General features: G+C 65.2%; 39 protein-coding genes (1 of these 39 only partly in view). 22 read left to right on the forward strand and 17 right to left on the reverse strand.

Translation table 11 applies throughout. The features are described 5' to 3' along the window. Window positions 1-1,269: the 3' portion of an ABC transporter permease gene (locus IIB36_02525; GenBank protein MCH7530619.1), read on the forward strand. 1,164 nt of this gene lie to the left of the window's left edge; 1,269 of the gene's 2,433 nt are visible here — the last part of the coding sequence; its start codon lies off the left edge, out of view; the stop codon is at window positions 1,267-1,269. 20 nt (window positions 1,270-1,289) lie between these two features. On the opposite strand, the gene IIB36_02530 is transcribed toward IIB36_02525, so the two are convergent. Continuing rightward, entirely contained in the window at window positions 1,290-2,444 is a 1,155-nt protein-coding gene (locus tag IIB36_02530; GenBank protein ID MCH7530620.1) for a PQQ-dependent sugar dehydrogenase, read from the reverse strand. 143 nt (window positions 2,445-2,587) lie between these two features. On the opposite strand from IIB36_02530, the gene lepB reads away from it, so the two are divergent. Continuing rightward, window positions 2,588-3,310 carry a signal peptidase I gene (gene lepB / locus IIB36_02535; protein ID MCH7530621.1) on the forward strand — a complete coding sequence of 241 codons (723 nt, stop codon included), beginning with the start codon at window positions 2,588-2,590 and terminating at the stop codon, window positions 3,308-3,310. After that, window positions 3,303-3,875: a GNAT family N-acetyltransferase gene (locus IIB36_02540; protein MCH7530622.1), complete on the forward strand. Its 573-nt coding sequence runs from the start codon at window positions 3,303-3,305 to the stop codon at window positions 3,873-3,875. Before lepB ends, IIB36_02540 begins: the two co-directional genes overlap by 8 nt. A 45-nt stretch (window positions 3,876-3,920) precedes the next feature. Here IIB36_02540 and IIB36_02545 read toward each other — a convergent pair whose 3' ends face one another. Next, entirely contained in the window at window positions 3,921-4,937 is a 1,017-nt protein-coding gene (locus IIB36_02545) for a hypothetical protein (GenBank protein ID MCH7530623.1), read from the reverse strand. A gap of 207 nt (window positions 4,938-5,144) precedes the next feature. Continuing rightward, on the reverse strand, window positions 5,145-7,547 hold the full coding sequence (locus tag IIB36_02550; protein ID MCH7530624.1) for an acyl-CoA dehydrogenase family protein: 2,403 nt from the start codon (window positions 7,545-7,547) through the stop codon (window positions 5,145-5,147). A 41-nt stretch (window positions 7,548-7,588) separates the two neighbouring features. Between IIB36_02550 and purE the strand changes: the two genes are divergently transcribed. Beyond that, complete coding sequence (gene purE, locus IIB36_02555) at window positions 7,589-8,080, forward strand: 5-(carboxyamino)imidazole ribonucleotide mutase (GenBank protein MCH7530625.1); 492 nt, start codon at window positions 7,589-7,591, stop codon at window positions 8,078-8,080. A 270-nt stretch (window positions 8,081-8,350) separates the two neighbouring features. On the opposite strand, the gene IIB36_02560 is transcribed toward purE, so the two are convergent. Beyond that, window positions 8,351-9,379, reverse strand: coding sequence for an alpha/beta fold hydrolase (locus IIB36_02560; protein ID MCH7530626.1), 1,029 nt, complete (start codon window positions 9,377-9,379; stop codon window positions 8,351-8,353). A gap of 198 nt (window positions 9,380-9,577) precedes the next feature. Between IIB36_02560 and IIB36_02565 the strand changes: the two genes are divergently transcribed. Next, the gene (locus IIB36_02565; GenBank protein MCH7530627.1) at window positions 9,578-9,910 is read left to right on the forward strand and encodes a helix-turn-helix transcriptional regulator; all 333 of its coding nucleotides are present in this window, start codon (window positions 9,578-9,580) and stop codon (window positions 9,908-9,910) included. Continuing rightward, the gene (locus tag IIB36_02570; protein ID MCH7530628.1) at window positions 9,907-12,618 is read left to right on the forward strand and encodes an ABC transporter permease; all 2,712 of its coding nucleotides are present in this window, start codon (window positions 9,907-9,909) and stop codon (window positions 12,616-12,618) included. The genes IIB36_02565 and IIB36_02570 overlap by 4 nt, the downstream gene beginning before the upstream one ends. A gap of 79 nt (window positions 12,619-12,697) precedes the next feature. Here the strand turns inward: IIB36_02570 and IIB36_02575 are convergent, their stop codons facing one another. From IIB36_02575 to IIB36_02615, 9 genes are all read right to left on the reverse strand, one after another. After that, entirely contained in the window at window positions 12,698-15,370 is a 2,673-nt protein-coding gene (locus tag IIB36_02575) for an ABC transporter permease (protein ID MCH7530629.1), read from the reverse strand. Then, entirely contained in the window at window positions 15,367-15,711 is a 345-nt protein-coding gene (locus IIB36_02580; protein ID MCH7530630.1) for a PadR family transcriptional regulator, read from the reverse strand. Before IIB36_02580 ends, IIB36_02575 begins: the two co-directional genes overlap by 4 nt. Before the next feature lie 139 nt (window positions 15,712-15,850). Further along, entirely contained in the window at window positions 15,851-17,596 is a 1,746-nt protein-coding gene (locus tag IIB36_02585; protein ID MCH7530631.1) for an Hsp70 family protein, read from the reverse strand. Window positions 17,597-17,599: 3 nt separating this feature from the next. Continuing rightward, window positions 17,600-18,679: a nucleotide exchange factor GrpE gene (gene grpE / locus IIB36_02590; GenBank protein MCH7530632.1), complete on the reverse strand. Its 1,080-nt coding sequence runs from the start codon at window positions 18,677-18,679 to the stop codon at window positions 17,600-17,602. Then, complete coding sequence (locus tag IIB36_02595; GenBank protein ID MCH7530633.1) at window positions 18,676-19,044, reverse strand: J domain-containing protein; 369 nt, start codon at window positions 19,042-19,044, stop codon at window positions 18,676-18,678. Before IIB36_02595 ends, grpE begins: the two co-directional genes overlap by 4 nt. A gap of 8 nt (window positions 19,045-19,052) precedes the next feature. Further along, window positions 19,053-21,281 (reverse strand): tetratricopeptide repeat protein, encoded by a 2,229-nt coding sequence (locus tag IIB36_02600; GenBank protein ID MCH7530634.1) that lies wholly within the window; start codon window positions 21,279-21,281, stop codon window positions 19,053-19,055. Window positions 21,282-21,637: 356 nt separating this feature from the next. Next, entirely contained in the window at window positions 21,638-22,132 is a 495-nt protein-coding gene (locus tag IIB36_02605) for an ImmA/IrrE family metallo-endopeptidase (GenBank protein MCH7530635.1), read from the reverse strand. Window positions 22,133-22,379: 247 nt separating this feature from the next. Continuing rightward, entirely contained in the window at window positions 22,380-22,553 is a 174-nt protein-coding gene (locus tag IIB36_02610) for a type II toxin-antitoxin system RelE/ParE family toxin (GenBank protein MCH7530636.1), read from the reverse strand. Window positions 22,554-22,672: 119 nt separating this feature from the next. Beyond that, complete coding sequence (locus IIB36_02615; GenBank protein ID MCH7530637.1) at window positions 22,673-22,900, reverse strand: addiction module protein; 228 nt, start codon at window positions 22,898-22,900, stop codon at window positions 22,673-22,675. A 1,503-nt stretch (window positions 22,901-24,403) separates the two neighbouring features. Between IIB36_02615 and IIB36_02620 the strand changes: the two genes are divergently transcribed. Together IIB36_02620 and IIB36_02625 are read left to right on the forward strand one after the other, a co-directional pair. Continuing rightward, complete coding sequence (locus IIB36_02620) at window positions 24,404-24,592, forward strand: hypothetical protein (GenBank protein ID MCH7530638.1); 189 nt, start codon at window positions 24,404-24,406, stop codon at window positions 24,590-24,592. Then, the gene (locus IIB36_02625; protein ID MCH7530639.1) at window positions 24,592-24,996 is read left to right on the forward strand and encodes a HEPN domain-containing protein; all 405 of its coding nucleotides are present in this window, start codon (window positions 24,592-24,594) and stop codon (window positions 24,994-24,996) included. Before IIB36_02620 ends, IIB36_02625 begins: the two co-directional genes overlap by 1 nt. A gap of 18 nt (window positions 24,997-25,014) precedes the next feature. Here IIB36_02625 and IIB36_02630 read toward each other — a convergent pair whose 3' ends face one another. Continuing rightward, complete coding sequence (locus IIB36_02630) at window positions 25,015-25,413, reverse strand: type II toxin-antitoxin system VapC family toxin (GenBank protein MCH7530640.1); 399 nt, start codon at window positions 25,411-25,413, stop codon at window positions 25,015-25,017. Continuing rightward, on the reverse strand, window positions 25,410-25,655 hold the full coding sequence (locus IIB36_02635; protein ID MCH7530641.1) for a hypothetical protein: 246 nt from the start codon (window positions 25,653-25,655) through the stop codon (window positions 25,410-25,412). The genes IIB36_02630 and IIB36_02635 overlap by 4 nt, the downstream gene beginning before the upstream one ends. A gap of 193 nt (window positions 25,656-25,848) precedes the next feature. On the opposite strand from IIB36_02635, the gene IIB36_02640 reads away from it, so the two are divergent. The 8 genes from IIB36_02640 to IIB36_02675 all read left to right on the forward strand — a co-directional run bounded on the left by IIB36_02640 (window position 25,849) and on the right by IIB36_02675 (window position 40,671). Further along, the gene (locus IIB36_02640; GenBank protein ID MCH7530642.1) at window positions 25,849-27,792 is read left to right on the forward strand and encodes a thiamine pyrophosphate-binding protein; all 1,944 of its coding nucleotides are present in this window, start codon (window positions 25,849-25,851) and stop codon (window positions 27,790-27,792) included. A 70-nt stretch (window positions 27,793-27,862) separates the two neighbouring features. Continuing rightward, window positions 27,863-28,321 (forward strand): hypothetical protein, encoded by a 459-nt coding sequence (locus tag IIB36_02645; GenBank protein MCH7530643.1) that lies wholly within the window; start codon window positions 27,863-27,865, stop codon window positions 28,319-28,321. Between the two features lie 42 nt (window positions 28,322-28,363). Further along, a complete protein-coding gene (locus tag IIB36_02650) occupies window positions 28,364-28,780 on the forward strand; it encodes a c-type cytochrome (GenBank protein MCH7530644.1) in 417 nt (138 codons plus the stop codon). Between the two features lie 18 nt (window positions 28,781-28,798). Further along, window positions 28,799-30,862, forward strand: a complete 2,064-nt coding sequence (locus IIB36_02655; protein ID MCH7530645.1) for a pyrroloquinoline quinone-dependent dehydrogenase — start codon at window positions 28,799-28,801, stop codon at window positions 30,860-30,862. 296 nt (window positions 30,863-31,158) lie between these two features. Continuing rightward, window positions 31,159-35,166, forward strand: a complete 4,008-nt coding sequence (locus tag IIB36_02660) for an AAA family ATPase (GenBank protein MCH7530646.1) — start codon at window positions 31,159-31,161, stop codon at window positions 35,164-35,166. A gap of 276 nt (window positions 35,167-35,442) precedes the next feature. Further along, entirely contained in the window at window positions 35,443-36,543 is a 1,101-nt protein-coding gene (locus tag IIB36_02665; GenBank protein MCH7530647.1) for a hypothetical protein, read from the forward strand. 415 nt (window positions 36,544-36,958) lie between these two features. Next, complete coding sequence (locus IIB36_02670) at window positions 36,959-37,765, forward strand: GLPGLI family protein (GenBank protein MCH7530648.1); 807 nt, start codon at window positions 36,959-36,961, stop codon at window positions 37,763-37,765. After that, a complete protein-coding gene (locus tag IIB36_02675) occupies window positions 37,762-40,671 on the forward strand; it encodes a TonB-dependent receptor (protein MCH7530649.1) in 2,910 nt (969 codons plus the stop codon). The genes IIB36_02670 and IIB36_02675 overlap by 4 nt, the downstream gene beginning before the upstream one ends. A 45-nt stretch (window positions 40,672-40,716) precedes the next feature. On the opposite strand, the gene IIB36_02680 is transcribed toward IIB36_02675, so the two are convergent. Together IIB36_02680 and IIB36_02685 are read right to left on the reverse strand one after the other, a co-directional pair. Then, on the reverse strand, window positions 40,717-41,568 hold the full coding sequence (locus IIB36_02680; protein MCH7530650.1) for a DUF4249 family protein: 852 nt from the start codon (window positions 41,566-41,568) through the stop codon (window positions 40,717-40,719). A gap of 11 nt (window positions 41,569-41,579) precedes the next feature. Next, window positions 41,580-44,036, reverse strand: coding sequence for a TonB-dependent receptor (locus IIB36_02685; GenBank protein ID MCH7530651.1), 2,457 nt, complete (start codon window positions 44,034-44,036; stop codon window positions 41,580-41,582). Window positions 44,037-44,449: 413 nt separating this feature from the next. On the opposite strand from IIB36_02685, the gene IIB36_02690 reads away from it, so the two are divergent. The 6 genes from IIB36_02690 to IIB36_02715 all read left to right on the forward strand — a co-directional run bounded on the left by IIB36_02690 (window position 44,450) and on the right by IIB36_02715 (window position 50,443). After that, window positions 44,450-44,761 carry a helix-turn-helix transcriptional regulator gene (locus tag IIB36_02690; GenBank protein MCH7530652.1) on the forward strand — a complete coding sequence of 104 codons (312 nt, stop codon included), beginning with the start codon at window positions 44,450-44,452 and terminating at the stop codon, window positions 44,759-44,761. Further along, on the forward strand, window positions 44,758-47,373 hold the full coding sequence (locus IIB36_02695; protein MCH7530653.1) for an ABC transporter permease: 2,616 nt from the start codon (window positions 44,758-44,760) through the stop codon (window positions 47,371-47,373). The genes IIB36_02690 and IIB36_02695 overlap by 4 nt, the downstream gene beginning before the upstream one ends. A gap of 122 nt (window positions 47,374-47,495) precedes the next feature. Beyond that, window positions 47,496-47,780 (forward strand): ribbon-helix-helix protein, CopG family, encoded by a 285-nt coding sequence (locus IIB36_02700; protein MCH7530654.1) that lies wholly within the window; start codon window positions 47,496-47,498, stop codon window positions 47,778-47,780. 2 nt (window positions 47,781-47,782) lie between these two features. After that, the gene (locus tag IIB36_02705) at window positions 47,783-48,169 is read left to right on the forward strand and encodes a type II toxin-antitoxin system VapC family toxin (protein MCH7530655.1); all 387 of its coding nucleotides are present in this window, start codon (window positions 47,783-47,785) and stop codon (window positions 48,167-48,169) included. Between the two features lie 231 nt (window positions 48,170-48,400). Further along, entirely contained in the window at window positions 48,401-49,234 is an 834-nt protein-coding gene (locus IIB36_02710) for a site-specific integrase (protein MCH7530656.1), read from the forward strand. Continuing rightward, window positions 49,235-50,443, forward strand: a complete 1,209-nt coding sequence (locus tag IIB36_02715) for an IS91 family transposase (protein MCH7530657.1) — start codon at window positions 49,235-49,237, stop codon at window positions 50,441-50,443. Window positions 50,444-51,214: the final 771 nt, after the last annotated feature.

The following is a 51,214-nucleotide window of genomic DNA, read 5'->3' on the forward strand; positions in this document are numbered from 1 at the left end:
GGGATCTTTCCCGCGCTCCAGAGCTTCCGTGTCGATCAGGTCGAAGCGCTCAAGCAGGGCCGGGGCGGGGGTGGGGGAGGGCACCGGGCACCCCGCCTCACCGCCGCCCTGGTGGTCGCTCAGATCGCTCTGTCGCTGGTAGCGCTGGGAGCCGGTCTCGCACTTGCACGCAGCTTCACGGACACGATGAACAAGGATCCAGGCTTCGAGGCCGAAGGTCTGCTCGCGATCGGGATCGAGGTCCCCGACTGGAAGTATGAGCTCCCCGAGGGAACCGAGCTCATTCAGCAGCTGCGGGATCGAGTCGAACGCCTTCCAGACGTGGTCGCCGCGGCGCTGGTCACGCCGCTCCCGAAGAACCTCGTCGTGGTGAAAGCGCCCTTGCTTCTCGCGGGGCAGGTCGAGGATGTCGGAGTCGTGCTTCCCCAGGCTCAGGGCGTCTGGGCTTCTCCGGAATTCCTCCAGGCGTTCGAGGTGCCACTACTGCAGGGGCGGTTCTTCGAGCCGGCGGATCGCATGGGTGCCGAGATGGTGGTGGTGGTCAATCGCGCGCTCGCGGACCGGCACTTCGCGGACCGGAATCCGGTCGGCCAGCACGTCACCTTCCTCGACCGGTCGAGAGAGATCGTCGGAGTGATCGGCAACGTACAGCAAGGCATCGTTCCCGAGTCCGGAGGCGGCTTCGGTGACGTGGTATACCTGCCGGTCGCCCAGAATCCCCGGGCAACGTACTACCTCGTGGTCCGTACGGCCGGAACACCGAGGGCCGTGGCCGATCCGATTCGAGCCGAGGTGCGCAACCTCGATGCGGACCTCGCTGTGAACACTGTCGAGACGATGCAGGAGTACGCGGCCCGTTACACCGTCACTTTGAGCCTCTTCAACGATATTCTGAGCGCGTTCGGGGTCCTCGCGCTGCTGCTGGCGTCGCTGGGCACCTACGGCGTCATAGCCTACTCGGTAGCGCAGCGGAGTCAGGAGATCGGCGTGCGCATGACGCTCGGCGCGGACGCCCGCACTGTAGTGGGGATGATCGCCATGCAGGGGCTCAAGATGACCGTGCTCGGGCTGGCGATCGGGACCGTTCTGCTGGTGCCGCTGATGGCTGTGATCTCGAACGTACTACGAGGGTTCGGGCTCGAGCCCGTCGCGCCGCTGACGCTGGTGTACGTGGGCTTGGTGCTATTCACCGTGAGCGCGGTCGCGAGCGTCGTGCCCGCGACGCGTGCCGCGACTGTGGATCCGGTTTCCGTTTTGCGGGCTGACTGACGCGCGCAATGAGGAGCCTTCTAGCGCCCTCCCGCGGGCTCCAGCCGGTAGACCGTGCTCGGCGCACCGCTGCGTTCGTCCATCGCGATGTAGATGTACCCTTCCGGTCCCTGACGTACGTCCCGGATGCGACCGAAACCCTGGAGTAGCGTTTCTTCGGCGACCACTTCCTGTCCGTCGAGCGTCAGCCTAGCGAGCTGCATGCCTGCCAGACCGCCGACGAAGATGTTGCCGTTCCAGGCAGGGAAGCGCTGGCCCGAGTAGATCATGAGCCCGGACGTCGCGATCGATGGCACCCAGAAATGCACGGGGTGCTCCATCGACTCTCGCATCGTGCCCACGTGGATCGTGGAACCGCTTCCGTAGTTCACGCCATACCCGACCACCGGCCACCCATAGTTGCGGCCGGGCTGGATGAGGTTGAGCTCGTCGCCACCCTGCGGGCCGTGCTCGTTGGCCCACAGGTCGCCGGTCTCGGGATGGATCGCGAGGCCCTGCGGGTTCCTGTGCCCGTAGCTCCACGTCTCGGGCCGCACGCCGTCCTCTCCGATGAACGGGTTGTCGGCAGGAACGCGACCGTCGTCATGCAGTCGAATGATGACGCCGTGGTGGTTCGAGCGGTCCTGGGCGGGGTGCGCCTCGAGGTCGCCACGCGACGGCGCCTGGCGATCGCCGGCCGAGATGAAGACGTAGCCGTCGGCGAACGCGATGCGAGAGCCGTAGTGCCCGTCTCTGCCGCGGGCGACCGCTTCGAAGAGCTCTTCGACATTCGTCAGAGCATCGTCCTCGAACTTGCCCCGGATCAGCGCCGTCGTGGACTGATCGTCGGCCTGTGGTTTCGAATAAGTGATGTAGAGCCAGTGGTTGTTCGCGAAGTCCGGGTGGGGCTGAACATCCAGCAGGCCACCCTGACCACGGGCGTGAACCTCGGGAATACCGGGCACCGGATCCGGCAACAGTTCACCGTCGCGCACGATGCGCAGACGCCCGGGGCGCTCGGTGACCAGCATGTCGCCGTTCGGCAGCCAGGCCATCGACCAGGGCGTCACGAGCCCTTCCGCGACGGGGATCAGCTGAAAGTCGTGCAGCGCCGACCGGTGGACCTGTGCACCTGCCGGCGCGACGAAGACCAGGCAAGAGCCGAGGGCAACGAGCGCGAAGCGAGTCCGGACCATCTGAGCCACCTCTGTAGGGAAGGTCGAAGATCCCGAGAGCATGGCCCGGGACTGAGTGATGTTCGGCTCTGGGATCTACGGGAGGAGTCGGAATCCGTCAACGGGGCGGTACCTTTCTTCCGCAGCGCTACTGAGGAGGAGTCTTGCAGGCCGACGCCAAAGCGAAGGACAAGCCGAAGGAGAAAAACTCCGCCGTCGAGAGGACTAAGTCCATCGTCATGGCGCTCGCTCTGTTCTTCTTCATCCGAACGTTCCTGGTGCAGACCTACGTGATCACGTCGGGGTCGATGGAGCGCACGTTGCTCGTGGGGGACATGCTGGTGGTGAACCGCCTGGCGATCGGCTCACGGATCCCAGGCACGCAAATCCGAATTCCCGGATACTCGAAGCCACGGCGCGGTGACGTGCTGGTCTTCGACCCGCATCACGAGGTGGACATGAAGCTCGTGAAGCGCCTGATGGGGCTGCCCGGCGACACGCTCGAGATGCGGAACGGGGCGCTCTTCCTCAACGACGAGCGCCTCGACGAGCCGTACCTGAACGACGCCCGGCGACGGGACGACCGTAGCCCGGACATGGCATGGCAACGGGAATATCTCGTGGCGGGCGTCGACCGCGACAGCTATGTGCCGAGTCGGCACGACTGGGGGCCGATCGTGGTTCCGGACGGCTACTACTTCATGCTCGGTGACAACAGGGACGAAAGTCTCGACTCACGGTATTGGGGCTTGCTGGAGGCTTGGCGTCTCGAAGGCCGCGTGCTCTTCAAGTACTTCTCGTACAACAGAGGGTCGTATCGGTCGTTTCCGGCGCTCCGGGAGATTCGATGGGGGCGCATCGGCAAGGGGCTCAGCCACGGTGACTGATACCGTACCGCCGGAGCGCATCGAGTCGGAGCGGCTCATCATGCGATGCTGGCACCCTCATGACGCGCCACAGTTCAAGGCCGCGCTCGACTCCAGCCTGCCGGAGCTTCAGCGGTGGATTCCATGGGCGATGAACGAGCCTTCGGAGCTCGACGTGCTCGAGGACCGGCTGAGCGGCTACCGTGACGACTTCTTCGCTGGGCGCAACGCGCTCTTCGCGTTGATGGACCCCGACGAGACCGAAGTGCTCGGCGGCGCCGGACTGTACCGCCGCGTCGGTCCCGGTGCGTTGGAGATCGGGTACTGGGTACGCTCGGATCAGGCGGGCCAGGGTCTCGCGACCGAGGCCGCGCATGCGATGACCGATGTGGGATTCATGCTCTCCGGAATCGAGCGCATCGAGATCCACTGCGACCCTCTGAACGCGCCGAGCATCGGGGTCCCCAGGAAGCTCGGGTACGAGCAGGGGGAGACGTTGGTGGACCATGGGGTCGGCCCGACCGGTGGGTCGCGAGACACGATGATCTGGCGACTCACAATGGAGGAGTACGGAGCGACTCGCTAAGCGGCTCGCTCGGACGTGCCGACGAGCATCACTACTTGGCCTGTCCTAGAAGACGACCTGCCAGCCGATGACGACGCCCCAATCGAGTCCGAATTGCGGACCCTCGTACTCGTGGGAGATGGGGAAGATCGCCTCGATCGAGAGCCGATGTCCCGCGAATCGCGAGCCTTCGGGCAAGTAGAAGTTCATGCCGATCGGCAAGTCGATCCGCTCGCCCTCGAGGAAAAAGCCGTCGTTCCCGGGGTCCCGATCCGGATCGAGATCGGGGTCGCCTCCCTCGATGCCACCCCAGTTCTGCCACTTGATGCGAGCGGAGAACGAGATGTACTCGCTGATCATGTACGCAGCCCAGCCGGATGCGTCGAATGAGTTGCCGAGCGAGTAGCTGCGGTCGTTGGTTCCTACGGGAATCATGCCGTTGATCTGGCCACCGACCGACGCCACCTCATTTTGGGTCTGCACGGTCAGGCCCGGTAGCAGCGCAAACGTGCCGGCACCCGGACGCATGTCGTAGGGCATCCCCTCGATGCCCGGCGTGCTGAACGGTGTTTCCGCAAAGATGGCGGTTGATCCGGTCGGTACCCTTGCGCCCATCTGGACGTGCGCTTTGTACGCACCCAGATCCAAGAAGTTGTACAGGGCGGACACGGTCAGGTCGCCCAGATTCTGGGACTCGGTCACGTAGAACACGCCTCCGGTCGTCAACTGTTCTCGCTGGCGGTTGGAATAGTCCATGCCCGCGGTGAAGGTCAGTTCTTCGGTTGCGCCGAACGAGACGGAGAAGTTGTGCGTCTGATTGGCCAGAGTGAGCGGGGCCTGGTCGTAGAACTCGAGGGTCGACTCGAGGGGAAGTGAGTCGCTAGCGAACCATATGCCCTTCGAGTTGAGCTGCGTGAAGCGGTAGCTGAACTCGATCGCACCGCCCTCGAGGGTTCGTGCGCCCCTCATGCCGATAGGCGCGTGGCCATCCGGACGCTTCGAGGTCCAGACGTTGTCTTCCTGAGCGGCCAGCGGCGAAGCGACTGTGAGTAGCGTCGCCACGATCAGGATCTTGCGAACCATGGGATGTTCCTCCGACACGGTATCGGACCGGTACCCGGTCCCTCTGGGCTCTACCGTAGAAAATGCCCCGAATCACATGAAAAAAACAAGTGTTTACGCCAGGGGCTCCCTAACAACAGGGAAAAAACGGTTGTTCCTGGCGACATCGACGCCGGTAGGTTCACGTTCACCAGGACGGGGAACGACCAACCGGGGGCCGCCGACTGGTTATCCTCGCGCCGCAACCAGCTCCGGCAGCAACGCCTCGGGCACACCGAAAGCGTCAACGAGGAGCCGGGCATGCGGGCGCAGCTCGCGGCACAGCTCGTTGACCTGGGTTCGGATCGCCCTGGACTTCGGCGGCTCCAGGTATCCGGTCTCGAGATACCAGCCGCTGTGCGCCTCGATGCGGGACAGGGCGTAAAGCGCGCTCACGGTACCCAGCGCTTTCGAGAGTCCCGGCGTGGGGGCGCGTGCGACCCCGTCCTGTACGCGCTCGAGCAGGACCCGCTCGATGTGGGCTCGCGCCAGAGTGACGACGTGGTCTTGGCACTCATTGAGCGCCTGAAACGAATCCATGCCGTCCGCGAAACGAGACCGTAGTCGGTTCGCGACCGAACGCAGGAGCCGCTCTTCACGGTACTCGAGCGCGGCGTGATGGAACGCCGGGTCGAGCAGATGCTCCTCGTCCGTGCGTCGGGTGACGACTGGATTCAGCTCGGTGAGGCGCGTCTCCGCACGCTCGGCCAAGTATTTGACCGTCCCCCAGAGGTTCAGATCGCTCATCTCGTCCTTGAATCGAGAGAGCAGTCCTTTCGCGACGAGCTGGTACAGAACGAGGTTGGCTCCCTCGAAGGTGGTGAAGACGTCGGTGTCCGCCTTGAGCGCGGCGAACCGGTTTGCCGCGAGATAGCCCTGACCACCACACGCTTCGCGGCAAGCCTGTAGGGTCTCGACGCATTGCTCGGAGGCGTACGCTTTTAGGGCCGCCGCCGTTACCTCGAGTTCGATGTCGGCGTGCCCTCGGCTCGCTGCATAGTCCCGCTGCAGAGCTCTGACCGCGAAGTGCGCCGCGATCGTCGCGGAGAGCCTCGGCAGGAGTGACCGTTGCAGCACCAAGTAGTCGAGCAGGGGTTGCTCCTCTGCCCCGTCCGCTCCGAACTGCCGACGTCGATCGGCATGTCGCACAGCGATGGTGAGGCCGACTTTCGCCGCGCTCACCGACGCCGACGCGATGCTCACCCGGCCCGCGACGAGCGTGCGCAGCATGGTGAAGAAGCGACGGGCCGAGCTCGGGATCGGACTCGTGTACACACCCGCCTCGTCGATGGAGGCGAAGCGGTCGAGCAGGTTGGTACGAGGCACACGCACGTCTTTGAACCAGATGCGTCCGTTGTCCACACCATTGAGGCCCTCCTTGAGGCCTCGGTCCTCGATGCGAACGCCGGCCAGTACGTGGCCGGCTTGGTCTCGGATCGGCACGAGCAACGCGTGAACGCCTTGATCCACGCCCCCCACGATCAACCGAGCGAAAACGGTCGCCATTTGCCCGTGGCACGCCGCGTTTCCTATCCAATCCTTAGCGGCGGCGTCCGTCGGCGTGGTGACGACGATCTCATCGCTGCTCGCTTCGTACGTCGCTGTCGTCTCGAGGTCGCGCACGTTGGAGCCGTGTCCGGTCTCGGTCATCGCGTAGCATCCGGGCAGATCGAGTCGGCCGATCGCGCCGAGGTAGGCACGGTGATGCCGCTCGGTGCCGAGCTGAAATACGCTGCCCCCGAAGAGGCCGAACTGAACTCCGAACTTCACCAGGACGCTCAGGTCTCCGAACGCGAGGCTCTCGAAGATGGCGAGGGCGGCGCCGGGGTCGTCTCGACCGCCGTAGGCGGTGGGGAAGGCGGTCGAGCCCAGTCCGCGCTCCGCGAGGAAGCGCACGGCGTCCAGCACGCGCTCACGATATTCGTCTTGGTCGAGACCCAATGGGATGAGCATGGGTGACCGACCCAGCAGCGCCAGCACCTCGTCGCGCAACTCTCGATGATCTCGGTCGAGATAAGTGCGCAGCGACTCCGCGTCGAAGAGCGCAACCGGGGGCTGGCGCTGGATCTTTGGAGCCGGTGCGCCCAGGGCTCGGCGCGCGGCTTCCCGCCCGATGAGGCCCAGCGCGCTCTCCAGAGCACGGAGTCGCTCGATGGCGTCGTCCGCGCTCCACGGCCCCGTCGCACCTTCGTCTGCACGCCAGAGCGCGAGACCCAGGTCTGTGAGCGAGACGCATGCCGCCTCCACGTCCTCCAGGGGGACGGACCGGATGCGTGCCCCGAGTGCGCTGAGTTGGTCGGGACTCAGGGGGTGGTCCGGGTCGAGCCACTCACGCAGCGAGTTCCGGGCATCGGCGGCGAGCCAAGCCCGTCCGTCCACATGAGCCCGAAAGGCGCTCAGCTCCGCAGTCGAGAGAGCGCCGTCCGCCCAAGCGCAGAAGACGAACGGAAGGAACGGGGTGAGCTCCGATCGCTCGTCTGGCCAGGCCCGGAATCGCTTCTCCTGAGTGCTCACGCGTTCGCCCAATCCTTTGCGGGCCTTGATTCCCACATCCGCCGAGTGCAACGTCCCGGACTTCCGATCCGGACACATGTCCACACCACGTACACTACGCGCGAACGGGACGAAGCACGATGGCTGAAGCGTTGGTCGGCGTCGTCATGGGCTCGAAGTCGGACTGGGACACCATGGCGCATACGGTCACGACACTCGAGGCTCTGAATATCCCCTGCGAGGTGCGGGTCATGTCCGCGCACCGCACGCCGGATCTTGCGGCCGACTGGGCGGCCACGGCCGAAGAGCGCGGACTGGAGGTGATCATCGCCGCTGCCGGCGGCGCGGCGCACCTGGCCGGAGTGCTCGCCTCCAAGACGACGCTGCCGGTCCTCGGCGTCCCCATGAAAGGCTGGTCGCTGGACGGGCTCGACTCACTACTGTCCACGGTCCAGATGCCCCGTGGTGTGCCCGTCGCCACGCTCGCCATCGGCAAGGCCGGCGCGGTGAACGCCGCTCTGCTCGCCGGTCAGATCCTGGGGCTCCAGCACGCTGACATCCGCGAGCGAGTGAAAGCGGACCGTGAAGAGCGCCGCCAGCAGGTTCTCGCGGATGGAGATCCGCGGGAGTAGTCGGCCACGTACAGCTCAGTGATGCCTTCGAGCGCGGACAACGCTTCGGCACCCTCCAGCGGCTCCCTGGACGCGCTCTGCACCGCCCCGTCCTCGATATGGTTCTGCTCAAGAAACTCTTGAGTGCGCTTGCAGCTGGTTCAGCCAGGTCGGTGGTACCGCCAGTCGAGTTTTCTCGTCATGTGCCTTCTGCCATCGCCGCGAGCGCGAGTAGCGGCCAGATCGTTTCGGCGGAGGTGCCGATCGTGACGCGGCGGACGGTGAGCATGCTCAGTCGTTCCGGGACAGGAACGCGCTGATCGCCGACGACATCTGTGTGCCCGAGCAACCCTGGAAGGCGCTGAGGTGGCCGCAATCGTCCTCCAGGACGAGGCTCTGAGCGCCAGCCATCTCCGCGAAGTCCAGCGCCGGGCCCGGAGTCACCAGGTGGTCGTCCACATCCACCACGATCAGAAGATCCGCCCGGATCGCTGCCGCGGCCGCCGCGATGTCGCCGCCGAACTTCCTCGAGATATCGTGGTTGATCATGGCCCGGAGCTGGCTCGCGATGTTCTTGCTGCGACCCTCCGACAGCCTCTGAACATTCTGGGCCCCTTGGCTGCTCAGGGTGGCCTGGACAGTCGTCCGGTCGGTGACCCGGGCGTGGTACTCCGGTGTGTTCAGCGTCAACATCGAGAGCCCCGAGTGGGCTGCCGCCGCTTCCTCGCACTCGCAGGCCTCGAAGAGCTCGAGTATGCGCAGCTCGGTTTCCCACCGCGCGATATCGTACGCCCCCAGCCTCGGTGAGCCGATGATCGGCACCGCCTTCTGGAAGAAGTCGGGGTACTCGACGAGCCACTCGAAGGTCTGCATGCCGCCCATCGAGATGCCCATGACCGCGTACAGACCGTCGAGGTCGTGGACCTCGGTCACGAGCCGGTGCTGCGCGTGCACCATGTCGCCGATCGAGATCAACGGGAACGCATCGCCGCCCTGGGTGGGGCTGGTCGTGGGGGACGTCGAGACCCCATTGCCGAAGGCGTCGACGACGATCGTATAGAAGCCCTCGAGGTCGATCAGCCCCGAGCCGAGGATCCCGGTCCAGGCGGCCGAGTTGCCACCGAACCACGTCGAGATCAGAATCGCGTTGTCGCGTTCAGCGTTCAGTGCGCCGTAGGTGCGATACGCGACGTCACAGGGTGCGAGCACGGCTCCGCTCTCGAGGGCGCACTCGCCGAGCTCGGCGACCTGCAGGTCCTGAGCCTCTAGCGGGAAGGCGACGAGAGTCGGGACGATCAAGAGGAGCTTCCGGGCGTGCATGGCATGCCTCCCAGGTGAAGTGGGCCGGAGCGTGGTGGGCCGAGGCGAAACCGCGGCGAGCTGACTCCCGATTATGGCGCACTCGGTCTTGAATCGCACGTCACTTCGCGCGATTCGAAACTCGAGCGGCCCACCTTGCGTAATTGTCATACAAAGTCGGAATAGATCGATGTGAACGTGTGACAGGATGAACAGGGGATGGGCAGAGAAGGCTATTTGGGTGAGTTCGAGCAGATGCTGCTTCTTGCCGCGATGCGGCTCGAGGACGAAGCGTACGGCGTAACGCTCATGCGGGAGTTGGAGAGCCGCGTAGGTCGGGCAGTCTCGCGCGGCTCCGTCTATGTGACGCTCGACCGGCTGGAGGACAAGGGCTGGATCGCGTCCGAGCTGTCCGCGTCCCGACAGGAGCGGGGTGGGCGTCCGCGCCGGATCATCCGCGTCACCCGTGAGGGAGTGGCCGCGCTTCAGAGGTCACGTGCGGCGCTCCTGAATCTGTGGGATGGGCTCGAGGACGCGCTGGACGCCCGGTGAGCAAGCACGTGGATCCGCCGCGGGTTCTGGTGAGCCTGCTCGAGGCCGCCCTCCCTCCGACCAGAAGGGCGGAGGCGATCCTCGGGGACCTGCACGAGGAGTTCAGCCAGCGAGCGCAGCACGGCGCATGGACGGCGCGGCTGTGGTACATGCGGACCGCGATCGGCATCGCGATTCGCTACGCGGGACAAGCCGGAAAATACAAGCGGCGTCAGGAGCACTTCGGTGCCGATGCCCGGGCAACTTGGGAGGGGTTCGTGGACAGCTTCGTCTTCAATATTCGATATGCGATCCGCCGTTTGATGCGGAGCCCGATGTTCACCCTGGTCGCGATCGTGTCGCTCGGGCTCGGTATCGGCGCGAACACTGCGATGTTCAGCCTGGTCAACGCGGTCATCATCCGGGACCTGCCGTACGAGAACCCGGAGACGCTCGTCGACGTCTACTCGTCGTCCGAAGGCTTCTCTCACGGCCCGCTCTCGTACCCTGACTACGAGACGCTGCTCGATGGCTCGACCGACGTGTTCGAGGACGTGTCGGGCTCCCAACTCATCCTCCTACAGGCCGATCTCGACGATGGCGTCGAGCGGTTGCCAGGCGAGGCAGTCACCGGAAACTACTTCTCGCTGATCGGAATCCAGCCCGCGGTCGGCCGCCTCTTCACGAACGAAGACCACGTATCGCCGGGGGCACACCCGGTCGTCGTGCTCGGGTACGGCTATTGGCAGAGCCGCTTCGCTGGTGCGCCAGATGTCGTCGGCCAGCAGCTCCGCCTGGCGGGTAGCCCGTATACGATCATCGGCGTCGTCCCTGAGGATTACACGGGCAACCTGCGTGGCATCGTGCCGGGCGCCTATGTCCCGATCATGATGTTCGACGAATTGCAGGGTGCCGGTGGCAACACGCTCGAGGCACGCGGAAACCAGAGCCTCTTTGTGAAGGGGCGGCTCGTTCCAGGCGCGACCATGGCGCAGGCCGAAGCGGTGGCGGAGCGCGTGACATCGAGTCTGCGCGAAGACTACCCGCGCTATTGGCAGCAGACCGAGGCGTTGGCGCTGGTGCCTACCGCGGACGTGATCATGAACCCGATGATCGACCGGGTGCTCGTGCCTGCGGCGAGCATGATCATGGTGGTGGTCGGACTCGTGCTGCTCATCGCGTGCGCCAACCTGGCGAGCTTCCTGCTGGCCCGCGCCGCCGACCGCCGCAAGGAGATCGCGATCCGGCTCGCGCTGGGCGCGAAGAGGAGCACCCTCATCGGTCAGCTGCTGACGGAAACGGTGCTGCTGTCTGCTCTGGGCGGCTTTGCCGGCGTCGCGCTGGCCGTGCAGTCGCTGCACTTGCTGGTGAACGCCGACCTGCCACTGCCGCTGCCCATCACGCTCGACCTCTCGCTCGATCGGACGGTGCTCGGCTTCAGCGTGCTCGTCTCGATCATCGCCGGCATCCTCTTCGGTTTGGCGCCCGCGCTGCAGAGCACGAACCCCGATGTAGCGCCTACGTTGCGTGACGAGACGGCCGGTGGCGGCCGAGCCAAGGGAACCGCGTTGCGCAACCTGCTGGTCGTGGGGCAGGTCTCCGTATCGGTCGTGCTCCTCGTCGGCGCGGGCCTCTTCCTGCGCAGCCTGGACGCGTCGCGGAACGTGAGCGCCGGCTTCGGCGATGATCCCACGGGTATCCTGCAGATCAACGCTCAGGTCCAGAAGTACTCCGACGAAGAGGGCCGTCTCTTCTTCGAGCAGCTCAAGGAGCGCTTCGCGGAGATCCCCGGTGTGAGCGCGGTCGGCTTCATCGACAACCTGCATCTCAATCCGCTCAACACGCAATACGTGCGTCTTACGATCGATGGCTTGGAGCCGCCGCCGGGAGCGGAGTTCCACACTGTCGATTTCAGCAAGATCGACGATGATTTCCTCGAAGTCGCGGGTATTCCCCTCATGGCGGGGCGGTCGTTCAATGCCACGGACGTTGTGGATGGCGAGCCGGTCGCTTTGGTCAGCCAGGCGTTCGTCGCCCGCTTCCTGCCGGACGGCGATGCGGTGGGCCGCTCGATCACCGTCAACGACGACGCGACCCAGGTGGTCGGCATCACCGCGGACACCAAGGTCCGTCGGTTGGGGGAGACCCCGCGTCCCTACATGTATCTGAGCCACCGCCAGTCGTATTCATCGTATGTGACGATTCTGGCCAGGGCGGATGCCGACGCGGGTGCGATCGCGCTTCAGATGTTGAACGCTGCGCGCACGATGGACCCGGAGATCATGGTCATCGAGAACATGACGATGGCGCGGCACCTAGGGGTCCAGTTGGTGGCGAGGCAACTCGGGGCGGCGGCCGTTTCGGGCTTCGCGCTGCTCGCGCTGATCCTCGCGAGCATCGGCTTGTACGGGGTCGTGAGCTACGCGGTGTCGCGGCGCGCCCACGAGGTAGGCATCCGCCTCTCCCTCGGCGCCGATGCGAGCTCGGTGGTCTGGATGCTGACCAGGGACGGCATGAAGCTCGTCGCCATCGGCGGCGTGATCGGCCTGGTCATCGCCGCCGGCCTATCCCAGTTCCTGTCCCGGTTGCTGTACGGGGTGCCGGCGCTCGACCCGCTGACCTTCCTGGGTGTGCCGCTGGTGCTGGGGACGGTGGCGCTGGCTGCCTCGTGGATCCCGGCCCTGCGCGTTACCAGGATCGACCCCGTGGGAGCGTTGCGAGCGGAGTAACCAGCCTGCTACGCATGGGGGCCCGTCGTCAGATGTAGCTGGCGCGGGCGTCGACTGGCGCGAAGGACGCAACCGGCTCTCACTCGCTCCTGAGCACCTCGACCGGATTCACGTGCGTTGCCCTCTGTGCGGGTAGGAACGAGGCCGCGGCGGCGATCCCGAGAAAGGCCGCCGCGGCCGCGGCCAACGTTGCGGGATCGGTGGGCTCGAGCTCGTACAGCAGCGGCGCGAGCGCTCGGGCGCCGAGCAGTACTCCAGCAAGGCCGAGCAGCACACCCGCCGCCGTGATCGTCACGCCCTCGCGCACCACGCTCGCGCGCAGGCGGCGCCGATCCGCTCCCAGTGCCATGCGCACACCGAGCTCTCGCTCGCGGCGAGTGACCGAGTAGGTGAGCACGCCGAAGAGCCCCACAGCGGCCAGGATCACCGACAGCGCGGCGAGCAGCGTCGAAAGCAGGACGAGGAAGCGCGGCTTGGCCTCCTCCTCTGCGAGCGCGTCCGCCGCGGTGCGCAGCTTCCAGATCGACTGCCTCGGATCGAGCTCGAGCATCACCTCGCGGATCACGGGGAGCACTGCCCGTGGGTCCCCCGCAGCCCTCACCGCGACCTGCGCGAAGCTGCCTGCGGCATCGTCCGAGGCGAGGAAGAGGATCTGGGACGGTCCGTCGCGCTGGTCTCGGCCCATGAGCCTCAGTTCTCCGACGACGCCGATCACGGTGTACCAGGTCTGGCCCTCGTCGAAGCGGAAGCGCCGACCGATGGAGTTCTGCCCTCCCCAGAAGAGTCGCGCCATGTCCCGATCGATGATCACCGCGTCGGTACCCGCGTCTTCGGGACCGAAGGCTCGACCGGCGACCAGCTCGACTCCCAGCACGTCGAAGTAGTCTTCGGCCACCGACGTGTGCGGGAGCAGCGTCGGCTGGTTTCGGAGCGGCTCGTCTCCTTCGGCCTGCAGCGCGAAGCCGAACGAAAAACCCGTGCCGTTGCTGATCGTCACCCCGAGCACACCCGGCCTGGCCTCGAGTCTCTGCTCGAGCTGCCTCAGGAATGCGGCCCGATCGGCGGCCGTAGGGTAGCGCGCAGGAGACAGCGACACGTCCGCCATCGCCACCGCCTCGTGATCGAAGCCCGGGTCTTCAGTGGTGAGGGTCACGAAGCTCCTGACCAAGAGCCCCGCGCCGACCAGGAGCATCATCGAGAGCGCGACCTGAGCGGCGACGAGTCCGTCGTGGACGCGGCGTCTGCCTCGAGTCTGATCGGAGCCCTTGCCCGCGAGCGCTGCATATCCGATGTGTTTGCGGAGGATCCTGACCGCGGGGAGGAGCCCCAGCACCGTGCCCGCCGACATCGCGCTCACAAAGATGAACAGCAGCGTGCGACCCTCGATGTGGAAGGCGTGCGGGCTGAAGTAAGAGACCTCGTACGGCATCGCCGCCCTGATCAGCGTCAGGGCTCCCAGGGACAGGGCCACGGCTGCGACCCCCGAGAGCAACCCCAGCATCAGCCCTTCGGTCAGCAGCATGCCGAAGAGCTGACGGCGTGACGCGCCGATCGCGGCGCGGATCGCCAGCTCGCGGGAGCGCACGCTCGTGCGGATCAGCGTGAGGTTCACGCCGTTGACGAGCGCAATGAGGAAGATCGCGGCGACCGTCGCAGCGAGCGTCCAGACCGCGCGACGCACGTCCGGGTTGGCTCTGTGGCTCCCGATCGGCACCAGCGTGGCGCTCCACCCCCCCGGTTGAGGGTCGGCTTCCTGCAGCCCGACGGCGAGTCGATCGACCTGCTCCTGGGCCGCAGCGAGGCTCAAACCAGGGCGGAGCCGTACCCACGTCCTTGGCACTCCACGGAGGAGGGTCCGGTCAGCCGCGGTGAAGTCGTCGCGGAGCGGCAGCCATGCGTCCGGTGGGTCGCCGATCTGGGGGAACCTCACTCCGCCGGCGAACACGCCTACCACGGTCGCTGGCCCCGACTCGAGTTGGATGGTTCGCCCGACCAGATCGCGGTCGGCGCCCATTCGCTCGTAGTACTCACGACTCAACACGACCACCGGGGGAGCGCCTGGTCGGGCGTCCTCCTCGGAGATGGAGCGACCGACGAGCATGGGGAGGCGCAGAAGCGTATCGGCTCCAGGGGTTACCGCCACGAAGCTCAGCTCTTCGGGCGCCGACCCGTCGGTGCGCACGATCGAGAGCCAACTGTACGCGAGCCATCCGTCGGCGAAGCTCGTGGAAGCTTCTCTCCAGCCTGCCGCCGCCTGGGTCGTGAGGCCCATGGAGTAGCTGCCATCCTCACGAGAGCGGTTCAGCTCCATGAGGCGGGACGCTTCGTGATACGGCATAGGCCTCAGCAGAAGCGCGTCGAGCACCGAGAAGATCGACGAGGCGGCGCCCAACCCTAGCGCCAATGTCGTGACGACAGCGAGCAGATATGTCTTGCTGTGCGACACTGCCCTCCAGGCGTAGCGAAGCTGCGACAGCACCGGGAGCGGGATCCTCATGATCCGCCAACCGAGCGTGCCGCGCCGGACATCCGCCATTTGCCGCCGGAGGCGTACCACCTCGCCGAAGAGCCGCTCGGCCTCGCGCATCGCGTCCCTGGGGTCCCATCCGTCCGCCACGAGTGACTCGGCACGCTCGACGATGTGGTGCCGGATCTCCTCGTCGAGTTCGCCGTGCTCGCCAAGCCGCGAGAGGGAGCCCGCGGAGGTCTCGGCGGATGCATGCTCGTGCTTGGCATCGCGGGACGGCGTCACGACTCGTCTGCAAGCACGACCACTCGCCCAACCGCGGCGACGAACCGCTCCCAGTCCCGGGACTGCTCGCTCAGCGAGGCCCGCCCGGCGGCCGTGATCTCATAGTACTTGGCGCGGCGTCCCTTCGGAGACACCGACCACTGGCTCGTGAGCCAGCGCCGTTTCTCGAGTTTGTGCAGAGCGGGATAGAGCGCGCCCTCCTCCACGAGCAGCTCGCCGTCCGAACTGTCCTGAATCCACTTCAGAATCTCGAAGCCGTGCATGCGCCCGCCGCGCGCGACCGCGCCGAGCGCGAGGAAGTTCACCGTTCCGGGTCGGATGGAGAGGGAGTCGCGTGACATGTGAGCAGCTTTTTCGTGGAGTGGTCTGTTGTGGCCTAAGGTCTTGAGGCCAGTATCATGGCCTCGCGTGCTTAGGGCAAGAGACGATCCATATCAACGGCTCCACCGCATCGTGGATAGAAGGTCCTGCTGCTGCCGACTATCCGTCCCAGTCGAACAGCAGGTCGATGAGCCGATCGCACCATTGCTCGAGCTCGGCCGGGTCATCATCGACGGTCGCCATCCGGATACGGGCCATCGCGTCTCGCAGCTCGGAGGCACCGTCCCGAGGGATGCCTGGCTGCTCCAACGCGCGACGGGCTCGCTCGACCAGCGCGGCCGCACCCGGGTCGAGCGCGACCGCCGCGTCGGCCTCGGTCGCGCGTGCGGCGGCAAGCCTCCCCTGGCTCCGTGCGATGTCCTCCGGACTCATGCGTTTCCGCGTCGCCTTTAGCTGTGCGTGTGTCTGGCGGCGCGTGGCTTCGTCGGTGACGGTCACGTCCAGGATACCATTGACGTCCAGCGCGAAGTGGACCAGCACCTCGGCCACCTCACCGGCTCGCTGCGGCTCCAGGCCCTCGATCCGGAAGTCGCCGAGGAGCGTGTTCTCGGAGGCGACCGGGCTCTCGCCCTGGTAGACCTTGAGGTGGATCATGTCCTGGTCCGGGTGCAGCGCGCTGAAGCGATCGCTCTTCTGGACGGGGATCGTGGTGTTGCGCCGCACCAGGGGTGAGAAGTGGTCGTCGGTGAGCCGGCCGCCCCAGCCGATGCGGGCGGTCTCGATCCCGAGCGAGAGCGGCGTGACGTCCACCAGGATGGTGCTCACGTCCTCGCCGGCGACGATCGCACCCTGCACCGCGGCGCCGAGCGCGACGGCGGCGTCTGGGTCGATCTCGCTGTGGGGCTCCTGGCCCATCACGTCGGCGACCAGGTCCCAGACACAGGGGATGCGGGTCGAGCCACCCACCAGCAGCACGCGGTCGATGGCCTCCGCGGCGAGGTCGGCATCCTCCAGCGCCTGCCGGATCTTCGCCCTCGTGCCGTCCAGCAGATCGGCGATCAGATCCTCGAACTCACCTCGTTCGAGCTCCCTCTGCACGTGGATCGGCGTGCCGTCATTCTGCACGGCCAGGTAGTCCAGGTCGATGGTGACGACGCGTGACTCGGACAGGCGGATCTTCGCCTCCTCCGCCGCACGGAGCAGGCGTGCCCACGCCTGGTGGTTCTCGCGCAGGTCCATATCGTGCTCGTCCAGGAACTCCTCGGCGAGAAGGGTGGCGATGCGTTCGTCGAAATCATCGCCTCCCAAGTGGTTGTCGCCGCTCGTGGCCTGCACGTCGATGATGCCGTGGCTCAACTCGATGATCGAGACATCGAACGTGCCACCCCCAAGGTCGTAGACCATGACCCGCAGATGCTCGTCGTCGTCGCGGCCGTATCCGTAGGCCAGCGCCGCCGCGGTGGGCTCGTTCACGATGCGCTCGACCACCAGCCCCGCGATCTCGCCCGCCTCCATAGTGGCCTGGCGCTGCACCTCGTCAAAGTAGGCCGGGACCGTGATGACGGCCCTCCGGACCGGCTCACCGAGCGCGGCCTCGGCGCACCCCTTGATCTCCTTCAGGATGAACGCCGAGATCTCCTGCGGCGTATACTCCTGCCCCGCCATGCTCACGCGTTCGCCGCTGCCCATCCTTCGCTTGATCGAGCGGATGGTTCGCTCCGGCGCCAAGACCCACTGGTTGCGGGCCGCCACGCCGGTGAGGAGTTCCCCTTTCGGCGAGATGCCCACCACCGACGGAAAGAGCCCATCGCCCTGGACCGGAAGCAGTGTGGGCGCCCCCTCGCGGATTGCCGCCGGCACTGAGTTGGTCGTGCCGAGATCGATTCCGATGATCCTGTCTCCCATCTCCTACTCGTCTCCTTCGCTTCTCGGTTCTGCCGTGGGCGAGATCTCACCGTCACGCGTGTCCACTCCTCTTCCGTCCGCCTCCGCGGCGGGGGACCCGCGGGAAACGACCACCTCGGCAAAGCGCACGGGCCGCTCCCCGTGCCGGTACCCCGGGCGAAGAACGCGAATCACCGTCCCGGGCGCCACATCGTCGCGCGCTTCGATGGCCATGGCCTCGTGGAGGCGCGGATCGAAAGCGCGGCCCAATGCCTCTATGGGCTCGACGCCCTCAGCAGCCAGCAGCTCCTGGAAGCGCTCGCGCCCGAGGAGCAGACCGTCGAGCCACGCGGCGAGCGCGTCGGCCATCCCGGCCTCCGCCGGCTTCGGTGCGGGGGACTCTCCGCCCAACAACCAGCGCAGCTTCTGCCACGCGCCTCCCTCCTCGTCCTGGCCCGAGCTGGCGGTCCGACGCTGTTCGAGGAGTGCGGTCCCACTCTCGAGTGCCCGCTCGATCCCATCAAGGACGGGGAGCAGGTCGGCGACCATCTCGGCACGCCCCTCCGCACGCAGCTCACTCAGACGCCGGCCCTCGTCGGCATCCCAGGTGGCTCGCACCTCGTCACGCCGCGTCGCGATCTCCTGGAGCACCGCCAACGCCCGCTCCGTCTCCTGTGCCTTTGCATCCAGCAGTGTGTTCGCTTTGAACTGGACCCGGTTCAGCCTGGTTATGGAGCCCGCGAGCTCATCGAGCTGCTGATGCACGTCCTCGAGCCCGGTGACCATCTCGGCGAGCCGCCGCTCGAACTCCGTCTCCGTCCGGGGCGCCGTCAGGTGCCTGGTCAGCGCTTGCACCTGCTCACCGCTCACCGCGACCTCGGCCAGCAGGCGCTCGAGCCGCACCTCCACGCGGTCGAGCCTGGTGGCCATGCGCAGTGAGAGGCTCTGGTCTTCCGGGGCCTCTGCCCGCGTCTCCGTCCCTCGGCGCGTCTCCAGCGCCGGGTCCCGCTCCGTCCCAGCCGCTGCATCCGTGCCAGGCGCGACCTCCGACTCGGGCGTGGCATCTGCGCCAGCCACCTCCTCCCACTCGGGTCGACCGGTCATCGACCGCGCTCCTCAGTCGGCGCGGGCTCACTGAACTCCTCCTCAGGGGCCAGCCGGGCCAAAAGAAGCGTCCAGGCGAGCGCGGCCACGTCCTCGAAGTGCACGCGTAAGTCGAAGGCCGGTTGACGCCGTCGAGGAAGCTCCGGTGGAGGCTGTAGGAGGAAGAGATTGGACCGCGCTCGGGCCTCCGGGGTGCGGAGCCGCTCGTATGCGGCCCGGATCTCCTGGAACTTCTCGGGCTCCCGCTCGGGTGTGTGCAGCCGCACCTGGGCGAAGTAGGCGCGCTTGATCTCCGCGTCGGTCGCGCGCCGCCCGACGCCGAGTACCGAGTACGGGTCTGCGCCGCTGGGAGCGGCTTCACGCATCCGGCGGCTCATTCGAACATCTCTGCGAACATGTGAAACACGTCCCCTATCTCACCGCCGCCCATACTCTCGTCCGCGATGAGGGTCTGCAGGCTCGAGTCGCGCGCGCGGCGGGCTCGCCGTTCGGCCTGACGGAACAGGCGCTGAGCGCCCCGCAGGTCATCCTCCTCCATTCGGCGCCTGGCCTCTATGACTTCTACCGCGCCGCTCGCGGGCTCCTCCGTGCGAATGCGCGCCTCCAGGCCCTCGGCCAGCTCGGAGCTGCCTTCCTCCCAGGCGATGGAGTGGGCACGGAACAGCACGGTGGCCCGGCTGTCGGGCACTCCGGGCCGACCGGCGAGGGCCAGCGCCTCCTCGACAAAGCGCTCGAACCACACCTCCGGGAGATCGCACGCGAGCAGTTGCTCGGCCTGATGGACCCAGAACTCCGGCTGTAGCTCGGGAAGGGCCCGAGCGTGAGCCATCACCTCCTCGATCGTGCCTTCGTCGACCGACGGAATGTGCAGCAACTCGTGTAGGACGGTGTCGGCGACGTTCGCGTTCCCGGGGGCGACGTCCAGGCTACGGAGCAGCGTCTCGCGCGCTTTTTCGTGCTTTTCGTCCGTCCTGTAGAGCTGCCCCAGCACCGTGAGGAGCCGGGGGTGGTCGGGCACCTCCCCTAGTCCCTCTTCAATCACGCGAATCTGTTCGCGCAGCGGACGCGGCTTCGCTCCGCTCCACCACACCGCCGTCTTCGACACAAGCCGTGCCACGTAGCTCTCCGCCAGGCTGTCGCGCGCTTCGGCGTCGCTGGGAGCGATCTCGAGCAACCGGCGCCACAGGGACGCCCCGTCCGCGTGCGGCTTCGCATCCTCCAGGTTGGCGCGAAGACGAAGGGCATCCGTGTGACGCGGATCGAGTTCGAGGAGCCGTTCCAACTCCTGCTCGGCGGGAGCCACGGAGTCGCGGGCGAGCAGGAGGTCCGCCCGCTTGAGGCGGAGTTCCACATCATCCGGCGCGTACTTGAGGGCGGTCTCCACGCAGGTTAGCGCCGCGGCCTCGCACTCGGAATGCTCGTAGCGCCCGTAGAGCCCGTTGAACCCGTCGCGCTCGGACCGCTCTTCGCGCTCGGAGCGCTCGTAGCAATCGGCCGCGTGAGCCCACAGCGCGGCGACCTCGGCGTCGGACAGATAGTCGGGATGGTCCGGCTTACGCGGGCGGCGGCGTGCCACCGCCCTCCAGGCTTCGGCGGCGCGGGACCAGCGGCCCAGCGCCTCCTCGGCCAGCGCCAGGTTCTGCGCCAGCGCGCGCCGGGGGTGCATCTTCTCGGCTTCGCGCCAGTGGCCGGCCGCATCGGACCAACGGCCGGCCTGGGCGGCCTCATGACCCAGGTGGTCGTGCGCCAGCGCGGCCGTTTCGGGCAGGATGCGGTCCTCCACCCCGGGTGGGACGCGTGCGGCAAGCTGTACCACGTCGCGCCACTGGCCTGCTTGCGCGAGCTCGATCGCCTTCTTACGGAGGAGGGCACCCAGGTTCCGTTGGAGCCACGGCATTTCCTGCTCAGTGCGGGCTGCGGACAGCCACAGCTCCATGGCCTGCTCACGCTCACCTCGCCGAAGCGCGGCCACGCCCTGGTAGTAGTGGAGGCGGGGTCGAGCGGGCTCCGGTACGGCGGCCACGGCCTCCTCCAGCTCCGCCACGGGTGCGCTGCGCGGGTCCGCGTTCAGGGCCAGGAGCGCCCGCCACGCCGGCCCTGGTGGTTCATCAAACAGGGTGGTCTGCGCAGACGCGCGGTCAGGCTGCTCCCTCTGCCCCGCACGGGCGTCAGTGGGCCTGAAGTCCCATAGCGATCGGAGATCCGCGGCTTCGGCTTCGGACAGCCCCGCGGCGCTCCACGCTTCGCCCGCCGCCACTCGCGCGAGCTGGCGCGCATACTCGCCGCCACCCATGGGCGGCTCCCAATCCGTGGCATCGATGCTCCCCTCGAGTGCCGTCCGGCCTTCCTCGGTTCGCCCGACTGCGAGTAGCGCCAGCGCACGGTAGAATCCTAGGCGGGATGAATCGGGATCGTGGCGGAGGGCTTCGGTCAGGTGGGTGAGCGCCGTCGTCGGGTCGGTCGCCGCCAACCCTGTATGGAGGAGGGCTTCCCCCAGCACCTGGCTGGCCCGTCCACGCGCGACCGGTGACGGCGCCGCATCGAACGCCTTGCGGGCCAAGCGGAGGGCCGACCCGATCTCACCACGCTGCCCCCGGCGCACGGCTTCGGTGAGATGCTGGCTGACCTGGCTCCCGGAGCCCGACTGCCTTCGCGGCCGCCGTCCGCGGGCGCGTGCTTTTCTGCGGCGCCTGCCCATAGTACAGTTCGTTCTTACCTTTTTCCGGTGGTACGAGACGGAAATCGACGGCCCCGCGCGCGGAACCCGTCGGAACGTCGTCGTCCGGCCGGTAGGAGGCAAGCCGGCTTCCAAGCGCGTCCCCCGTAGTGCGCCAGGAGGTGCCTGGTAGTAGTCAGGACCCCCAGACCTATCGCTCGCACGCTGTCGACGAAACTCACGCTCCTCGATCCAGCGATCTCTGAAGTTCCGACTCAAACTCATCCAGACTGGGCGGTCGATCATGTCGAGCCGGAAGAGCTTGTAGGCGACCATCGAGTGACTGACGTTCCGCTCCGACGCGAAGTCACCGACGAGGACGGCGAGTGTAGCTCTCCACTCACACCGGTCTCGCCAAGCCACAGATGGGTCAACTCATGGAGCAGAGTAAAGGACCAAGCGCCTCGATGATCTTGATGATTGATCACAACGAAGGGAGCGACCTCGTCTGCCAGGGCAAATCCACGGCCGACCCGATGAACGGCAGAAGCTCTCCCTACCGCCTCATCGCCTTCAGAGTAGTCCGGCGGAAGGGTTCGAAAATCCTGGCCACGATCTCCTGTCCGAGGCGGCTCTGGGAGGTAGAACGTGACCAGTGGGCGTCGGTACTGCTTGACCATTTTCACCAACATTGGACGGCTCGGGTCCACCTGACCCTGCTCCAACGCCTCCAACCGGTCCGCTGCCGCGGAAACCCCTCTCGAGTAGAAGATGAACGCTTGCGCGGGCAGGAGCATGGGCCGGCGGGACGCGTACCACCACCGAGGCCGACCGGTTCGTACGAATTCTCATAGAACGGACAAGGCGCTCCCGACGCGGAGCCCGGCGATCAATATACGTATGAGTGTGTCACGATCGTACGTACGCTGGGCGGAGCGTCCCGGAGAGCCGGGCCCGTTGGTCATGGTACAACCTACCCGCTGAATCAGCGAAGCGTATCTGAGGGCCCGAGCGGGAGAGCGGCGTTACCAGATGCTCCCCACCTCAAAGGCGATCGTGCCAAGACTCCGGGTCTCGACGCCCGTGCTGCAGGGCGAATACACGGATGACGTCGTCGGCTCCAATCCTGTATACGATGGAATACGGGAACCGGTGGAGATGCATACTTCGGGTCCCCTTGGGCCCTGGAGCACCCAGCCGCGGGAACTCAGAGATCAAGTCACTCGCTCATTCGCATCGAGGATCAAGTCCCGCCCGAGTTCTAGAGACTCCTCCTCGTAGTATTCGACGGCGCGCATGAGGTCCAGACGCGCCGGGGTGAGGAACTTGACTCGCACCTATCGTTCTAGACGCGCCCGAGCCTCCGCGAAGACCTGCTCCGCCGGGATCTCTTCGTAGAGTCCGGCCTCGAACGCCTCGACGCGGCGTCTGATTTCCTCGTCCCACGCTGCCTCCACTTTTGGGTTTCGATCCAGACTGGACAGCAGACGTTGGGCGAGCTTCGCGCGGTCCCCCGGAGGGAGGAGGAGTGCGGCCGCCTCAAGGGCGCGGACCGACGAGGACATCAAGAATCTCTGCTTCTGAAGAGATGTTGTGCGTATCCAGTATACGGTCCCCTCCTCGATGGTTCCATGTACACCTGGGACGCTCATCGGGAGTTTCTGGTAACGGATAAGGCGCTCCCGACGCGGAGGTTTTAGCATGTCAGTGCTCACCAGAGTGATGCCCCGAAGGGCCGGGCCCGTAGTTCATGGTACGCCCCACCCGCTGAATCAGCGAAGCGTAACTGAGGGCCCGAGCGGGAGCGCGGCGTTATAGGGCGTTCCCACACCGCCCAGGCATGGTGCCGATTCAGAGGCCCGGCGACCGCGGGTACGACTGCAATGCTCTCTGAACCAGGGTGAAAACCTCCGCTCCAACGCCGAACTCGGAGGACTCAAAGATCGAGCGCGATGGAGTGTCACACTCGCCCTGAACCACGCGTCCGCCAGCACCTCGCCAACAGATGCCGACCCAGAAAGCACCGGACTCATCTCGGGTGAGCCGTAGGTCAAGATACGGGCTATGCGTAGACAAGGCGTCCGCGCCCAGCCGTGTCGCCGGAATCGGCATGAAGCCTCGGTCCGCCAGGACCGCTTGCGAGACGACCTCCTCAACGATCTCGGGCCTCACGCCCTCGGCCTCTACGTCGACAACGAAAGGCACCCGCAACGGGTGGGAGAATTGCACGCGCGACGAAGGAGGTTGGCTCAACTCCACAAGCTCCGCCCAAGCCGAGTCACCTGGCGCAAGTTGGTCCGTTTCTTCAGAGCACCGAATTGCCATGGCGGCGAGCGAGTATTCATTCTTGAGTTTCTCACACAACGAGAACGGCAAGGAGAGAGGTGCCGATGTCGGATTGACCGCGACACTTCTGACTCGGAGCCCTTCACCCGGAAGTCTTTCATTCGAATAGGTGTAAGACACCCACCCGTCCACCGAGCGGAGCCAGCTGCGCTGGCCACTCGCTGGTGATACGATGGCGGCCGCCACCACCCCGGTCACTACCAAAGACCTGAGCAGACGGACGAGGCGTGGCGAGTCGATTCGTGTCATTATCCGAACGTTATTGGGGTTCCACTCAACTATTGATCATGCCGCGAGGCCGGCTCGTCGCTGAATACGCGCGACGAGGCCGCTTCACGACTCTGTCGCAAGGGACCTGCAGTGTGCCTTGTCTCGCGGCCACGGTTCTACAGCCACGACCTGCCCGACTTCAGGAATGCCCTGTAACGGCTGACTCCCGAACTATAGTCGCGAACACCCGATACCGCGTCGCTCCTTCCGCCTGTCGAACACCAGGGATTCCTTCGATCACTTGATGCCCAGAACAGTGCGCGACCGGCACCAGCCACGCCGCGATCATCACCAACGTCGCCAGCGCCCAACCAAACTCTCGGTGTGCTGTCAGGGACCGTACTCAGCGAGTATGTCCCCGAATTGCTCGCCGCATGGGAGGGCGGTTAGGCACTGCCTCACCTTCCTCTCCGAGGGTGCACTGGGGATCCCACCCCCTGGAGCCGCATTTCGTGCACGTGCCGGACGACGACGGCCGGATCACCGGCGTGTGGGCCGAGGTCGCCACGGAAGGCATCGTCCTCTTCGAGCGGGAATTCGAGCTCTCTCGCCTGCTCGCTCGGATCCGACGACGGATTCTGGATCAGCACCTTGTGCGCCGCCGGGCACAGGGCCAACCATACTGGGTGGAGGCCCGCTGATGCGAAATCCTGATCTCGCGCGTGACTACCTACGCCGCTCCTCGGTACGGCTCCGCTCCCTCGACGTCCTCTTCGACGGCGAGAGCTGGGCGGACGTCGTCCGGGAGTCCCAGGCGATCGTCGAGTTGACGCTCAAGGCGTTGCTGCGGGTCTCGGGGATCGACCCGCCGAGGATTCATGACGTCTCGGGGGTCCTCCTCGCCGAGCGCGACCACTTACCCCTGGAGATCCAGGCGGACCTCGAAGCACTGGCGGGCATCTCCCGACAGCTCCGGCGCGACCGAGAGCTGGCGTTCTGCGGCGCCGAGGACCTCACGCCGTCCGGGTTCTATTCCCGAGACGATGCGGAAGAAGCTCGTACCGGAGCCCGCAGGGTCGTCGAGGTCGTTCGGCCACACGTCTGATCCTCGCGGCGGCCAACCCTACCCGTCGAGGATGACTGAACCGACCCTCCCGATGTTCCGGAAGTGGCCGCGGTACGTGAGGACGAGGGCCCCGAAGCGCGCCGCCGTGGCGGCGATCCAGATGTCATTCGTGGGAATCGGCGTGCCTGCTCGGCGTAGATCGACCACGATCTCGGCGTAGTGGCGGCTGACGTCCCCGTCGACAGGAAGCTCTTCAACCACGGGGTTCGCGAGGAACTCTCTGAGGCTCGACTCGTTCTCCTCGGCCTGACTACCGAGAAGAAAGCCGGTGCGCAACTCGCCGAGCGTCATGACCGGCACGCCGAGCCACTCGGCACGGTCCAGGATCTCGATGACCCGGTCGTCCCCTCTTTGGAAGTGACTGTAAGCGGACGTGTCGAGACAGTAGCGGCTCATCTCCAGAGCTCGGGATCGACTTCCTCGAAGGAGGCGACGGCACGCTGGAACTCTCGGAATTCGTCCTCGCTCCACCTCCCCGCGACGCGCGCCAAGCCATTGGAGCGGGGCTCTCCCACACCGAGTCCCTGGCTCAATAGCTCGATCACGGTTTGGTTGAGGGACTCGCCCCTGCGGCGCTTCTCGCGCTTCAACGCCTCCGCGACGTCGGGCGGCAGGTTTCTGATGGTGAGGTGTTTCACGACTCCTCCAAGGTGCGTTCATATAGTTCATTCTATGAACGCGCATCAGAGCTGTCAACTAGCTGCCTCACCGCAGGACTACTCGACGCCCCACGTCGCCGTCGCCAATGTCATTGTGGGCCCTGGGCGCGATGCGCCTCGGCCATTGACGTGCTTGGGGCGGACAGGTAGCGTCGCCGACGGAGGACAGTCCATGCGCAAGACCACCAAGAAATCGTCAGCGGCTCCGGCTCACCCCTCACGCCGCGCCTTCGTGAAGAGTGCCGTGCTCGGGGCGGGGGCCACCGCCGCGCTGGGCACCACCGGCGTCGGGATTGGCGCCCAGGAGACCGACGCGGAGCCGATTACCATTCCCCCCGAGTTCGAGGCGGCCAAGAAGGCCAGCTTGCCGAACATCGACTTCCCGATGACCGGCGCGCAAGTGTTTGCTCGCGCGTGCCACGAGGAGGGGGTCAAGGCGCTTTTTTGCTGCCCCGGCAACTACCCTGTGGTCCATGCGATTGCCGACACGGGCATACCGACGTACGGCGGGCGCCATGAGGGAGCGATGTGCCATGCCGCCGACGCGTTTTGCCGGGCGACGGGCGAGGTCGCGGCCACCTCGGGGACCGAGGGGCCCGGGTTCACCAACATGATCTGCGCGATCGCCACCGCCAACGCGGCTCGGTCGCCCATCCTCGTGCTCGCCAGCAACAAGTCGGTGTTCGCGGAGGACTCGGAGCAGGGTATCCAGGACGCCTACCAGCAGCCCACCACCGAGGGCCTGCGTAAGTACGGCAAGCGGATGATTACGCCCGCTCGGGTCTGGGAATACGCGGGCTATGCGTTTCGGCAGCTCAAGAGCGGCGTGCCGAAGCCGGTCCACCTCGATTTCCCGTCGGAGGTGGCGCGCGCCAGGTTCGACGACGCCAGCGAGCTGGAGTATTTCTTCGAGAATACCAAGTATCGAACGGAGACGAAGCCGCATCCGGATCCCGCAGCGATCGATGCGGCGGCGGAAATGCTGCGGTCGGCCGAGCGGCCGATGATCGTGTCGAGCAACGGTGTCTTCTACGGTCGGGCGTGGGACGCGCTGCGCGAGCTCGCCGAGAAGGCTCACATTCCGGTCGTCGAGTCTGGAGCGACCAAGGGCCAGTTCCCGGCCGATCACGAGCTGTCCGCGTGTGCGGCTCCGGGGGCTCTCAGGAGCGCAGACGTCGTCTTGCTGGTCGGGCAGTACTGCATGCCGACGCTGGGAGAGTTCGCGTTCGGTCCCGATACCCGATACATCCGGATCGATCCGGCGGCCGAGGACATCGGGCGCAATCTTCCCATCGACCTCGGGATCGTGAGTGACGAGAAGGCTGCCCTCGAGGCGTTGACGGCGGCGGTGCCGCGACAGCGTCGGGCCGAGTGGGTGGGAGAGATCGCCGCCGCGCGCCAGGCATTCGAGACGGAGAACGAGGAGTACTACCAGACCGGGCTGGGCTACACCGATGCGGTGCACCCCGCCGTGATCGGCAAGGAGTTGGCCGACTTCATCCACCGTGGCGACCTGCCGAAGGATCGCACGACCATCATGCAGGGCGGCTATGGCATCGCCCGCTACACGCGTCGCTACCTGCGCGCCTATCGGCCGGGACAGATCATCAACGGAGCGTATCAGTACGGTGCGATCGGGCCCGATGTCGGCTACGCCGTCGGCGTGGCCGCCGCGGTGCGCGATGGAGTCGGCGCGCAGGCTGGTTATGAGGGGCATCCCGTGATCGCCATCACAGGCGATGCCGGGTTCGGCTTCACCGGCATGGAGGTGGAGACCCTGTCGAAGCATCGGCTGCCGGTGGTCATCATCGTGTACAACAACAACGCCTGGGGGACGTGGCAGGGTCAACAGAACAACCAGATCGGGCTACCGGTCCATCTGTTCCAGGAGAACGTCCGTTACGACAAGATGGCAGAGGCGTTGGGCGGTCACGGCGAGTATGTGACCACCCCGGGGGAGTTCACGCCGGCGCTCGAGCGCGCCTATCAAGTAGCCCGAGACGAGAGTCGGCCGGCCGTGATCAACGTCCAGGCGCGGAAGGAATTCTGGCTGCGCTCGCAGCCGCCCGGCTTCCTCGGCAAGATCGAACCGGGCGTCATGTCCTACTACCACTAGCGGCGTCGTTCGTAAGAGCGTGGGCGCACGAGATCGAGGCGAGGCGCCGCGGTTGGCAGCGGGAGGCGGTGTGAGCGCGGTCCGTCGATGCCTGAAAGCGTACGCCGATCGCGGTGTCTTTCGCGGATATACGGAACGGCCGGGCCGGTTGGGGCGCATCGTGTTTCGGTTTTCCTGGCTGGCGCGGCATCCGTACGACCTCCAGTACGAGCCCCGAACGGGCACCTTCGTCTTCCTCAACGCGTTGCCCAACGTGGCCGCGCGGACGCCGCTCGCACGGGCGCTCAAGACGTTCGTCAAGGACCGCTCGGCCGACTCGCTGCCCGAGCATCGACGTATCGACCCGGCCCGCGCCAGCGTGTCGGCCTTTGTGCGGCGCGGCGAGATGCGGTTACAGGTGGTCGCCCGGCGCGGGCATCACGCCTACGCGGCGAATCGCGTGGTGAACTTAATGCACGAGGTCTACCTGCACCTTCACAGCTACTACCCGGAGTACCTCTGGGAGAACTACGATGTGTCGCAGGACTGAAACCGGCCAGGAGTCCCGTGGCCGTCCACAGCGGGGACTTGCATGAACGTAGTGAGGCTCGTCTGCCTGATCCTGGTGGCCGTCGGGGTACCCGGAGTGTGTGGTGCGCAGGAACACCCGGCGGAACCCCATAAGCATCCGGCCGGGCAGGCGCTGATCAATCCGGTCGATGCCATACGCGCATCGGTCACCACTGGGCGCCAACTTTACGTCTTCGACTGCCGTCAGTGCCACGGCAACACGGGAAAGGGTGACGGTGACATGTCACACGCCGGTGGCGTGCCCTCCGACTTCACCGACGCGGTGTGGCAGCATGGCGAAACCGACGGTGAGATCTTCCTGGTCATCAAGGACGGCGTGTCGGCTGACATGCAGGGCTACGACGACCAGATCCCCGAAGAGGACATCTGGCACCTCGTCAACTACATCAAGAGCCTGGCGCCGCCGAGGGAGCACTAGCCGCCGAGGGAGCACTAGATGAAGAACAGTTGGGTATTCCGTCGCGCAGTGGCGGCGGGTTTGGCGGCGCTCGTGTGCGTTGCTGCGCCCGCCACGGCGCAATACGGCACGCGCGGCGGAGAATGGCGCAGCTACGGAGGTGACGTGGGCGGCACCAAGTACTCGCCGTTGGACCAGATCGATGCCGACAATTTCAGCCGCCTCGAGCAGGCTTGGAGTTGGACGACAGTCGACGCCATGCTGAGTACCGAACTGGCGGGCGGCGAGTGGACCTCCAGTTCCGTGAACATCTTCGATGCTCTTCAGGAACAGACGCCGGATTTGTGGCGGAGCGACGCGCACCCACTCATCGTGAACCTGAAAGCGACGCCCTTGATGGTGGGAGGCAGGCTCTTCTTCAACACGCCGCTGTCGATCGGCGTGTCCCTGGATGCGAAGACGGGCGAACCACTGTGGGTCTACAATCCGAAGAGCTACGAAGACGGCACTACGTCGATGACGGTGATCTATAATCAGCGCGGCGTGGCCTATTGGACGGACGGGGCGGACGATGAACGGGTCTACTGGGGAACCGGCAACGGCTACCTCCTGTGCGTCGACGCGAAGACGGGACGGCCTTGCGCAGACTTCGGCGAGAACGGGCGTGTGGACCTGACGGAGACGCTTCCCCGGGCGCCGCGCGGAGAGAGAGACTACCTGAACGCCCTGCTCTATTCAGTGCAGTCGGCTCCGTTGGTGATTCGGAACGTGGTCGTCACACCCGTGTCCATCGCCGACCGCAGGATCACCAAGGAAGCGGTCCCGGGCTGGATACGCGGCTGGGACGTTCGCACGGGCGAGGAGCTTTGGTCGTTCCACACCGTCCCGCAGGCGGGCGAGCTCGGGGTCGACACTTGGGAGGACGGTTCGTGGGAGTATTCCGGCAATACGAACGTTTGGAGCACCTACGCCGGTGACGAGGAACTCGGGCTCCTCTACGCCCCGACAGGCACCGCGACGAATGACTTCTATGGAGGTCACCGCCTCGGGTCGAATCTGTTTTCGGAGTCGCTGATCGCGATCGACGTCGAGACGGGCCAACGCGTCTGGCATTTCCAAGCGGTCCATCACGGTCTGTGGGACTACGACTTCCCGACGCACCCGAACCTCATCGACCTGAACGTCGGCGGCAGGGAGATCAAGGCGATCGCCCAAATATCGAAGCAGGGCTTCACCTACGTCTTCGACAGACTGACAGGCGAGCCCGTTTGGCCCATCGAGGAACGACGCGTCGATACCGAGACCAACGTGCCCGGCGAGGTGGTCTGGCCGACGCAACCCTTCCCGACGAAACCGGCGCCCTTCGAGTATCAGGGTGTGTCGATCGATGATTTGATCGATTTCACGCCGGAGCTTCGCCAGATGGCCATCGAAGCGATCCAGCCCTTTCGGTGGGGCCCCCTCTTCGAGCCGATTTCGCTGCACGAGGAGGGCGGGACCCAAGGCACGATCCTACGGCCCGGGACGGGTGGAGGCGCCAACTGGTCCGGCTCGGCTGTGGACCCCGAGACGGGCATCCTGTATGTGCCGTCGCGCTCGACGTTCCAGATGATCCACCTGTACGAGCCGCAGGAGGTCTTCGGCGACGAAGCGAGCGCCCGGTATACTCACGGCGGCCCAGGCAGTGGGCCCCGCATGCCCAACGGCCTGCCGCTGTTCAAGCCGCCGTACTCGAGGATCACCGCGATCGACCTCAATACGGGCGACCATCTCTGGATGCAGCCGAACGGCAATGGAGACGACGTCCGCAATCACGAAGCGCTCAGGGACCTGGATCTTCCTCCCCTCGGAGATAGAGTCGCGCGCGCCGGCGGACCGGTGCTCACGAAGACGCTGCTCATCATGGGGATGGAGACCGGAGGCACCGACGATGGGCCCCAGTTGGTCGCGCGCAACAAGATGACCGGTGAGATCGTCGGCGCCATCGACGTGCCGGCGCCCGTTCTCGGCACGCCGATGACCTACATGGTCGACGACGAGCAGTACATCGCGTTCACAGTGAGAGCGAGTCCGCCCAGGCTGCTTGCGTTTAAATTGCGCTAGATGGCGAACAGGGGATCCTGTGCCCTAACTCCTGACCCCTACGTCATCGCACGGTTCTCGACCCACTCGTACGGAGCCGCTGCGCTCGTCGCGTTGCTCGCCACACTGGGTCCGGTGAGGCGAGTGCGATCGATGTGTGATCGGTGGTTGATAAAATTACACAGTGCGGATGTCGGTCGCCGTCGCGCATAAACTCGCGTACCTTCCCCAATGGCTTCGTTGAGGTCACCGTCCGACAGCTGCGGCGCACACCCCATTCCTTAGCGGGCCGATTTCGCAGTCCCGTCTTGGTGCATATGGACGAATCGGTAACCGAGAGGTTTCGGGTAGGCCTCGCCGCAACTCCGGCGGACCCACGTTTCTGGTGCCAGACACTCGGGCGCTTCGCGCTATACAGGGATCGCGACGATTCCGCGGCTGTGATGCAGGCTGGCAAGCCGCTCGCGCTACTCGCCTACGTGGCGCTCTCTCCGAGCGGTCGAGCAGAGCGCGACCACGTCGCGGAGCTTCTCTGGCCGGGTAGCTCGTCGCGCGACGCCCGTCATGCGCTGAGCCAGTCGCTCTACCGGCTACGCACGGCCACGGGCGACGTTGACCTCGTTCGCCTCGACGGCCCGACTCTGGAATTCACGAACTGCGCCCGACTCGACTGCGTGGAAGGCGAGGCCGCCGCCGCGTCCGATGACCTCACCTCAGCGTACGACCTCCTGCTGGGCGCGTTTCTCGAAGGCTTTTCGATTCCCGACGCCCGCGAGTTCGACGAGTGGGTCGAGGCCCGTCGCGCCCGATACCTGACGACCTGGTCGTCCGTCGCGCAGCGCCTCGCGGAGCGACACATCGCGGCCGGAGAACCGAGCCGCGCCGTCGAGATCGCAGACGTTCTTGCGAGTCGTCGGCCCTTCGACGATGAGCCGGTCCGCCTGGTGATGTCTGCGCTCAGCGCGCGAGGGCGGCACGCGATGGCTGTCGCACGTTATGCCGCCTACGTCCAAGTACTTCGGGGTCAGGAAGACCAGCCAGGCGACGGGCTGCGGCGGTATTCGGAAGAGCTCGAGCAGTTCGTCCTTTCGCGGGCTCTCGACGTCGGAGCGGAGCTCCCCTTCGTGGGTCGGGAGGAGCCGTGGTCCCAATTGGAGGCGGCGTGGGAATCCGCTCAGAACGCCAGGCCAGGCGCGGTCCTTGTCGAAGGGGCGGCAGGTCTCGGCAAGACTCGTATCGTTGCCGAGCTATCGGCCCGCGTGGAGGCCGGAGGAGGTCTCACCCTCGCCGCGAAATGCTACGAACCGGAGGGGGCCGTCCCCTACGGTGCCATCGCCGGTGCGCTCGCGGCTGCCGTACAGCACCCTGGCCTCGACGATCTAGACCGTACGTGGCTTGCCGAAGCCGCACGGGTGCTCCCCGAGCTGCACGAGCGATTCCCGGATCTGCCCCGCCTCGCCAGCAGGGACAGTCCAGTTGCTGCAAAGCAGCGTCTCCACCGGGCGCTCGCTCGCTACCTGGAGGCGATCTGCATGCGGTCGCCTGTGCTCTTGGTCATCGACGACGTCCACTGGGCGGACCCGTCCAGCCTCGAAGTCCTGCACCTCCTCCGGAGTCAGCTGGAAGATGCTCGCCTGCTCCTGGTAGCTTCCTACCGGCCGGTCGAGCTTAGTCCGGCTGCGAGGAGCTTCGTCCGCTCACTCGCCGAGTCCCGCTTGGCTCACCTTATCGTCCTCGAGCCTCTGACCTCCGAGGCGGTGAAAGACCTGCTCAATGAGCTGGGCAGCTTCGACGACGTGCAGACCGGTCAGGCGGTCACCCCGCACTTGCATCGACACAGCGGAGGGAATCCGCTTTTTCTATCGGAGCTGCTCGATGCCCTCGACCGGGACAGAGTCCTGTTCGTGCGTGAGGGCCGCTGGACGTGGGGACGTGATCGCGAGATCGGGGCTTTGCCGAACACGCTCGGGAAGCTCCTCGCAGATCGGATCGAACGCCTCACACCCTGGATGCGGGCGTGCGTGGAGGTCCTGGCCGTCGCGGCCGAAGAAGTGACGGTCGAGGTCTTGGCTTGTGCCGTTGATATCTCCGAGCCTCGAGCCGGACTGGCGCTTTCGGTGCTGGAGGAGGAACGCCTCGTCCGGCGGACCCGTGTCGGCAGCTATGATCTCATGCACGACGAGCTGCGTCGCCACGTCTACCAGGGCATTCCCGATGAGCGGCGACGGGCACTCCACGAGGCGGTCGGTCTTGCCCTCGAGGATTTGGGTGTGGCGAAACGCCCTGGTGGACCCGCACGGCTCGTGCATCACTTCGATCAGGCCGGTGATCCGGATCGTGCTCGTCGGTACGCACTGCAGGCCGCCGGTGACGCGAGTGCGTTAGCCGCGCCCGCGTCGTTGCGGTCTCACTTGGATCTTGCGGCCGCGCACGCACCGCGGGTTCTTCCGCCCGGTGAGACGCCACGTTGGATGATGCCCTTTCTGGGCTCGGGGCGATCCGCGTTCCGCGGCAGGCTCACGGTGGGGGTGGTGGGCGCGGCGTCTTTGGCCTTCGGCCTGCTGGCAGGCGCCTACTTGCGGCCGATCATTGGCGGGCCCGACGAGGACTACCGTCAGGGCGTGATCTACCTGGGCACGTCGACGATTGCGGGACCGACCCACGAAATCGTGTGGGCCTCACGTCTCGGGGAACCTGGGTCGCTGTCCATCATCGAGGCGCCCCCGGCCGGCTTCGGACCTCGCATAGTGCAGCAATGGGTGACCGAGCGAGGTGAGACACACGCGAAGCTGTTCCGCATCGAGGGAGCGGACACCATTCAGATATCCTACGGATCCAGTGACGATTACGCGGGGGCCGGGTCCTGGTCCCCGGATGGCGCACTCCTCGCCGTCCACCGGGGGTGGAGGGCCGGCCCCGAACAATACAAGTCCAATATATTCCTCCTCGACTCCTTGGGTCGCGACATCCGACAGTTGACGCACACCGAGTATCAGGATCACGAGGCTATTTGGTCGCCTTTGGGGACCCATCTGCTGGTCTTCAGGGACTCCTTGGGGCACCGCAGCCTTTGGCTACATGAGGTGGGTGGGGAGGAGCGCGTGGACCTCACGAGCCGATTCGGCTTGCCGGATATTGTTGCAAGCGCCGGACTGTCGGCTCAGGGCGACCACGTGGCTGCGATCTCACCGGACGACGGGTCCGCACAATCGGCGTTGTACATCATGGATCTGCAGAACGATGAGCTGCGGACGGTCCGTCTGCTCGAACGGAGTGCAAACGCGGAGTTGCTCTGGTCCCCCGATGACCGATGGATCGCGTTCGTCGCGCCCCGGGACGATAGCTGGACGCTCCAGATCATCTCGGCAGATGGTACCAGCGGGCCGTTCGTGGCGGTGCAACTCCCGCAGCAATTCACGGCAACCCGGTGGACCGGCGACGAACCTAGGTACGTCGCGCGGGTTTCGATCGACTCCGAGATCGTTTCGCTCACCTCCGGACACGGAACGCAGTTACAAGCCACAGCGCGTGCACCGTCTGGAGACGTTCTTTCGACAAACCTGAGGTGGACGGTCGTCGACACGTCGGTGGCCCGGGTCGATGGAGCTGGGTTCGTGCGCGGCCGGGCGTCGGGGACGACCCGCGTCTTGGTGAGTGCCGGAGGTTTTCGGGCGGACACAGTGGCGGTTATCGTGGCTTTTGCCCCGGTGGACACCCTCTTCCAGGAAGACTGGAGTCACGGGCTGGACTTGGCGCGATGGCGTCCGATCGGGTACCCACGCCCCGAGGTTGTTGACCGAGGCGTGCCGGACGGACAGGCGGCCTTCGCGAATCGCGGCGACTACAACCACCACAGCGGCGCTGCTTCGTTGGACCGTTTCGCAGCTGGTCAGTCAGGATTCACCGTCGAAGCTGAGGGCTGGGTGCGCTTTACCGGGGCTCCGTTCCAAGACTGGGCGCTCGGCCTAATAAGCTCCGCGGCGCCCATTGACGACGAACTGTTCGGGAGGGGGACGATAGCGTTGGGGTTGAGTGGGCCGAGCCCTGTGTTTGCCGATGCGCAGTGGGGCGGATGCGTCTCGGGACCAGAGCTAAGGACCGGGAGACTCGAGCTCCAGGCGATCCACGAACGTTGGTTTCAGGCCGCAATCGTCGTACGCCCCGACGGGATCGCGGAATGTTACCTCGACGGGGTCCTTCACGGCACCGGGCAGATACCTGAAGCGTCGCGGACTCAACCCTTCTCGGTCCTCCTCTCCGGTCGATCCAGCGGTACGGACATCTACCACGGGCGCGTGACTGTCACACGAGGGCTCAGATACTGACGCCATGGCAGCGATGCGTGGCGCTACGACGGTCGGTCTCTAGGCGCGGCTCTTTTTCGTGCATGTGATCGATGTGTGATCGCGCCTTGATACCATAGTGTCTACCAAACGCGAGCACCGAGGCGTTCGTCCAAGGAAATACTCACACGGTGAGCTACTGACGACGTCGCCTACTGCTGGGGCACCGACCATCACGGTGAACCGCGACGGCTGACGGTGGCGTTAACGCACAATCCACGGGGGGCAGGTGAGTCCCCGCGAAGCGGGAGGAATAGGATGAAACTCTGGCAGGCGATCCTCGTCACCGGTTCGGTCTTGTGTCTCTCAGCTTGCAGCGAGGGCCCGCTCAGTCCTGACGGCCTTGCTCCTGCCTTCGCGAAAGGGGGAAAGCCCGGACCGCCGGGAGGGGACCCGGATCTGAGCGTGACCGCGACGGATCTCGGCTCACTGAGCGGGAATAGCTGGGCTACCGACATCAATGACGCGGGTGAAATCGTCGGACGGAGCGACTCATCCTCGGGTAGACGTGCCGTCTTCTGGGGCCCAGACAATCGCGAGAGCCCGGTGGACCTAAATACGCTCGTAACGGAGGAGAATCTGAGGTGGGCCACCGCCATCAACGATCTGGGGGCGGTGGTCGGGTTACAGGGAGGCGGCTCCTTCCTGCTCACCTTCGTGCCCAATGACGCGGAGGTCACTCACCTCGACGATGAGACCGCCCGGGCCCAGGATATCAACGATGACGGCACGGTCGTAGGGTACAGGGTCCAAAGCACGGGTCCCGTAGGATTCATCTGGGACGGGACGTTTCACGACCTTAAGGGAGGGACCTTAGCGTTCGGCATCAACTCGGACGGACACGTCGTTGGGAGGGCCAGGGACGATGCTTCGGGAGAGGTCCACGCCGCGATCTGGCTCGACCCCCTCAATTCATTTGCGGACCCCATCCTGCTCGGCGGTGGGCCTGTGTACGACTGGAGCTACGCATACGGTGTGAGCGATCGGGTGGACGATATCGTGTATGTTGCTGGGCAACAGGGAAACGACTCGGGGGACTACCGGGCGACACTATGGACCGTGCACCTGTCAAGTAACTCGGTCATCGTCGACGTCGACGACCTCGACCCGTCGTCATACGCCTTCGACGTGAACAGCGAGGGTGAGGTCGTGGGTCAGATCGGCCAGAAGCCGCGAGCCCACGTGTGGCGAGTGTCCGATGGACTCGTGCCCGTTGAACTTGGAGCCCTCACTGGGCGCGGGACGAGCAGCGCAAGCGCGATCAACAACGCGGGCCTGATCGTAGGATGGAGCAAAGTCTCTACCAAGGGGAAGGACAAGGGGCTCGAGCATGCTGTCCTTTGGGAGTTATCGTCCTAAGGCGTGGCAAGGTCCCCCAGGCGGTGGATGGTTCTCGATGTAGGCCAACTTCGTGAGGGCGAAGGAGGCCTTCACGGAGCGCCAAGAGCTAGTGCACGCCCCCACCGCCCCGGGGCGGCGGGGCGTTCTTAGTAGGCGTCGGCATTGTTCGGCACGACCGTGAGCTGGCGCTTGTAGGCGACACCGGCGTCGAGGTGGCGATCGACTGCTGTCAGGCTGAGCCCCCGCTCGAAGGGGCTCGCTCCCACGCCCGCCACCATCGGGTCTCCACCGAGGAAGGAGCGCGCATACGAGTCGCTAGGGTCACCTCGTCACGCTAAGCAGACTACGGCCGACCAACGCCAACGGCACTTAACGAAACTGCGGCTCGCGGGGTCTTTGTCTTGGTAGAGAGAGACCACCGTCGAGGGCCGCCATGCTTCTAGGGATGACACTAGGACTTCTCGCGCTTCTCCCGTCCGCGCTGTCGGCGCAGGAGGGCAGCATCGCGTTCACGCATTCGGTTCGTGTCGAATTCGAGATGTCGGAAGAGATGCGTGCCCGCTTCGAAGCACGTGGTGGAAACAGGGGTGGAGGCCGTGGGGCGATGCCGACGGAACGTGTGAGTCAGTTCGTCTTGTTGTTCAACAGTACCGAGTCTCTGATGAAGCCGGTTCCACGGGTGGCCCCAGAGGGCGGCCGAGGCCGGGGCGGCTTCGATGGACGTGGGGGCGGCGCCGGAGGTGGGGGCTTCGCGCGTCGGGCTCGGATGGGCTCTGCGTCTCGGAACGCCCAGGAGACGTTGGTCGAGGCCTACACTCGGTACGACGAAGGCACGATCGTGGAGGCCCGGCAGCTGTTGGGGCGCTCCTTCATTATCGCCGACGAACGTCCGACCTACTCATGGAAGCTGACCAGCGAACAGGCTGAGTTCCTCGGGTACGTCGTGCAGAAGGCGACGGCTGTGCAGGACAGCTCCGTGATCGAAGCCTGGTTTACTCCGCAGATCCCGGTCCAGGGTGGGCCCGCGACATTCGGCGGGTTGCCCGGGATGATTCTCGTCGTTTCGATCGACGACGGACAGGTGCAATACACAGCCACAGGGGTCTCGATGAGTCCGATCGCCGAAGGAGTCATCGTGAGGCCTACCGAGGGCGATGGAGTGACGAGAGAGGAATACGAGGAGATTGTGGCCGAGAAGCTCGAGGAGCTGCGGGCCACACAGCGGAGAATCCGAGAATGAATCTCCTCCGATGCGTGCCGGCCTTGGGTCGAGCTTCTTCCGTGCCGGGACGCGGCCTCGTCGCCGTAGCGACGGTCGGCCTCCTTTTCATGGTGGCGCCGTCTGCTGGGGCCCAGGAGACGTACGACGTCCGGGGTATCGTGGCCGACTCGACAGGTGGAGGAATCGATGGCGCGATGGTCGTGGCGCTGGCCCTCCCCGACTCCTTGCTGATCAAGTTCTCACTGAGCAACGGGAACGGCTCATTCACGTTGAGCCGGGTGCCCGCCGGAGAGTACCTCCTCCAGATCACGATGGTCGGTCATCAAACGGTGCGTCGAGCATTTTCCATCACCACGGCGGACGTCGACGCGGGGACGATCAAGTTGGAGGTGTTGGCCGTCGAGATGGATGCGCTCGTGGTCAGCGTGGACCACGTCCCGTTCGTGAACCGACGTGACACACTCGACTACAACGCGCGGGCCTTCGTGACGCGCCCGAACGCCACGGTCGAAGAGCTGCTCGCTCGGCTGCCGGGGATCGAGGTGGATCCCGACGGGACCATCCGGGCGCAGGGCGAGGAGGTCCGGAACGTCCTGGTCGATGGGAAGGAGTTTTTCGGTAGTGACCCGACGATCGCGACGAGAAACCTCCCTGCAGATGCCATCGAGCGCATTCAGGTCTATGACAAACAGTCCGACATGGCCGAGTTCACCGGCATCGCCGACGGCCAGGAGGAGCGAACGATCAACCTCCAGCTCCGCGAGGATGCCCGGAGAGGTTACTTCGGCCAGGCTGTTGGCGGGCTCGGGGGCGGACTCGAGCCGGCCGCGGTGATCGAAGCCCAACCTGACGGCCGCACCCGGTACAACGAATCGCTCAACATCAATCGTTTTTCGCCGACCACACAGCTCGCGCTGCTCGGGAACGCGAACAACGTGAACGAGGCGGGCTTCGCATGGGGCAACTTCGTGAACTTCAGCGGTGGCGCTCAGGGATTGGCCCGCGGGGGTAACCGTGGCGGCGGCGGCGGTCGTGGTGGCGCAGGCGACCGTGATGGCGGAGGCCAGGGCGGTATTCAACTCGGGGGAGGAAGAAACGACGGCTTTACCGAGACGATGTCCTTGGGTCTGAACGCGAACCACGACTTCTCCGACGACCGCTGGATTCGCAGCAGCTACTTCTACACTGGGCTGGACAATGTCCAGCGGCAGACGACACAGCAGCAACAGCTCTTGGGGTCCAACGCGGCGGCCCTCCAGAACGCGGCGGCGGATCAGGTCACCGCCAACACGACGCACCGCGTCAACTTGAACGCGCAGTATGCGTTCTCGGACGGGCATGACCTCAGGCTCCGCGGGAATCTGAATGTCGGGTCGTCGTCCATGACGAGCCTCCAGTCCAGCGAGACGACGACTCTCGACGGCCGGGTCCAGAACACCGGACTCAGCAACAACGTGGTCGAGGGCAACGATCTCGGCGGATCCGCGCGCCTGACCTGGCGAAAGCGGCTGGCGGAGAACGGCAGATCGCTCGTGGCCGAGGCGACTACGAGCATCCAGGAGCCGGAGCTGTACGGGGATCTGGAAACCACGACGGGTATCGCCAACAGGGACGGCGATCTCATCATGCAGGATTTGATCCAGCAGCAGTCGCGAACCGGTCGGACTCTGTCTCTCTCCCAGCGGCTCTCGCTCACGCAGCCGGTGGGGGAACGGGGAATCTTCGAGGTGTTCGGCGAGCGCCGAGCAGTGAATGAGGACCAGAACAACTCCGTCTTCGACATCGGGACCGGGACACCCGTCTTCAACGACCTCCTGAGCTCCGGCTTCGAGCGCACGTACAGCTACCTGCGCGGCGGCTTCCGCTTCAACCGAAACACCGCAGACACGCGCTTCGTGGTTGGCCTGCAGGTGCAGGCGTCGAAGCTGGACGGCACGATCCTCGATCGCGACGAGCATATCGAGAACGGGTACACACACGTCCTGCCCTCCGCGAACTTCCGGATCCAGCTCAACGACGCCAAGACACTGAACTTCCGGTATACGACGTCGACGCGGGAGCCGTCGATGACGGAGCTGCAGCCGTTCGCCGACAATACGAACCCGATCCGCACCTATGTCGGGAATCCCAACCTGACGCCGGAGTACTCTCACTCGTTCAATGCCGACTATCGGTTCTTCGATCAGTTCTCGTTCGTGAACCTGTTCACGTATTTGCGGTTCTCGTACACCAGCGACGACATCGTCCAGTCGAGGGTGATCGACGAACAGGCGCTCCAGACCGTCATGCCTGTCAACATCGACCACAGCTGGTCGACGAACGGCGGAGTGACCTACGGGCGACCGATCCGTTCCGTCGGTGCGCGGATCAATCTGAATTACACGTTCAACTACACGCGTGGTGTGGAGATCCTGAACGGGTTGGAGAACAACAGCACGGTGTTGAGAAACACGATCGACGCCAGCATCGACAATCGGAACAAGGACCTCTTCGACGTGCGTGCGGGTGCGCGCTTCTCCTTCAACGATGTCGAGAACTCCCTCAACCAGGAGCTCAACCAGGGCTACCTGGACAAGACCTTCTACGGGAACGGGATGCTCCACTACGGGGCCGGATGGACCTTCTCGGCGACCCTCAACTACCGGCTCTACGACGAGGATGTCTTCGGAGCGGGCGACCGGAACGTCGCGATGCTTCAGGCTTCGATTTCGAAACTCGCGATGGACAACCGCGTGGAGTTGGAGTTGGTCGGATTCGACATTCTCGACCAGAACAAGGGCGTGGCGTACACCACCGGAACGAGCTTCATCCAGGAGCGGCGCACCGAGTCCCTCGGCCGGTACGTGATGCTGAAAGTCATGTACCGCCTCGGGTCACGCGGCGTGGGTGCGGCGCGGGGCGGGGGAGGCGGTCGCCGGCGGTAGCTTAGGCGACCGCCGGCGGAACCGTCGTCCCACCCGGTCACCGAATCAATGCACCCGGAAGAACGCGCTGTCCGCGCTGAACGCGGAGAACACCCCGAGCGCGCCGTGGATGTTGGACGGCGGCTCGTTGAGATCGCGTGAGTCCTGCTCTAGGCCTTCGTACAGGTCGGCGTACTCGTCGTTCACGCGGTACAGCTTCAGCCGGTGCTGCCCGTAGTGGGTCAGCGTGAGTATGCGCACGACCGAGCTGTCCGCCGCCGTAGGCTGCTGCACGATGCGCGCAGCGAACCTCGAGAAGATCTCAGTCGTCGGAAGGATCTCAGGGTTCAACTCGAGGTTGTCGATCACCACGAAGTGGAGCTGGCGGTTCGCATTGCTCCACCTTGCCGTGATGCCGGCTTGTAAGCCGGCACCGCCTCCGCGGCCTCCGCGGCCCCCGCCGAAGGTCGGAGCCTCCAAGCTGTCTGCGGACAGCACAAGCCCCACCGGGGGTAGGGGGACGACGGTCTCGGCCGTGGCCATCTTCCCGTTGACGACGGCTTCGAGTTGGAATACGTCCCCGACCCCGATGAGCAGGTCGCTGCCCGGATAGCTGTAGCGTCCGGGCTCTCCGGGTGTCGCCACGAGCTCGAAGCGAACACCGTCACGAACGAGCGTGATCGTTGCGTCGGAAATGACGGGAGCCACTTCAGTCGAATCGGCATCGATCGGTAGCACGCCCGTAACCGTGGCGTCGGTAACCGGCTCGTCGGCGAAAAGGAACAGCTGGACCACGAAGATGTCCGGGTCCGGTGCGATGAACTCCAGGTCCGACTCGCACGCGGCCAGCGTCATGGAGAGTAGCGATAGCGTTAGCAGCGGCAGCGCCGTGGGACGCCCCTTGATGCAGTCGTACATGGTCATCCTCCTCAGCGCATGCCGACACGGAGCCCGATGCTCGGCGTGAAGCCGAGCGTCGTGATGTCCGTGACGAGCATGGGGACTTCCGAAAGATCGAATTGGCGGTACCAAATGTTGTTTCGCCCGTAAGCGTTGAAGAGCGAAACGTTCAACTCGTAGAAGAGGGTCGCGGTCTCGAAGCGGCGCGTCGCGGCGACATCGAGCCGATGGTACGCGGGGAGCCGCTGACCGTTCTTCTCACCGACGTGGATATAGGTGAACGTGCGACCGTCGAGCAGATGGATCGGATACTGCGCCTCGGGAATCGTGTAGGGCTTCCCGGAACCGTATACCCACGTGCTCGACAGCGTGAACGGACCCGCCTGGTACATGGCCACGGTCTTGAACTCGTGTAGCTGATCGTGGCTGGCCGGGAAGGGGTTCCCGTCGTTGAAGTCGGCGAGCTCATACTCGACCTCGGCGAGCGTATACCCGACCCATCCGGTCAGCCTGCCGCGCTTCTTCTGCACGAGGACTTCGACGCCCCGAGCCTGGCCGATACCGGAAAAGAACAGATCGTCGAGTGCTTGGTTGGGAGTCCGGCGGAGCCGGGTGGAGAACTGAGAGACGCCGTCCAGATCCTTTTGGTACGCCTCTACATCGAAGAGCCAGTCGTCGGTGTCGTAGCTGGCTCCCACGATCCGGTGTTCGGCGTACGATGGATCCAGGTCGTCACCCGCGAGAACCCAGAAGTCGCGACTGCCCTCGAGCACGTCCTCGTTCTCGACACGCTTCACGAACTGGTGGTACTGACCCCAAGCGCCCTTGAGACGCACGCGGTTGCTGACCTTGAACTGGACGGACGCACGCGGTTCCCAATACAGGTCGTCCGTCTGGTCATATGCTGAGGCCCTTAGACCCACCGTGACATCGAAGCGATCGGACGGAAGCCAACGGTGCTGTGCATATGCAGAGTTGAGTGTCCCGGTCCCGCCCAGGTTCAGCCCGCCGCGTACCGAGTCACCCTGGAGCTGCTGGAACTCATACAGCACTTCTGTGCTCGTCGTCTGCAATCCGAATTCCAGGTCCGACGCCTGGGACAGACGCCACGAATTGTCGAGCCTCGCGGTGAAGTCGGTGACCCGGTTGTCCTCCCGGAACCCGCGCGCGAACCGCGTCGAGGCGACGTCGAGCGATGCCTCGCTGAAGTACTTCGAGTACGCCACCAGCGCGTCGCTCGTGAAGCGGCTGTTCCACGCTCGCGACCAACGCCCACTCGCACCGCGGTTCCCCCAATTCGAGACATCGACCCGGTCGGGGGTGGTACGAGTCTGTCCGTTTTGGCCGGTGATCTCCTGTCCCAGCGAAGACTCGTCGAGCTTGTCCTCACCGGCGTATACGGACAATGCTAGCACGTCGCGGTCCGTGGGCGTGAACGTCAGCTTCGAGTTCACATCGTAGAAGAAGAAGTCCGGCTGGATGGACTGCTGCTGGAAGTTGCCGAAGCCTCCACCCCGGCCACCACCACGACCACCCCCGGGACCTGCGGGAGCCGCGTCTTCTTCCGCGGCGCCTTCGAGCGTGTTGAAGATGCTGTTGTACAGGCCAGTCCGAATCACGTCGGTGTAGGAGCGTCGAGCCGACACCAGCCACGAGCCTTTTCCACCGAGCGGTACCTCGGTCAGCACCCGGCCGCTGAGCATGTTCATGCCGCCCGACATGTTGAAGTTCTGGTTGTCGCCCGACTTCCCGATCATCTCGACGACACTCGAAGTGCGGCCCCCGTATTTAGCGGGGAAGCCGCCCTTGTAGAGACGGATGTCTTTGATGGCGTCCGCATTAAACGCGCTGAAGACGCCGAAGAAGTGATCGACGTGGTACACCGTCATACCGTCGAGCAGGACGAGGTTCTCGTCCGGCGTACCACCCCGGATGAAGAGGCCCGAAGTCGCGTCGTTCGTGCCAGAGACGCCGGGTAGGAGCTGCAATGCCCGGAAGATGTCGGTCTCTCCGAGTGAAGGCAGTTTGACGAGATTCCTCGGTGACATCGTGATCGTGCTGATTTCCTCGGCTGCCTTCAGGATTTCCGTGCTCGTCTCCACGGTGACGCCCTCGAGCTCGATGACCTGCGGAGACATCAGAATCGTGACCGGCGCGGCTTCGGAACCGGTGATGGCCATCTCGAACACCGAGTAGCCGAGGAACTCGACCCGCATCGTGTGGTCGCCGAACGTCACGTTGACGAGCGTAAAGCGACCGAATTCGTCGGTCAGGGTCCGCAACGACTCTCCCACCAACGACACGACCGCGTTGGGCAGAGTCTCATTGTTGAGCGAGTCCCGAACGGTGCCGGTGATATCTCTCGACTGCGCTGCCGCCGGGCTCAAGCTTCCACTGAGGCACAACGCCGCGATCAAAACACTCAGATGAGTGCGCACGCGGAGCCGAGCCCGAGGAAGCGGTACGTTCGCACCACTCCTCATCATCTTCTCCCCCCTCTTTTCAGCTCTCGGTTGGGGTCGACGGTCATCGACCCATACTCTCACGCACCTCACCGGATGCCACGCCCGACTGGATTCTTTCAGCGCGGCGGGGACCATTGTCCCACTGATCTTCTGTTAGGACGTTTTCGATCTGCTCCATTGCACGCACGATCGCTGGCCGCCCTTCCTGAAGCCTTGGTTGCAGCGTTCGCAGCGTATCCATCGCGTGGTAGCATGGGCGTCCTCGAAGTGGTCCCTCACCACATACTCGGAGTCGTGACCCGCGCGATCCGTTAAGCGCCGTGAAACCTTCCAAGAGCTAGCGGCGTATGCTATGTAGAAAACTGCAATGGGGTGCGCGTGCCCGGATGAAGCCCGCGCGCGATGTTGCACTGGAGCTTCGAGTGACGGTACGGATGACGCAGGTGACAGCTCTCGTTTTGCGGGCGGTGGCCGCCGGCCATCGCTACGGCTTCGACGTCATGGAGACGTGTGCGCTGCCCAGCGGTACGGCGTATCCCGCTCTCAGACGCCTCGAGAAGGCGGGTTGTCTCAGGTCGCGTTGGGAGGACGCCTCGGTCGCACATGACGAAGGGCGTCCCAGGCGGCGCACGTACGAGCTCACGCCTCTGGGCAGGGATGCGCTCCCCGCCGCGGAGCAAAAGCTGGAAGAGGCGCGTCGCCTGCTCGGAGCGATCCCGCAGGCGCCGTCGGCAGAGGCAGGATGAACGTTGCGCGTGCCTGGGTCCGCCTGACCTCGGTGCTCGTCCCCGCGCACGAGCGCGCGGATTGGACGGAAGAGTGGCTGGCCGAGCTCGCGGCGCACGACGGAACGATGTCACACGCGTGGGGCGCGCTGTCCGACGCGTGGTACCTGAGAACGGAAGGGTGGACGATGGACGCGATGTGGCGAGATATACGGACGGCTGTACGGGGTCTGATTCGGAAGCCGCTGTTCACGGCGTTGGCGGGGGTCACCCTGGCGGTCGGGATCGGTGCGAACACGGCGATCTTCAGCGTGGTCGACGCCGTGCTCATCAACCCACTGCCGTTTCCCGAGCCCGAGCGAGTGGTCAGTTACAACCACGAAGCGCCGGGCTTGGGCGTGAACGTTCCGCTAATCCCTCATTCCGCTGCCATGTATCTGTACTACCTGGAGAACGCGAAGGCGCTCGAGTCGTTCGCGGTGTTCAGCAAGGGCAACGTCAACCTGATCACCGACGGCGAGCCCCAACAACTGACCTCCAGTCAGGTCACGCATCAGTACTTCGACGTGATCGGCATTCAGCCTTTGCTGGGTCGAGGCTTCATCGAGGGAGAGGACCGACCCGGTGCCGAGCCGGTCGCGGTTCTCGGATACGGCCTCTACGAGCAGACGTTCGGAGAAGACCCATCCGTTGTCGGCCGGGTCGTCGAGATGAACGGCGTGCAACGGCGAGTGGTCGGCGTCATGCCCGATGAAGCATCCTTCGGGGACGAGGATTTGTGGATTCCGCTCCTGATCGAGACCGAGCCGAATGTGGGCTCGCTGGGACTCATCGGGACCGCACGGCTCGCTGAGGGCGCGACGATCGAGTCCGCCAACGTCGAGATGCAAAACCTGCTGATGCAGTTCATCGAAGGGTATCCGGACGCGCTCCCGGCGGACATCGTGGAGCAGGCCGGCCTAGCGGCTGACGTGAAGCCGCTCAAGGACCTCTTCGTGCAGGACGTGCGGCAGGTGCTGTGGGTGTTGCTCGGAACCGTCGGATTCGTGCTTGTCATCGCGTGCGCCAACGTCGCCAACCTTTTCCTGGTGCGCGCCGAAGCGCGTCAGAGGGAGCAGGCGGTGCGCGCGGCTTTGGGCGCGAGCCGCTCAGACCTGATTCGGCAGTACCTCACCGAATCGCTGACGCTCGCTATCGGGGGAGGACTTCTGGGGCTCGGGCTTGCGTGGGTCGGCGTGCAGGGGCTACTCAGGATCGCGCCTGCCGAGCTTCCGCAGGCGCTGCAGCCCGGCATCGACGGGAGCGTGCTCGTGTTCACGGCCGTGATCTCCGTGGTGTCGGGCGTCCTCTTCGGACTCTTCCCCGCGTTCCGCTACGGACGTCGGGACCTGTCGTACTCTCTCAAGGACGGTGGGCGAGCCTCCACTACCGGGAGAGAGCGGCATCGGATGCGGAGCGGGCTCGTCGTCGCACAAGTCGCCCTGGCTCTGGTACTTCTGGTGGGCTCGGGGTTGATGCTGCGGAGCTTCGTCGCGCTCGGCACCGTGGATTTGGGCTTCCATCCGGCGGGTTCGATGACGTACCGCTTCGCACTGCCCGAGGCCGAGTACCCCGAGGCGACGCAGGTCCTGGCCTTCCATCGACAGCTCACAGACCAACTGTCGCAGACGCCCGGCGTCCAGGGGGTGGGCATGATCAACGGTCTCCCGCTCACAGGCGCCAAGTCGGCGGGGCCCATGGAGCCGGAGGACCAACCCTTTCCCGAAAACGAGCTCGGACCGCTCGTGGAGCAGCGCAGCGTTACGCCCGGATACTTCGATGCGATGCGCATCACGATCACCCATGGGCGCGCGCTCGAGTGGGGCGACCAGGGTGATGAATTCAGGGGCGTGGTGATCAATGCCACCCTCGCCAAAGCGTTCTGGCCGAATCGGGCGGCGGTCGGCCGCCGCATTCAGAGCCAGGGCAGTGAGAACTCTTGGGAAGTCGTGGGCGTCGCCGCCGACGTGCGCTTCGACGGCGTGGAGGATGAGCCGCTGCCGTTGGCGTATCTACCCATCATCGCGGGCACCGCGGAAGAACCCGCCCCCGTCCGGTCCGTGGACGTCGTCGTCCGAGTTGCCGGTGACCCGCTCGATGCCATTGCCGTGGCCCGTGAAGCCATGAGGGCCGTCGACCCGCGCCTGCCCATGATCAACCCTCGCACGGTAGAAGCCGTCGTGCGCGAAGCGATGGCGGCTGCTTCGTTTACGGTGATCTTGCTCGGCATCGCGGCTGCGGTAGCGCTGCTGCTCGGCACCGTCGGCATCTACGGGGTCATCTCGTACATCGTGGGCCAGCGCACACAGGAGATCGGTGTGCGCATGGCGCTGGGTGCCCCGGCCGCCACGGTCCTCAAGGGCGTGGTCGCGGACGGACTGCGGCTCACGGGCTGGGGCATAGGACTCGGGCTGCTCGGCGCGTGGGGCATGAGTCGTGCGCTCGAATCGATCCTCTATGGGGTCAGCACGACGGATCCGATGACCTTTGGCGGTACCGCCTTGTTACTGACCCTCGTGGCGACCCTCGCCACGTGGCTTCCCGCCCGGCGGGCGTCTCGCATCGACCCGGTGGAGGCGCTGCGGACCGAGTAGGCCGGAAGGGGGCGCGTACAAGGAAGCGACGCCCGCGGATTGACGCATTGTACGCCATACTACCATACTACCATATCTCCATACTCCCATATCATACTCTTACTCACGATCATAGCGAGCCGATGATCAAGGTCACCTTCACGTTGGACGAGGAGACGGCTTCCTACCTCGACCGCACCGCCGAACGGCTACGCATGTCCAAGAGTCGGGTCGTTCGCGAGGCGATACGGATCTATGGCGAGCAGGCTGGCCGACTCTCCAGCGAGGAGCGAGCCCGGCTGCTCGAGTTGTTCGCCGAGGTCACCGCACGGATCCCGGACCGGCCGCGGGCGGAGGTCGAGCAGGAGCTCGACGACGTGCGTACTGCCCGCAAGGAGGGAGGCCGAGGCAGCCTGGGCCCGCGGTGATCTTGCTCGACACATCGGTTCTGGTCGAAGGTTTGGGGGCCGGGGGGTCGATGCGGGAGGCACTTCGTGATGCGATCGCCGAGGGTGAGCGGATCGCCTTGCCGGCGCTCGTTCTGTATGAGTGGAAGCGAGGGCCCCGCATTCCCGAGGAGATCGACGCCCAGGAGGCGCTGTTCCCTTCCCGGGAAGCGCTTCCCTTCGGCCCCGACGAGGCGCATCTCGCAGCCCGACTGTATCAAGAGCTTCCCCGGAGTCGAGGTCGTGAGGTTGACCTTGCCATCGCCGCGAGCGCCCTCGTCTGGCGGTCTAGACTCTGGACGCTCAACGTCGAGGACTTCCGAGACGTTCCCGGGCTGGCGTTAGTGACGCTTGCCAAGGGTACGCCTTAGAGCGCGTTGCACTCGGTTTCGCGACCTTCGCGATTGTGGCTGTCAGGCCCAATAGGCGATAGGGTTCGTGAGTTATCCGTTGAACTAAACCGCTACGCGGTGGGTGGTGGTGGTTCGCGGTAGGTGGTGGTTCCCATGCGATGGACAGAGGTCCGGAGGACTGGGCGAGTAGATTGCGTGCCCCAACGCAACTGAGTCCAGGAGGGACCGATGAGCAAGCTACGGCGGAGGATGCAGGGGGACCTTAGGGTCCGGAACTACGCAGAGCGGACGCAGGCGATCTATATCAGGCGCGTCGCCGAGATGGCGATGCACTTCGGGCGATCCCCTGACACGCTGGGCCGCGAAGAGATACGGGGGTATCTGCGCTACCTGAAGGAGGAGCGGGACGTATCTCGTTCGGCGTTCAAGCAGACGGTGGGGGCACTACGGTTCCTGTACCGGGTGACGCTGGACCGGCCGGAACTGTTGTCGCACATCCCGTACCCGCGGGAGAAGCGACGCGACCCGGTGGTGCTGAGCCAGGACGAGGTAGGACGTCTACTCAAGGCGCTAGAGAACCTGAAGCACCGGGCGCTGGCGATGACGCTGTACGCTGGTGGCCTGAGGATCAGTGAAGTGCTGGGGCTGGAGGTTCGTGACATCGACAGTGACCGGATGGTGATCACGGTGCGCCACGGCAAGGGGGACAAGGACCGGCAGGTGGTCCTGTCGGTGGTATTGCTGGAGACGCTGCGCGCGTACTGCCGTATGTACAGGCCGCGGACCTGGTTGTTCGATGGGCAGATTCCGGGACAGCCACTCACCAGTCGGGCGGTGCAACGAGTGATCAGAGTGGCCGGTGAGCGAGCAGGGATCACGAAGCGAGTGACCCCGCATGTACTTCGTCACAGCTACGCGACGCACCTGCTGGAGGCGGGCACGGATCTGCGGATGATCCAGACGCTGCTGGGTCACCGGTCGCTCCAGAGCACGGCCATCTACACGCACGTGGCCACGGTGCGGCTCCGTTCGATCAAGAGTCCGCTGGATGCGTTGAGCCCGGAGTTCGAGCCTACCGAGTAGGTGAGCAAGCGACCTCGGCACGAGCTTGCCGAGGTCCTCCAGAAGTGCCGCGAAGCGCCGCACTCCGAGCGAGTGGTCCCCGCCTGGAGCTGGGAGCAACGTGCGGTCGTCGATGCGATCACCGCCTGCCGGACTGCACACCTGGGTGGTCACGTCGAGGAATGCGACAGCTGCGGACACCAGAGGATCTCGTACAACTCGTGCCGCAACCGTCACTGTCCGAAGTGTCAGGGTAGTGCCCAGGCGGACTGGCTCGAGGCACGCCAGGCCGAGGTGTTGCCTGTGCCCTACGCGCACGTCGTCTTCACGGTGCCGCAGACCCTCGCACCGTTGGCGCTCCAGAACCCACGCGTCGTCTACAGTCTCCTGCTTCGTACTGTGGGTCGAACGCTCCAGGAAGTCGCCCTGAATCCGAAACATCTCGGCGCTCGGATCGGGTTCTTCGCCGTCTTGCATACCTGGGGCCAGACGCTGGTCCATCATCCGCACGTCCACTGCGTCGTCCCAGCGGGCGGCCTAGCGGAAGACGACCGTACATGGCGTCGGTGTCGGTCAGGGTTCTTCCTGCCGGTACGTGTGCTCAGTCGTTTGTTTCGGGGAAAGTTCATCGCAGGGCTTTGGGATGCGTTTCAGGACGGGAGCCTCGAGCTGCACGGTTCGCTTGCCCGCTACCGCTCACGCGCGGCGTTCGCGCGCTACCTCAAAGCGGCTTGCCGGACCGAGTGGATCGTCTACGCCAAGCCGCCCTTCGACGGGCCCAAGCGCGTTCTGGAATACCTGGCACGCTACACGCACCGAGTCGCGATCTCGAACCATCGTCTGCTCCACGTAGACGACCAGTCGGTGCGCTTCCGCTACAAGGACTACCGAGGTCGCCGGGCCCGGACTCTCACGCTTCCCCTCCACGAGTTCGCCCGCCGCTTCCTGCTGCACGTGCTACCCAAGGGCTTCGTGCGTATCCGCTACTACGGGATCTTCGCCAACGCCAGCCGCGCCCGACTGCTCGCGTGCTCTCGCGAGGCGCTCGGGCAGCCGCCAGTCGCCGTGCAACCACAGCCCGGATCCGTCGATGGCGATGAGATCTTCCTCGATCTCCGGCCTCGTGATCTGCACATCTGTCCCAGCTGTAGGCAGGGCCTGCTACGGTGTGTGCAGGTCCTCGAGCGACCTCCTCCTCCCAACCCATCCTATCGCCGTGTCGCATCCTGATACGTGGCCGTTCGTGAGCGGCGGCGCTGGACCCGGCTGTGTCTACGTCGCCCGCAGCCCGTTCAACGCTTCCCACATCGTCGTGCCGGAGTCCTGTGCTTCTCTCTGCGGTGGCTTTGTCCGGCCATCTCGCCTGCCTCAGGCTATCCCGACGCAGTTCGACGACCTCCATATCTCCATAGCCCCACCCACCGCGTAGCGGCTTCGTTCAACGGATCCTTTCCGCACTCGCATGAGCCTCGCCTTCCGACCCGCCATCCTGTAGAGTGCGGAAACAATCCTTGTTTGTTACAGGACATCCCAAATGAAGACATGTGGGGAGGGTGGGGAGCGGAGTCGAGCGCCAAGCTGAATCACGGCGCGTCAAAAAGAAGAAGGGTTGGAGGCGTCGACGCGCGATCCATCGTCCGAGCGCTGAATTCCTAGATCAGGCACAATCTGAGTTCAGGTTCCTCGCAAATCATTGATCGCGCGTGACGCTACCTTCGTCACTGGCCGCGCCCTCGTGGCCCGAAACTGCGTTCCCGGCATCTCAACGTTCACTCGCCGCGCTCGACTCCTGTCGCCGCACTCCTTCGGCGGGCAGGGTGGTGAGCGTTCGTGGATTGGCACATCCTGTAACGCTGCTCTCCCGCTCGGGCCCTCAGGTACACTTCGCTGATTCAGCTGGTAAGGTGTACCATGCACCTAGGGCCCGGCCGCTTCGCGGACACTGCGCCCAGCATACGTACGATCGGGATGTATTCATACGTATATGTCGCTGGGCTCCGC

Source organism: Gemmatimonadota bacterium, from assembly GCA_022560615.1.
Taxonomy (GTDB): domain Bacteria; phylum Gemmatimonadota; class Gemmatimonadetes; order Longimicrobiales; family Gaopeijiaceae; genus UBA1138.

Excerpts from the sequence above, each read along its gene's own strand:
- IIB36_02710 (MCH7530656.1), top strand. The coding sequence starts at position 48,401 with ATGCAGGGGGACCTTAGGGTCCGGAACTACGCAGAGCGGACGCAGGCG.
- purE (MCH7530625.1), top strand. The coding sequence starts at position 7,589 with ATGGCTGAAGCGTTGGTCGGCGTCGTCATGGGCTCGAAGTCGGACTGG.
- IIB36_02560 (MCH7530626.1), bottom strand. The coding sequence starts at position 9,379 with ATGCACGCCCGGAAGCTCCTCTTGATCGTCCCGACTCTCGTCGCCTTC.
- IIB36_02550 (MCH7530624.1), bottom strand. The coding sequence starts at position 7,547 with ATGTGTCCGGATCGGAAGTCCGGGACGTTGCACTCGGCGGATGTGGGA.
- IIB36_02685 (MCH7530651.1), bottom strand. The coding sequence starts at position 44,036 with ATGATGAGGAGTGGTGCGAACGTACCGCTTCCTCGGGCTCGGCTCCGC.
- IIB36_02580 (MCH7530630.1), bottom strand. The coding sequence starts at position 15,711 with ATGTCACGCGACTCCCTCTCCATCCGACCCGGAACGGTGAACTTCCTC.
- IIB36_02695 (MCH7530653.1), top strand. The coding sequence starts at position 44,758 with ATGAACGTTGCGCGTGCCTGGGTCCGCCTGACCTCGGTGCTCGTCCCC.
- IIB36_02655 (MCH7530645.1), top strand. The coding sequence starts at position 28,799 with ATGAAGAACAGTTGGGTATTCCGTCGCGCAGTGGCGGCGGGTTTGGCG.
- IIB36_02670 (MCH7530648.1), top strand. The coding sequence starts at position 36,959 with ATGCTTCTAGGGATGACACTAGGACTTCTCGCGCTTCTCCCGTCCGCG.
- IIB36_02565 (MCH7530627.1), top strand. The coding sequence starts at position 9,578 with ATGGGCAGAGAAGGCTATTTGGGTGAGTTCGAGCAGATGCTGCTTCTT.
- IIB36_02690 (MCH7530652.1), top strand. The coding sequence starts at position 44,450 with ATGACGCAGGTGACAGCTCTCGTTTTGCGGGCGGTGGCCGCCGGCCAT.
- IIB36_02665 (MCH7530647.1), top strand. The coding sequence starts at position 35,443 with ATGAAACTCTGGCAGGCGATCCTCGTCACCGGTTCGGTCTTGTGTCTC.
- grpE (MCH7530632.1), bottom strand. The coding sequence starts at position 18,679 with ATGACCGGTCGACCCGAGTGGGAGGAGGTGGCTGGCGCAGATGCCACG.
- IIB36_02605 (MCH7530635.1), bottom strand. The coding sequence starts at position 22,132 with ATGCTCCTGCCCGCGCAAGCGTTCATCTTCTACTCGAGAGGGGTTTCC.
- IIB36_02545 (MCH7530623.1), bottom strand. The coding sequence starts at position 4,937 with ATGGTTCGCAAGATCCTGATCGTGGCGACGCTACTCACAGTCGCTTCG.
- IIB36_02640 (MCH7530642.1), top strand. The coding sequence starts at position 25,849 with ATGCGCAAGACCACCAAGAAATCGTCAGCGGCTCCGGCTCACCCCTCA.
- IIB36_02700 (MCH7530654.1), top strand. The coding sequence starts at position 47,496 with ATGATCAAGGTCACCTTCACGTTGGACGAGGAGACGGCTTCCTACCTC.
- IIB36_02675 (MCH7530649.1), top strand. The coding sequence starts at position 37,762 with ATGAATCTCCTCCGATGCGTGCCGGCCTTGGGTCGAGCTTCTTCCGTG.
- IIB36_02680 (MCH7530650.1), bottom strand. The coding sequence starts at position 41,568 with ATGTACGACTGCATCAAGGGGCGTCCCACGGCGCTGCCGCTGCTAACG.
- IIB36_02625 (MCH7530639.1), top strand. The coding sequence starts at position 24,592 with ATGCGAAATCCTGATCTCGCGCGTGACTACCTACGCCGCTCCTCGGTA.
- IIB36_02530 (MCH7530620.1), bottom strand. The coding sequence starts at position 2,444 with ATGGTCCGGACTCGCTTCGCGCTCGTTGCCCTCGGCTCTTGCCTGGTC.
- IIB36_02630 (MCH7530640.1), bottom strand. The coding sequence starts at position 25,413 with ATGAGCCGCTACTGTCTCGACACGTCCGCTTACAGTCACTTCCAAAGA.
- IIB36_02595 (MCH7530633.1), bottom strand. The coding sequence starts at position 19,044 with ATGCGTGAAGCCGCTCCCAGCGGCGCAGACCCGTACTCGGTACTCGGC.
- IIB36_02660 (MCH7530646.1), top strand. The coding sequence starts at position 31,159 with ATGGACGAATCGGTAACCGAGAGGTTTCGGGTAGGCCTCGCCGCAACT.
- IIB36_02615 (MCH7530637.1), bottom strand. The coding sequence starts at position 22,900 with ATGTCCTCGTCGGTCCGCGCCCTTGAGGCGGCCGCACTCCTCCTCCCT.
- IIB36_02585 (MCH7530631.1), bottom strand. The coding sequence starts at position 17,596 with ATGGGAGACAGGATCATCGGAATCGATCTCGGCACGACCAACTCAGTG.
- IIB36_02650 (MCH7530644.1), top strand. The coding sequence starts at position 28,364 with ATGAACGTAGTGAGGCTCGTCTGCCTGATCCTGGTGGCCGTCGGGGTA.